Source organism: Ruegeria sp. CE9 (assembly GCF_056537425.1).
This window is the reverse complement of sequence record NZ_JBQFRO010000019.1, coordinates 1-41,419: the sequence shown is the minus strand read 5'-3', so window position 1 is coordinate 41,419 and position 41,419 is coordinate 1. Positions and strand designations below refer to the sequence as shown.

Here is a 41,419-nt window from a genome sequence, read left to right as displayed (position 1 = left end):
ATGACTATGGCATCTACGTGCAGCCGATCAATTTCCCAACCGTCCCCCGCGGCACCGAACGCCTGCGATTTACACCGTCGCCGGTGCATGGACCTGACGAAATGAACCGTCTAGTACAGGCGATGGACGAACTTTGGTCACATTGTGCGCTAAATCGCGCCGAACTTGCCGGTTAACCTCACGCTAAAGTGTGCAACGAGTTTGCTGCGTGTTAGGCTTAGGCTAACAAAATTGATGGACGAATCGGTTAGGGTCGATTCTCCGTCAGCGCGTAACACGCGACAGGCAAAGATGGGGCAGCAGGAATGATTGGGCGCAGATCACAGCGCGATTCCGGAGAAGACATGGACGTCAGACCGAAAGGTTTTGATGACTATGAGGTACGGCTTGGCGATGTGATGCGCGGCGAACGCGCTACAATGGGCAAGTCGCTTCTGGATGTGCAGCGCGAACTGCGGATCAAGGCCAACTACATCGCCGCCATCGAAAACGCCGATCCCGATGCCTTTGACACGCCCGGCTTCATCGCCGGGTATGTGCGTTCATATGCCCGCTATTTAGGCATGAACCCGGATGAGACCTTCGCAACCTTCTGTCAGGAAAGTGGATTCGAAGTCGCGCATGGCATGTCGGCCGAGGCTTCGGTTGTTAAAAAGGCGCAAGGCGGTCTGCCATCGCGCGGGCCGATGGGGCGCGATCCCTTTGTTTCGCCCAGCACGCCCTATATTCCGGGCCGCCAGTCTGTCGTCAGTCAGATCGAACCGCGTGCGATTGGCTCAACTTTGGTGCTGTTGGCCGTTATCGGCGGCATTGGTTATGGTGGCTGGTCTGTATTGAACCGTATTCAACAAGTTCAGGTCAGCCCGGTTGAACAAGCGCCGATTGTTCTGACCGATCTTGATCCCTTGGATGCTGCACGAGCGCGCTCGGATGAGACTGAACTGGCCAGTGTCGATACGCCTAGTTCTGACGCTTTGGATCGTTTGTATCGTCCGCAGGCTTTGGATGTACCCGTGCTGGTGGCGCGTGATGCACCGATTTCCACCCTTGATCCACGCAATGTCGGCACGTTCCGCGCGCCAGAACCTCCGCAGATCAAGGTGACCGAAGTTCATACGGTTGAACGCCCCGCTTTGCCGCAGGTGGTTGAAAAACTGGATACCACTCTGAAGATTGTGGCCGTGAACCCCGCTTGGATGCGTGTCACCGCAGCCGATGGCAGCGTGATTTTCGAAGGAACTCTGGGCACCGTTGAGCAGGGCAGCACATTCGAAGTGCCGCTGACCGAAGAACCCCCGCAGCTGCGTGCTGGTGCCTCGGGTTCGGTATATTTCTCAATGAATGGCGAACATTTTGGTCCCGTTGGTGCTCCGGGTACCGTGGCCAAAGGTGTTGTTCTGTCAAAGGATTCGGTCGCAGAAAACTTCGCGGTTGCAGATCTTGAGGCCGATCAGAACAGTGCGCTCAAGCAATTGGTGGCCGAATTGCAGACACAGGCGGCAGAAGCGCCCGCCGAGTGATCTTGGCATTGCTCCTATTGGGTAGGCGAACTATCTAAGGGGCAACTCAGGCTGAACCGGACCAATCCTCATGTCCCTCAATCACGTGCGTCCGTGGCGCAACATCTATCGCCGCAAATCTCGCCAGATCATGGTCGGCAATGTGCCAGTCGGTGGCGACGCGCCGATTGCGGTTCAGACCATGACCAACACGCTGACCACTGACGTGGCCGCGACTGTTGCGCAGGTGCAGGCGGCGGCAGAGGCGGGTGCGGATATCGTGCGGGTCTCGGTCCCGGATGAAGCGTCGTCAAAAGCGCTCAAAGAGATCGTGCGCGAAAGCCCTGTGCCCATCGTGGCGGACATTCATTTCCACTATCGCCGTGGTATCGAATCCGCCGAGGCGGGTGCGGCCTGTCTACGCATCAACCCGGGCAACATCGGTGATGAGAAACGGGTTCAAGAGGTCATCAAGGCGGCGCGGGACCACGATTGCTCGATCCGGATCGGGGTGAACGCAGGGAGCCTGGAAAAGCACCTGCTTGAGAAATACGGCGAGCCTTGCCCCGAAGCGATGGTTGAAAGCGGGTTGGAGCATATCCGTATTCTCGAAGATAACGATTTTCACAATTTCAAGATCAGCGTGAAGGCCAGCGACGTGTTTCTGTCAGCTGCGGCCTATCAGGGCATTGCCGAGGCAACGGACGCGCCCATCCATCTGGGCATCACCGAGGCCGGAGGGCTGGTCAGCGGCACCATCAAATCGGCCATCGGTCTGGGCAATCTGCTGTGGATGGGAATAGGCGACACGATCCGCGTCAGCCTATCCGCCGATCCGGTCGAAGAGGTGAAAGTTGGCTATGAGATTCTGAAATCCCTGGGCCTGCGTCATCGCGGTGTGAACATCATCTCGTGCCCCTCCTGCGCGCGGCAGGGGTTTGACGTGATCAAAACGGTCGAGGAATTGGAGCATCGGCTGGAACATATCAAGACGCCCATGAGCCTGTCGATCATCGGCTGTGTGGTGAACGGTCCGGGCGAGGCGCTGATGACCGATGTTGGCTTTACCGGCGGTGGGGCAGGTTCTGGTATGGTTTATCTGGCGGGCAAGGCCAGTCACAAGATGTCGAACGATCAGATGATCGACCACATTGTTGAAGAGGTTGAGAAGAAGGCAGCGGAACTGGACGCTGCAGCTGAGGCGGCGGAATAGGGCGTGTTTGCTACCTAACGCGGCCTTGGAAGTTTTGAAGGTTCGATGAGAAGGGCGCTTCCGTCTTCGGTGAAGTAAACTGGGTGCGTCTTTAGATTTTCGTCACTTGGACCTTTTTTGAGGCGGCCCCACGCATCAAAATGCGCACCCCGACAAGGATCGAAGAATCCTTCATAGTCGCCCGCCTTGGAAAGAACGATACATCCGAATCCCGATGGGCTTATGGGGCTGACGATCAACCATTCCACACGGGCAAAATCCTCGGGGCCAAGCGCGTCGGCAAGTGATCCGTCGTTCAGCGCCTCGGCCCAATCCTCTAGGGGGATGGTTGGGTCGGCCTGAGTTAATGCTTTGGCTATTTCGATTGGGCTACGGCGCCAAATGACGACTGGCCTTCCTTCGATCCTCAGACGTTTAAGGGTGCCTGGCTCCCAGTTTTCGATCGAAACAGCGTGCAATCTGGATTGATACTTGGACTTAACATCGGTTGTTGGTTGCATGCTGGAAAACAGAAAGTGAAGTCCAATTACCACCATCATCAGTGCCCACGCAGCTGTCACGTAGTAAAGAAGAACGCCTTTTTTCATCACAATATATATGCTCAATGCCAGTGCAGCAGATCGCGCTTTGGCTGAATGCTTACCGAAACACAATCACACTGGAAAGCGCGATTTGATCTATTGAACTGTCTGAGAAAGAATGAGGGTTACTCGCCGATCTTCGGATAAATGAATCCGTTCACCGGGTAGTAGCTGCCATACTGCCCCGGCCGGCTTTCGACCCGCACCAACGTCCAGTCGTTGTTTTTGGAGACGTCTCTGACACCCATTTTCAACGACACCTTGTTGCGGTGCCAATTGGCGTGATTGATGATCACTTCGCGCTCGGTGACAATATCGGATACGACCGCCACATGGCCCAAGGGCATTCCGCCAGTGGCTCTAAATGACATGACTGCGCCAACAACGGGTTCATTGCCCCGGCCAAAGCTATTGCGCGCCTTGCCCCACCAATCCTTTGCATTTCCGCGAATTTGGATTCCGCTGAGGTCGCGTGCATAGGGCACGCACCATACGCGTTGACCCCGGGAGTGCTTTCGCGAGACCTCTTGCAGCGCCATAGCCTGACGTTCGGGATCAAGGTCCGCGTCGTTCGGGTTCTGAGCGCAGGCAGAGACAAGCGTGAACAGCCCCAGCGCAATTGAAGCGCGGGCAAAGCCGGTCATGCGCGGCCAGATTCTATTCGCTTTGCTTGTGGTGGTGTGCAAGGAACTTGGTGCCGGTTTGAGTGGTACCGGAGTTGTACGGCGATCTTGTGCGCTCTGAAAAGAGGTCACTTAAAGGGTGGCAGGATTTCGCCTGTTTCCCGTGATACTGATCGCTTGAGGGCAGAGCTTGAATCGCCCGGCACTCATACCGAAGCAAATACGGGGCGGCTATGCCGCCCTTCGTGCTTAGCCCTGTTCCGCCCGCACACCATTTGCGATCTGCAGCATCTGGTCGGCGGGCAGGTAGCCGCGCAGCATTTCGGTGCCCAGAACGAAGGAAGGAGTGCCGGAAATCTGCAGTTTTTGCGCCAGCTCGCGGGTTTTTGTGATCTCTTCCGTGACTTCATCGCTGCCCATCGCTGCGATGATCGCGTCGCTGTTCAGACCCAAACCATCTGAAATCCTGCGCAGAGTCACCTCAGAGGGTTCACCGCTGAACTCCAGCAGGGCGTCATGGACCTGCTTGTAGGCATCGTCTCCGGCAACTTGTTTGGTGGCGATGGCAAAGCGGGATGACACCAGCGAGGCATCACCCAGGATCGGCAATTCCTTGATCACAAGGCGGATGTTGCCGTCCTCGGCCAGCAGGCTGGCCACTTCGGGCACGGCGCGACGGCAATAGCCGCAGCGATAATCCATGAACTCGACAAGAGTGATGTCGCCGTCCGGGTTGCCACCCACCCAGCTGTAGCCATCATTGAACAGGTCATCTGCATTGGCAGCGACCAGTTCCTTGTCGGCCAGCGCCTCGGCTGCGGCATTGCGCTCTTCAAGGATATTGATTGCCTCAAGGATCACGTCGGGGTTTTGCAGAAGATATTCGCGCACCTGCGCGCCAAACTCTGCTTTTTCGGCATCGCTCATCGCGTTTAGATCCAGCGCGTGCGCCGGGGCGGTGACCAGGGAAAGACCCAAAAGGGCCGGTGCAGCATGTTTCAGGATCATTTCCGTTTCCTCTTTTTGTCTTTCTTTGCGCGCTCCGAGGCAATCAGCACATCCTGTGCCCTTTGCCAACCCGGAGAGCCTTCGGGAAGCTGTGCAACAGCCCGTTTGGCATGTATGCCCGCATCTTCAAGACGGCCCTGCAGGGCAAAGCGCTCAGCGGTTACTGCCGAAGCCATTCCGTTATTGCGCACCTGCGAATAGGCCGAGCCCAAATCCCGCATCAAGCGGGCGTTTCGGTAGTCACGCGCACGCGCCTTTTCAAGCACTTGCAGCGCTTTCTTCGTCTGCTCATCCGCCAGCAATGCGCGCCCATAGCCCGCAAGGATCAGGGCATTATTGGGTGCCATGTCAACCGCTGCGCCGTAGGCTTCGACAGCCTCGCGCACGCGCCGGTTTTCCAGTAGGATCTGGCCTTTCAACTCATAGTAATATGGATCGTCTGGCCGGATTTCCAGCGCGCCATCGATTGCAGCACGGGCGCGGGACAGATCGCGGTTTTGATGATGAGCGGATGCTTCTCGCATCAAGCGGATATCACGGTCTTTTTCTTCTGCCGCGCGACGCATGGTCCAGGTTGGGGATCGCAGAAAGGCCGAAAGCTTGCCCTTGATCCGCGCGAACCAATAGTCGGCATTTGCGTTTTGCTCGGCTTGGTCACCGAATTCGTCCAGAAAAGCCTCGGCCGCGCGCAGACGTTCGCGACTAGTGGGGTGCGAACGCATATAGGGGTCTTGATTGATCGGGTTCAACAGCTCTTGCCCCGCGAATTTGCGGTGCAGGTTGACCATCCCGCGTGGCGATATCCCTGCCCAACGCAAATAGCTGGCAGCACTTCGGTCGGCCGAAGATTCTTCGGCCCGCGTATGACCCAGAAAACTGCGCAGGGCTGAGGCTCGTGTGCCTGCGGCGATCCCCGCAGCGGCCTCTCCACCGCCAGCGGCGGCGGCAGCCAGTGCCAGGAGGGTCCCAAGCTGGGCGTTGCGTTGCGCCGCGCGCAGGTTTTCCGAGCGCCGGGCAAGATGGCCATTGGCGATATGCGCGGCCTCATGCGCGATTACCGCCTGCAACATCTCGGGTGTATCAACGCTCAGGATCAGGCCGTAGTTGACGTAGATGGTGTTGTAGTCGATCACGAAGGCATTGAACGTACTGTCATTGACGACCAGAACCCGAACGCGGTTGGTGTTCAGGCCAGCGGCGCGCAGGATCGGAAAGGCTAGTTCTTGCAGTCCGTGTTCGATGTCAGGATCGCGGATCAGGCTTTGCGCGCTGGCCTGCATGGCGCTGATCAACCATGTCGCTGCCAACAGCAACACGGCCGGGATTGACGCCAGCCGGGATACGCGTTCAAAAGCCATGGCTGCAACATGGGAGATGGCCATGAGAAACTCAACCCGTTCCGGTGTCGATCCCTTCATCGTGATGGACGTGATGGAGGCCGCGCGCAAGGCGGAAGAGGGCGGACGGCATGTCGTACACATGGAGGTGGGGCAACCGGGAACCGGAGCGCCAAAGGGGGCAACCGCAGCTCTGGCAAAGGCTATGGAGCAAGGGCCCTTGGGGTACACTGTAGCATTGGGCCTTCCCGCACTTCGCCAGCGGATCGCGCAGATGTATGGCGAATGGTATGACGTTGATCTCAACCCAGAACGCGTGGTGATCACGCCGGGATCGTCGGGCGGATTTCTGCTGGCCTTTACCGCCTTGTTCGACAGCGGGGATCGCGTGGGGATCGGAGCACCAGGCTATCCCTCATATCGGCAAATCCTGAAGGCGCTTGGGTTGGTTCCGGTTGATCTGCCGACAGCGCCGGAAAACCGTCTGCAGCCGGTGCCTTCTGATTTCGCAGGGCTCGATCTGCAGGGTTTGATGGTGGCCTCGCCTGCCAATCCCACCGGGACGATGCTGGACCATGCTTCGATGCGCGCGCTCATAGACGCGGCGCAGGGGCAGGGTGCATCATTCATAAGTGACGAGATTTATCACGGGCTGGAGTACGAAGCCAAAGCTGTCACTGCGCTGGAGCTGACGGATGAGTGCTATGTGATCAACTCCTTCTCCAAGTATTTCTCGATGACCGGTTGGCGCGTTGGCTGGATGGTTGTGCCCGAAGATCAGGTGCGCGTGGTCGAGCGGATTGCCCAGAACCTGTTCATCTGCGCGCCTCATGCCAGCCAGGTGGCCGCGTTGGCCGCGATGGATTGCGAGGAGGAACTACAGGCCAATCTGGATGTGTATCGTCGCAACCGGCTGCTGATGCTGGAGGGGCTGCCCAAAGCGGGTTTCATCAATATCGCACCACCGGATGGGGCGTTTTACGTCTATGCGGATGTCTCGGACTTGACCGATGACAGCCGTGCCTTTGCGGACGAAATCCTCGACAAGGCTGGGGTTGCGGTGACGCCGGGGTTGGATTTCGATCCGGTGCGCGGTCACACGACGTTGCGGTTCTCTTATGCGCGGTCGACCGAAGACATTCAGGATGGGCTGGATCGGTTGCGGCGTTTTATGGCGGAGCGAGGCGCGATCCCGCAAATGGTCTAAAGCGTTCACAAAGGCGGGGGATTGCTATAGGCTCTGCCTCAAACGATCTCGGGATAACTTGAGGCTATGAGCAGGATTTTCTACGCAATCGCCCTGATCTGGGCGCTGACTGGTGTTGCTATCGCGCAGGACTTCAGCGCGCTTGCACGTGCCCTTCCGGATCAGAGCCGCATTGTGGATGAGGGCAATACCGGCGTACGGGTCGATCTTGGCCTCAGTCAGGGGGTGCCTTACCGTGTGTTTACGCTGCGCGATCCCTACCGCATGGTGCTGGATTTTCAGGAGGTCGACTGGTCTGGATTGGATCGCGAGACCTTCCTGCAAAGCGATCGCATCAGCGGGGTGCAATATGGGGCTTACGTACCCGGTTGGTCGCGTCTGGTGTTGGAGCTAGGTGCACCTCTGGCGGTAGAGACCGCTGATTTGCGAGTGGATCAAGCCACCGGTGCCGCGCATTTATCGCTGCACCTGAAGGGCACCGACTTTGACAGTTTTGCCGCCAGTGCAGGCGCCCCTCGGCAACCGGGTTGGGATTTGCCGGAACCTGCCGTCACGCCGGCCCTGCCTCGGCGTGATGGGGCACGCGCCGTGAGGGTCATGCTGGACCCCGGTCATGGCGGCATTGATCCTGGCGCAGAAGTTTCTGATACCAATGAGAAAACCCTGATGCTGGTCTTCGCGCGCGAACTGCGCGAGGCGCTGCTGCGGGCGGGTGGTTTCGAAGTCGTCATGACCCGTGTTGACGATCAGTTTGTCTCGCTGGAACGGCGTATCGCATTGGCGCATCGGGCCGGGGCCGACGTGTTCATCTCGCTGCATGCGGATTCACTTTCCGAGGGGCTGGCACATGGGGCAGTGGTTTATACGCTGTCAGAAGAGGCCTCGGACGTTGCCAGCCAAAAGCTCGCCGAACGGCATGATCGTGGTGATTTGATCGCGGGCCTTGATCTGAGCGGTGCCGATGATCAGGTCGCTGATGTGCTGCTTGATCTGGCCCGACAAGAGACCAAACCGCGCAGCAAGGCGCTGGCCCGTGCGTTGGTCGATGGCATGGCACAGCAGGGAGGCCCGATGAATCGTCGCCCCCTGCGATCCGCTTCATTCTCGGTGCTCAAGGCCGCGGATATTCCGTCGGTTCTGGTTGAGCTGGGGTTTTTGTCCAGCCCACGTGATTTCAAGAATATCTCCAACCCGGATTGGCGCGCTTCGATGGCGCAAGGTCTTGTGCAGGGGCTTGAGAACTGGCGGCAGGACGATTTGGTGAAACGATCCTTGATCGGACAATAACGCAGCGGCGCAAAACAGCCATTGTAGCCTTTCGTGTTTTGACCCTGCGAGGGGGCGACACTATATAGGCGTCACCGCGAGTAAAAGGCAGTAACGTGATCCGGTTCATCTTTTCGTTTTTCGGGGCGATCTTCAGCCTCGTTACCTTGGGTATCTTCATGGCCGCGCTGGTCGTCGGCGCGGTGTTCTGGATGTACGGGCGCGATCTGCCCAGCCATGAATCGCTGGCTCAATACAAGCCGCCGACTATCAGCCGGATTTATTCGGGCGAAGGTCAGTTGATCGACGAATTCGCACAGGAACGCCGCTTGTTCACACCGTCCGAGGAAATTCCCGATCTGGTGAAACAGGCGTTTATTTCGGCGGAAGACAAGAATTTCTATACCCATCAGGGATATGATCCGCGCGGGATTATTGCCGCTGGGGTTGAGGCGGTGCGGACCAAAGGTGAAACCGTCCGTGGTGCGTCAACCATCACGCAGCAGGTGATGAAAAACTTCCTGCTATCCGGCGACCGTCGCGCCGAGCGCAAGATCAAAGAAATCATCCTCGCCACGAGGCTTGAGGATACGCTCGACAAGGAGCAGATCCTCGAGCTTTACATGAACGAGATTTTTCTGGGCCAGAACTCTTATGGTGTGACTGCTGCTGCCCAGACCTATTTCAACAAGACCTTGCAAGAACTGGCCCCGCATGAGGCCGCGATGCTGGCCGCCATGCCCAAGGCACCGTCGGATTACCATCCAGTGCGGCAGAAAGAGCGCCTGCTGAACCGCCGCAACTATGTACTGCGCGAAATGCAGCAGAACGGCTATATCGATCAAGCGACTTATGAGACCGAGGTCGAGATGCCTTTGCGCTCGGTCCAGAATGGCGACTTTGAAAGCTTCCGCACCGCGTTGCCGCCACGTGACTATTTCACCGATGAAATCCGCCGCCAACTGAGCGAAGATTTTGGCGAGGGCGAGTTCTTTACCGGCGGTTTCACCGTCCGGGCGTCGGTTGATGAAGAAATGCAGGTCGAAGCGGCGAAAGCCCTGCGCACGGCGCTGCAGAAATACGACCGTTCGCGAGGGCGTTGGCGGGGCACGGGCGAGGTCATCGCCGAGGAAAAGCTAGCGGATGAAACACAATGGCGCGAGGCGCTGGCGATCATGGAAATCCCCCGCGACGTGGTGCTGCCGACGCAATGGTATCCGGCTGTCGTTCTGAACGTGGCCGACCAATCGCTGACCGTAGGGATCGAAGATGGCCCGGCAGATGGCACCGTCCCCCGCGAAGACATCAAGTGGATGCAGGGCAATTTCCAAGACAATTTCAAACGCGGTGACGTCATTCTGGTGATGGCCGGGGAAGAGGGGCAATGGTCCGCCCGTCAGGTGCCCGAAGTGCAGGGCGGCTTTGTCGCGATGGATGTGAACTCGGGCCGTGTTCTGGCGATGCAGGGCGGGTTTTCCTATCAGGACACCGTGTTTAACCGTGCGACACAGGCGCAGCGCCAGCCGGGGTCAAGCTTCAAGCCCTTCGTTTATGCGGCGGCGCTGGACAGTGGTTACAGCCCGGCGACCATCGTTGTGGATGCGCCGATCGAGGTGAACACACCGCAGGGCCTGTGGCGGCCTAAGAACTCGACCAACAAGTTTTATGGCCCGACACCGTTGCGCACCGGGATCGAACAATCGCGGAACCTGATGACCATCCGTCTGGCGCAAGAGGTCACGATGCCCGTGGTCGCCGGCTATGCCGAGCGGTTCGGCGTTTATGACCGGATGGGCGCGTTCCTTGCAAACTCGCTGGGGTCGGAGGAGACGACGCTCTACAAGATGGTCGCGGCCTACGCGATGTTCGCCAATGGTGGTGAGCGAGTCGAGCCGACGCTGGTCGATCGTATTCAGGACCGGTTCGGCAAAACGATCTATCGCCATGACGATCGCCAGTGTGTGGACTGTAACTCCAGCTGGCTTGAGCCCGATGAGTCGCCCACGATCCTGACCGATCGCAGTCAGGTCATGGATGCCATTACGGCCTATCAGCTGACCTCGATGATGAAAGGCGTTGTAGATCGCGGCACCGCGTCAAGCGTTGTAAATCTGCCTGTGCCCACCGCAGGTAAGACCGGCACGACCAATGAATCCAAGGATGCGTGGTTCATCGGCTTTACCTCGAATATCGTGGCGGGCTGCTACATCGGCTATGATCGGCCTCGCCCGATGGGGCGGGGGGCTTATGGCGGCACTCTATGTGGCCCAGTGTTCCAGAGCTTCATGGAAACAGCCGTCGAGAAATACGGCGGTGGCCCTTTCGAAGTGCCCCCAGGAGGCCATTTCATCAAGATCGACCGCTTCAGCGGCGCGCGCCTGCCTGAAGATGCGAGCGGGGCCTATGTGGTGGCCGAGTATTTCCGTGATGGCGTCGATGGCTTTATCGACCGCATCTATGACGGTGGCTTCGCGATGGGTTCGGACCTGCCGCTGTTTGAAGAGGCCAGCTCGGGCCGTCAGGTCACCACCTCGACAGGCGATACGATCACGGTTGGCCCGAATGCCAGCCAGGGTGAACTGCAGGGCGGCGGGCTTTACTGATCCGCAATTTCCAGGAACAGATGTAGCAGATCGGCCTCGCGGTCGGTATCGATCAAGCCGTCCGCGCGCCAGAAAATTGACAGCGCGCATTTTGCGGCAGCCCATTTTGCCAACCGTCTTTCACCGGCATTCATCGCATCGGCGTAGCGCTTTATGTACTTTTCGACCTGGCTGCGCTTTTGCACCAGCGAGGCCATGCCCTTTGGATGGCGCAAGGCGTTCGCTAGCTCGAATGCGGGGTCTCCCAGATACCCTTTGGCGTCTATCACACGCGGCCCATCTGCGGTCTGAATGACATTGTCGGGATGCAGGTCGCCGTGCAAAGCGACCATCTGACATTCGCTGTCCAACAGGTTGCGCGCCAGATTGATTGCCTTGCTCATGTCGCGCCGAAAGGATGCGGAGCAGATCGTTAAAAACTTGCACGAAAACATCGGGTCAAAAACCTCGTTGAGCGGTTTCAATCCTTCGGAAATGTTGAGCGGCGCGTGATGCAGGCGCCGCGCGGTAGACGCCAGAGTGGCAAGGGCCATATCGGGCTGACCGGCCCGCGCCAGATCGCCGAGAGATGGCCCTTCCAACCACTCCATCAGCACAGCATCTCGCGCTTCGGCCAGAATTCGAACTGCGCCGCGATCCTTCCAGAGTTTCAGCATTGCTGTGCCCGCAGTTTCATTTCCCCGATCAGGGCGACAGTAGAGTTTTAGGGCTGCAGGGCCATCGACTGTCTGAACCTTCCAAATCGTTGCGTGGCCGGTATCAGTGACATGAGCCAGATCGCTCAGCCCCCATTCAGACGCAAACTTTTCTGCTGTTCTCTGCATTCCGATCTTGCCCGTCTTGTGGTGGCCTGCACCTCTTGCTATCACGCAACCCTGATTGAGCAAGTTGGGACCTGACCATGCGCGCCGAAACCCAGAATATTGTGGCGGAAATCGAAAAGTCGCTGGAGCTGCTGGCGCAGCGCATGGACTATGAAACCGCACCGCACCGGTTGGAGGAATTCAACGCGCGTGTCGAGGATCCGAACCTGTGGGACAATCCTGAAAACGCGCAGAAGCTGATGCGCGAACGGCAGTTGTTGGTCGATGCCATCGAAACCTATGAATCCATCAAGACCGATCTCAGCGACAATATCGAGCTGATCGAGTTGGGTGAGATGGAAGAGGACGAAGAGGTCGTCACTGACGCCGAAGACGCGATCAAAAAGCTGCAGAGCAAGGCTGCCAAGAAAGAGCTTGAAGCGCTGCTGGATGGTGAAGCAGACGGGAATGATACATTCCTTGAGATCAACTCGGGCGCCGGTGGTACGGAAAGCTGCGACTGGGCTTCGATGCTGGCGCGGATGTATGTCCGCTGGGCCGAGAAAAAGGGCTATACGGTTGAGCTGCAATCCGAGACGGCGGGCGAAGAGGCAGGGATCAAATCCGCGGCCTATAAGATTTCAGGTCACAACGCCTATGGCTGGTTGAAATCCGAAAGCGGCGTACACCGCCTGGTGCGCATTTCACCATTTGACTCAGCGGCCAAGCGGCATACTTCGTTCAGCTCGGTCTGGGTCTATCCGGTGGTGGACGATAATATCGAGATAGAGGTGAATCCGGCAGATATCCGCGTCGATACCTATCGTTCGTCCGGTGCGGGTGGTCAGCACGTGAACACGACGGACTCGGCCGTTCGGATCACGCATATTCCAACCGGAATCGTTGTGACTAGTTCCGAGAAATCGCAACACCAGAACCGCGATATTGCCATGAAGGCGCTGAAATCGCGACTTTATCAGCAAGAGCTGGATCGCAGAAACGCCGAGATCAACGCCGCCCACGAAGCCAAGGGCGATGCAGGCTGGGGCAACCAGATCCGGTCTTACGTGCTGCAGCCCTATCAGATGGTCAAAGACCTGCGCACCAACCATGAGACATCGGACACCAAAGGTGTGCTGGATGGCGATTTGGATGGGTTCATGGCGGCGACGCTGGCCCTGAATGTCTCAGGCAAAAGCCGGTCCGAGGCGCAGGGCGAGGGCTAATTGCGGCGGTCACTGACCTCGGCTGCGAACCTGATCAAGGGCCACTGGCAATTGATCGTGATCGTCGCATTGGTGTTTGTGTTCTGGAACACAGTCGTGGTTTTGCCGCTGAAGCTTCTGATCGTTTACCTGCACGAGCTTTCCCATGCGATAGCCATCATCTTGACTGGCGGCTCGGTCGAGAGCCTGTCGGTCTCGCCTCAGCAGGGCGGGCTGGTCGTTAGGCGCGGTGGTAATCGGTTCATCAGCCTGACTGCTGGGTATTTGGGCTCGCTACTGCTGGGCATGGGGCTGCTGGTGATCGCGCTGCGCACCAATGCCGACAAGGTCGTGCTTGGCGCATTCGGCGGGGTCATGGTGCTGGTCACTCTGCTTTACGTGCGCGATCCCTTTGCCATAGCATTTTGCGCGGGCACGGGTGCGGTGATGCTGGCGGTGGCCTGGTACCTCAGCCGTAATCTGTGCGATTTGATTTTGCGCGTCATCGGGCTGACGAGCATGATCTATGTCCCCTTCGACATCTTCGACGATACGATCCGACGCTCAGGGGTCCGCTCGGATGCTTACATGCTCGCCGAAGAATTTGGCGGTACCACGATGATGTGGGGCGGGCTGTGGCTGGTGCTTAGTCTGGTTATGATCGGTTTTGGCTTGAAGAACATGCTGGGCCGCGACAGCAATGTGCGGATCGGTCTCTGGATCAAGTGATACGGGGCTTTGACCCATGTCCTTCTCAAGCATCGCAAAAAGATACATCTAAACAGTGGCTTTAAATGGTCCAGACACGCCGCTAGGCTGATGAAACGCAGCCAAAGGACCAGCCCGTATGGATTTGACCAGAGCATCCGCAAAAGACATTCTTGATGCCTTGTCTAGCCGGCGGCTTTCAGCGGCAGAGCTGATGCGCGCGACGCTGGATCGGATTGCCCAGGTGAATGGTGAGGTCAACGCGATCGTGGCCTTGCAAGATCAGGATGCGCTGATGGCCGAGGCGCAGGCGGCGGATGCCACATCTCCTGTTGGTCCGTTGCACGGACTACCCATCGCAGTGAAGGATCTGGTGAACGTTTCCGGGATTGTTTCGACCCAAGGTTCGCCATTGTTCAAGGATCATGTCCCGAAATCCGATGATCTGCTGGCCGCACGGCTGCGCGCGGCTGGGGCGATCCTGATCGGCAAGACCAACACGCCAGAGTTCGGGCTGGGCTCGCACACGTTTAACCCTGTCTATGGTGCGACCCGCAATCCCTATGATCCGGCAAAGTCTTGCGGTGGTTCTTCCGGGGGCGCTGCCGTGGCGCTGGCGACCGGGATGCTGGCGCTGGCGGACGGCTCTGACATGATGGGCAGCCTGCGCAACCCGGCTGCGTGGAACAATGTCTATGGGTTCAGACCCACTTGGGGGCGGGTGCCGTCGGAACCGGTGGGGGACAGCTACCTGCATCAGTTGTCGACCCTAGGACCCATGGCGCGCAGCCCCGAAGATATCGGGATTCTTCTAGACGCCATTTCCGGACCCGATCCACGGATGCCTCTGAGCACAGAGGTTGAAACCGTATCGCCTGTACGGCCTGCGGATCTGCAAGGCCTGCGCATAGGCTGGCTGAGTGATTGGGGTGGGGCATTTCCTTGTGAGGCAGGCGTGCTCGAACTTTGTCGAGATGCGTTACGAGTTTTCGAGGATCAAGGCGCGAAGGTTGAGCCACTTGCACCGCCCTTTGATGCGGATCTGATCTGGGACAGTTGGATCACCTTGCGTTCGTGGAGCGTTGCAACGGGATTGCAGCCTCTGGCTGATAAGCACGCTCAGCTCAAGGACACAGCGAAATGGGAGCTAGAGCGTGGGCTGTCCTTCAGCGCAATGGATGTGCATCGTGCAAGCGTCATTCGGTCAGATTGGCACCGGCGCGCAGCAGAGGTTTTTGCCGACTATGATGCCTTGGTGTTGCCCGCCGCGCAGGTCTGGCCATTCAAGCTCGAGATCCCATACCCAACTGAAATTAAGGGTTTAGTGATGGATACCTACCATCGCTGGATGCAGGTTGTGACACCGGTCAGTCTGCTGGGCCTTCCCTGTTTGGGGATGCCTGCCGGATTCGGAGCAGATGGATTACCGATGGGGCTGCAACTGTTTGGCCCGCGTGGATCGGATGCGAAAATCTTGTCGATGGGCTCTGCCTATCACGCCGAAACGCATTGGCCACAGAAGCGACCCGCAATGTAGAAGAACCGCCTGGGAGGAGCGTAGAAGGATGGACAAGCCCTTTGGTGTGCCGACATTGAAACCGGTCGATACCGCGATGCTGAAAGAAGCGCTGAGCCGCGCATGGCAGGACTATCGCCGCGCACCGCTCTTCGGGCTTTTCTTCGCCGGTTTTTATGTATTGGCAGGTTGGCTTATGGCCTGGGTCACCCTGAAAACGGGAACATCCTTCTGGCTGGTGCTGGCCGCAATCGGGTTCCCTCTGATCGGCCCGTTCGCCGCGGTGGGGTTGTACGAGGTTTCACACCGTCTGGAACAGGGTGAGCCGCTAAACCCCGGCGCGATATTTGGCGTTGTTGTTCAACAAAGCCGCAGGCAGTTGCCTTCGATCTGCGCCATTATCGTGGTGATCTTCCTTTTCTGGTTCTTTCTAGGTCACATGATCTTTGCCCTGTTCATGGGGCTGTCAACGATGACCAATATCTCAACCTCCTTTGAGGTGTTCCTGACCCCCAATGGGTTAAGCATGTTGGCCTTGGGCACGCTGGTCGGGGCGGTATTTGCGATCATCCTGTATATGATCACTGTGCTTTCCATCCCGATGCTGCTGGATCGTGAGCTGGATTTCGTAACCGCAATGATCTCAAGCTTTGCTTATGTCAAAGCGAACATGAGCGTCATGCTGGGTTGGGGGGCCTTCATCGCCATCGTTACTTTTCTGGCGATGATCCCATGGTTTCTGGGCCTGCTTGTGGTGCTACCGTTGCTTGGGCACGCCAGTTGGCATCTATATCGTCTGATCGCAGCAGATGGCGTGGCAGAGGGTTCGCAGCCTGCATCTGCCTAACGTTGGCTGTTCAGCTTAGGGCGCTTCTTTGCATGGCTTCTTCGGGGGCAACTTGTGTCTGCCGCCTCACTTGCAAGGCGGCAGAAAGATCGTGCCCGAGATATCGCAGACTAAGCGGTACGGCTCCTGGCCTCGGGGTGCCGCCTTGTGCAATCCTATAAACATGACCTGACCAAGTCTGACCTGTGTCTTTAGATGGTTCAGTCAATATCATCATCCTGCAATCCTGTGCGCCCGGTCTGGACATCAGGGCGCAGATCTGGCCACCGATATGGGAAACGATCCCTTGAATTTCCCGCGCTGAGGCCGAGTAATCGGGCATATGCCAACGGGGTTCATAACTGCGTAACAAGGTGCAATGTCGAATGCGGCGGACAAACAGCAACCGGTGTCGTGCTGTGTCGTGTCCCTTTGGGGCGCCTTCGACCAATTGATAAAATCCGGCGGCGAGGGTTTTTTCGGTCCCCGTGGCAAGAAACCTGTCGATGAATTCCGATGCAGGGTGGTGGGCATGCGGTTCAATTTCGTCCAGGGGTTTCAGCAGGATACGCGCGTCTACCCGGAAAAAGCGGCACATCCGGTCCAGCACATCCGGCCTTGGAAAGCTTTCGCCTGCCAAATAGCGATTGAATTGAGTGCGGTTAATGCCCAACTGGCGGCAAAGTTCGGAAATTGATCGGTATTCACGTGCGAGCTGCTTGAGATTGGCACCGAACATGCTGCGCAATTCTGCAGGGCTGCGATTATTGTGGGTCACTTCGATCCAAATTTCCGTTTGTATTTTCAGCAAATAACAGCGCTGGCGGCAGCACTCAGGCCGCAAGCCTTTGAAAAATCGCAAAGATGACCCCAACGGGCACCGCAAGGCGCTCCGCTACCCGCCATACGCTAGTGCGATGACGTGCAAAATCAACAGTATTTTGGCTAATTTGCATGATCTTTTTCATGCTTTGGCTCATACATGAGCTGAGCCGAAACCGCAATTTATGTGTGTAACGCTGCGGAAGGACGCTGAAACCGCCCCGAAATGACAAGCAATCCAGGGCGGGAGGCTATTGCTCAGTCACCACGCAACAATGCGGCAACTCCAGTACGGGCAATCTCAATCAAGCCAAGAGGGCGCATCAGATCGGCAAAGGCATCGATCTTGTCTGGGGCACCCGTGATCTCAAAGATGAACGAGTTTAATGTGCTGTCGACAACATTGGCGCGGAAGATATCTGCCAAACGCAACGCTTCGACGCGTTTGTCGCCTTCACCCACAACCTTGATGATCGCCAACTCGCGTTCAACCGAAGAACCTTCGACCGTCAGATCGTGCACATCACGGACCGAAACGATACGACCGAGCTGAGCCTTGATCTGTTCAATCACCTGCGGCGTGCCGGTTGTGACGATGGTAATGCGGCTGAGGTGCCCAGTATGATCGACTTCGGCCACCGTTAAGCTTTCGATGTTATAACCGCGCCCTGAAAACAAACCGATCACCCGCGCCAATACGCCGGGTTCGTTTTCTACCAACACCGCGATTGTGTGTTGTTCCTGCACGTCCGAGAAGGTCGGGCGCAAGTTATAAGCAGAATGGCGGTTAGAGCCTTTGACGATGTTTAGCGGAGTCATTGGAGGACCTCGTTATTTGTATAAGATTCTGCAGGCTTACGAAGCGTCGCAACCAGCGCATGTACGCACACAGCACAGGCCAGTATCAGGATAGGGGCGAATACAAGGCGCAAGGACAAGATTTCGGTCATTTTGAACAGCACCATATGCGTCGCCGGCCCAATGCCAATCCACATCGCTGCGGCCAGAAGTAGGTGCCATGGTGTGCGCGTCAAAACTCCAGCGCGCAACAGGAACAGAGCCGCGATCGCCAGTAATCCGGCTTCGTAGAACCAGAAGTATGGCGTGGATAGTGAGATGCCGAGGATCAGAACCGCCACGCGCAAATCAAACCCGACCCTTGGGCTGCGCCACGCGACGAAAACCGCGACACCCGCCGAAACAGTCAAAGCCCATTGAATAGCAAGCGCCAAGGGCTCTTGGATACCAATGCTAGCCAGCAGTGAATAAGGGCTTAGCATGACCGTATTAAGGTGGATGGACGATCTTATCTCATCAAAATGAACGCCCATCATGTGACGCATTTCAATCCAATAGTCGACGCCAACGACCAGAGTCGCGAGAACGGATATGACGACAGTTGTGACTGTGGCCGATATGATGGTCCTCCAAGCGCCGCTTGCCAAAAGCGCCAGCGGTATGAGCAGACCGAGCTGAGGTTTCAGAGTCAGCAGTCCAATAAAGAACCCTGCAAGCACATATCGGCCATCCTTAAGAGCGGCCAATGCGGCCAGAAGTCCGGCCGCCCAAAGGGTGGTGGTCTGCCCCATATAGAGGTTGGGTAGCATGGCTGGAGCTAAAGCGAATGCAAACCAAACGGGTATTATTCCGCACGAAAAAGGCCGCACTGCAATAAACATGGCGACAATCGAGATCGCTGTGAAAATCGCCCAGGCGGGCGAAAACGACAATGCCCCAAGTGGTTGTAGCGCGACCAGGAACGAAGGAGGGTAAGACCACGGCATCCAGTCGTCTTCCTTAGAAGCCTCGTGAACTTCGGATAGCCTTTCGATGTCAAACGCGGCAAGCGGGTCACCCAGATGCGCCAGATGCCCTGCCGCCCAGAAGACTTTGAAATCAACCGATAGCGCCATCTTCCCCTGTACAACGACAGCATACCAACCGGAGCCGACCCAGAATACGATCAGGGCCAATACGAAGAGCGGAACAACAAGACCCACTTGCCAGCCGCGACGCCCGGCAAACATCGACAAATTCTCTTTGGGGCTGGGCGCCTTTGTCGAAATCTGACTAATTAGATCACGCATGATCATTCCTTAGATTGGCTCGCCAGTGGCGACCTTATTCTTGACGTTTGACATTGATATGGCAGAGTAGTGGCTAGACGAGCACGCTCCCCTTGCTATCGATCACACCTTGCGTTTCGGCTTCGCCCAGCAGCATTTCGTTATGCGCTTTGCCCGAAGGGATCATCGGGAAACAGTTTTCGTGCTTTTCGACCACGCAATCAAACAGAACAGGGCCGTCGTAGTTGATCATCTCCATGATCGCGTCGTCCAGATCTGCGGGGTCTGAACAGAGGATACCTTTGGCCCCGAACGCTTCGGCGAGCTTGACGAAATCGGGCAGGGCTTCGGACCATGAATGCGAATAGCGCTCGCCATGCAGCAATTCCTGCCACTGACGCACCATGCCAAGGCGTTCATTGTTCAGGATGAACTGTTTTACCGGCAGGCGGTACTGCGCGGCAGTGCCCATTTCCTGCATGTTCATCAACCAGGAGGCTTCGCCGGCAACGTTGATGACCAGCGCATCCGGGTGCGCCATCTGCACACCGATTGAAGCGGGGAAACCATAGCCCATTGTGCCCAGGCCACCTGATGTCATCCAGCGGTTAGGGTCTTCGAACCCAAGATATTGCGCCGCCCACATCTGGTGTTGGCCTACCTCGGTGGTGATGTAGCGGTCATACTTTTTGGTCAGCTCTTCGAGCCGTTGCAGCGCATATTGCGGCTTGATGGTTTTTTCGCTGTTGGTGAAAGCGAGACAGTTGACCTTGCGCCATTCGTTGATCTGGTCTTGCCACTGTTTGACATTCGCCGCGTCCGTTTTGCGTCCGCGGGCTTTCCAGACCTTCAGAATATCTTCAAGCACATGGGCAACGTCGCCGACAATCGGGATATCCACCCGGATCACCTTGTTGATCGAAGACGGATCGATATCCACATGCGCCTTGATCGAATTCGGCGAGAACGCGTCAATCCGGCCAGTGATGCGGTCGTCAAACCGGGCACCGATATTGATCATCAAATCGCAGCCGTGCATGGCCATGTTGGCCTCGTACAGCCCGTGCATTCCCAGCATACCGATCCAGTTCTCACCTGATGCTGGATAAGCCCCAAGCCCCATCAGAGTCGACGTGACTGGAAAACCAGTTGAATCCACCAACTCGCGCAGCAACTGGCTGGCTGCTGGGCCAGAGTTGATAACGCCACCACCTGTGTAGAACACCGGTTTCTTCGCGGTTTCCATGGCCGCGACCAATTCCGTGATTTCTTCCAGATCGCCCTTCACCACGGGCTGATAGTGCGATGTCGACGGTTTGGGGCCGCTATAGTCACCCGTGGCAAACTGAACGTCCTTGGGGATATCGACCAGAACCGGGCCGGGGCGGCCCGAAGTCGCAACATGGAAGGCCTCGTGCAGGGTGCCCGACAACGAGTCGGTGTCCTTAACCAGCCAATTGTGCTTGGTGCAAGGCCGTGTGATCCCAACGGTGTCGGCCTCTTGAAAGGCGTCCGAACCGATCATGAATGTGGGCACCTGGCCGGTCAGGACGATGATCGGGATGGAATCCATCAGCGCATCGGTCAGGCCGGTTACCGCGTTGGTGGCCCCGGGGCCCGATGTCACCAAGGCAACGCCGGGTTTTCCGGTTGACCGCGCATAGCCTTCGGCTGCGTGCACCGCACCTTGTTCATGCCGCACCAGAATGTGACGAATGTCGTTCTGCAGAAAGATCTCATCATAGATCGGTAGGACGGCGCCACCGGGGTATCCGAATACCGTGTCCACGCCCTGATCCTTGAGGGCCTGAACTACCATCTTTGCGCCGGTCATCTCACGTGTCATCTGCTTTGCTCCGTTCGCGACATGTGTCTTGCGTTCTGCCAAAAAAAAGCCCCCGAGATTTTCGGAGGCGCATGGGTTCGATTATGGTTTACCGTTACCGGCCCATGCGCGTGTTTCCTACGATTACGACTAGCGCTTTCATCGCCAGAGGCTCCTTCTTTGCGTGCAGGGACATTATGGTTGAGGGGAAGGGGCGTCAACAGGCAAAAACAAAAATTTTGTAAGTCTGGAGTCATAAATTTTGTCATTTTGTTGCGCAAAATGACGCAGGCTGGGAAATATCCGTGAATTTTGATCGAAATTTGGGGTGTGATCCGGTGATTTCAGGTGGTCCGATTGCGTCAGGTCCATGTCTGAAACAGACCAGAGCAGCGGCTGATGCTGAGGCAGGCTGATGAAAACAGCGCTACATCAGGAGGTCAGACATGCTGCACGATCTTGTGGATCTAGGGCGCTATCCGATCGATCGCGCTGACTCGTACGCCTACAGGCAACTGATCAATGACCTGCGGCGAGATCTGGATGCCGACGGATGCGCAGTTCTGCCCAGTTTTGTTCATGAAGTTGGTCTGGATAAGTTGATCGCCGAGGCTGACTCGGTCGCGCCCAAAGCACATCGGTCATTCAACCGCACAAACGCTTATTTCACGCAGGATGATCCGAGCTATGGCGTCGGGCATCCGATCCGGCGCTTTTTTGACCGGTCGAACGCTTTTGTGCCCGCGGATAACTTTTCTGCCACAAGCCCGTTGCGGCGAATTTATGAGTATGACGGCTTCATGCCATTTATTCGCGATGCTCTGAACGAGTCTGAAGAGCGGTTCTTCCGATACGATGATCCGCTGGCGGATGTAATCATAAATGTGGTCGAGAAAGGCGGAGGTTTCCCCTGGCATTTTGACACCAACAACTACACCGTGACGTTGGCTATTCAGAACGGCGAAGCGGGTGGTACATTCGAATACGCGCCAAATCTGCGAACAAGTGAGGACGAGAACTTCAAAGCGGTCGCTGAAATCCTCGACGGGCGCATGGATCGCGTTCACCAACTGGAGTTAAAGCCGGGTGATCTGCAGATTTTCAAAGGGCGGTACGCGCTGCACCGGGTGGCGCCGGTCGAGGGCGAGCGGAAGCGCTATGTGGGCATTTTCTCATTTGTTGAAACCGAGGGGATGTGCGGCGGGGTTGAGCGCACACGGCAGTTATATGGGCGTGTTCTACCGCATCATTACGAACGCGCCGGGCTGCGCGGGGATGATCTGTTGGACTAAGGCAGTTAGACTGAAACAGTATCCACATGGGAGTCGAAGCTCATGCCACAGATATTGCAACTTACGCCTTTTGTCTTGTGTTCGTCTCTGGATGATCAGATTGAGTTTTATTGCACCCGGCTTGGATTTAGCTGCACTTTCAAGCAAGAGAATTATGCCTTTTTGAGGCTGGGTTCGGTTGCCATACGTCTGTTGGAATGCCCGCCGAGATCAGATGGCAAACCGCTGGGAGACAATCAATCTTTTTACATTGATGTCGATGACATCGATGCGCTTTATGAAGAGTTGAGCGCAGGGCTTGCCGATCTGCCCGAGGGACGTGTGCGCCCGCCATTTGATCAGCCCTATCAACAGCGCGAATTCCACGTGATTGACGAGGATGGGACACTAATCTTCTACGGCCAAGACATTCGCCCGCGTTAGGAAGCGCTCCCGCCCGTCATCAAAGCGCCTTGCGGCGCATCTCTTCCGGTTGGGCAGGGCAGCGCGTGCCGCGCTGCGGTCAAAGCCCGGGGCTGGTGCCCTGCAGAACGCCATGTTCCAGCGCATAGCGGGTTAGGCCAGCAGTGGAAGAGATGCCAAGCTTGCGCTTGATATTCTTGCGGTGCGTCTCAACCGTGCGCACCGAGATATCCAGCGCCAGGGCGACTTCCTTGTTGGATTTACCCTGCGCCAGTTCCAGCAAGATCGTCTGTTCGCGCCCAGTCAGCGCCTCACGCGTGCTGCCGTCTTTCGGTTCCAGCGATCCGCTGGCGCCGGTACACAGATACCGTTCGCCGCGCATCACAGCGTCGATGGCTTGCTTGATCTCTTCGGTGGGAACGTCCTTGAGGACATATCCCTTGGCCCCATGGCTGAGCGCGGTTGAGATGTATTCGGGGCTGTCATGCATCGACAGGATCAGAATGCGGGTTTCCGGCAGACGCTCAAGAATGATCTCGGTCGCGCTCAGCCCGCTGAGGCCGGGCATGTTGAGGTCCATCAGGATCACGTCAGGTTTCAGACGTGTTGCCTGTTCGACGGCCTCTTGTCCGTTTGACAGGGTTCCAACCACGTCGATTTCATCGAAGCTTTCCAGCAGCGATTGAATGCCCTCGGCGACCATGGGGTGATCGTCAACAATGAGGACCCGAACGATCGTATCGGACATCAGAAACCGGCCTTTCGTTTTGGCGTTGGATCTTCCTGTGGTGGCAGCATATGGCTGAGCGGCAGGCTGACTTCAATCGCTGTTCCACCCCGGGAGGACAGAATGCGCAGGGTACCGTCAAGCTGTTCGATCCGCTCTTGCATGTTGCGCAACCCGATCCCGGCGCTGACATGGCCCGGTTCGCTGCGCAGGCCGCGACCATTGTCGGTGACCCGCATTGTGGCCCCTTTCTTGTGACCCCGCAGGTCGATTGTAACACGGGTCGCACCCGAGTGACGCTCGATATTCGTCAAAGCCTCTTGCGCGATACGGTAGAGCGCGATCTTGCTGTCCTGATCCAGACGGTTGCGAAACACCACGGTTGAGAACTCGGTCTCGATCCCGGTACGTTCGCGGAAATCATCGGTCAGCGCTTTGAGGGCAGGGCCGAGGCCCAGATCATCCAGCACACCGGGGCGCAGATCGCGGCTAATGCGACGGACCTCGGTAATGGCAGTTGCAAGATTGTCGATACCCTTCTGCAGAGGCTCTTGCGCTGCTGCATTCTCACCACGCCCCAGCCGTCTCCGGGCGTTGTCCAGCGCATATCGGACGCCAACCAGAATTTGGCTGATACCGTCATGCAATTCCCGAGCCACGCGCCCGCGCTCTTCTTCCTGAGTGTCCAGCACACGCTGGGTCAGTTCCTTGAGCTTGGCGTCGGCGAGCCTGCGTTCGCGAAAATTCAGCAGCATTCCGGACGCGAAAACGACAAGCATGGCGGCCAAAACGATACCGCCAATATAGAGGAACGTCCGTTGCACGCGGGCTTCGACCTCGGCGCGGGCATTTGCGACGGTGGCGACGATGTCGTCGATGAACACGCCCGTGCCAACGACCCAGCGCCAATCCTGGAGGCCAACGACATAGGCGATCATCTGTGCCTCCTCTCCTGTCGAAGGTTTCTGCCACATGAAACTGTGCCAACCTGCGCCCTGACGTGCGAGCGTTATGAACTCGTCCACGATAGGAGTGCCGTCACTGTCGGTAAGATCTGCCCAGTTGCGATTGATGAATTCTGTCTGACGCGGGCTGACAAGGTTGTTGCCGTCATAGTCATAGACAAAGAAAAACCCGTCCTTGCCATAGATCATCGCCGAAAGGATTTGGGTCACCAGAGTTTTGGCGACCTGATCATCAGGCGAGGCGCGACCGTAGATATAGGCAAACCCGTTGCGTGCCTGGGTCACGTAGTTCCGAAGCTCTTCTTTTTTGGCTTCGATCAGGCGTTGTTCGAGGGCCTGTATTTCGCGCTCGGCCGTGGCGCGGGATTGATATGCCACCACTAAGGCAATCGCTGTTACGGCCGCAAGCAGCGGGATCGCCGCAACCAGCGACAGTTTCTGCGCATAGGTCAGCGAGATAAGGTTCCGGAATCCTCCCATGGTCGAATCGATACGCAAGCCGGGGGGAAATTGCAAAAAGATTGGGCGAAACCCGGTCTCAGGTCCCCAGTTTTGATGCTGAGCAGGTTGATTCAGCCTGATTTTTGACCTGCAGCCCCGAAAAACCGACTCGGCTACGTAGTAGTAGGTATTCACATTCCTTTTGGTGGAACTAGGCTGTCGCGCACTGGAAACGATCGGCCCGGCATCACCCGGGTAATGAATATGAAGGGGAGGATCACTCATATGGATCGTCGTAAGTTTCTGAAAACGTCGGCAATGGGCGGCTCGGCTGCTGCAGCCACCACACTGGCAGCACCTGCATACGCGCAGGGCAAGCGTACACTGACCATGGTGACATCGTGGGGCCGAGGCCTTGCAGGCGTTTTCGACAGCGCACAGCGTTGTGCCGACAGCATCACCACCATGTCGGACGGCAACCTGAACGTGGAAATCAAGGCTGCCGGTGAATTGGTTGGCGCGTTCGAGGTATTCGACGCGGTATCGTCCGGTCAGGCTGATATGTATCACGCCGCTGACTATTACTTTGTCGGTCAGCACCCGGGCTATGCGTTCTTTACCGCTGTTCCGTTCGGTATGACCGCGCAAGAACTGGTGAACTGGTACTACCACGCCGGTGGCATGCAGTTGCATGATGAGCTGGGCGAAATCTTTGGCCTGAAATCCTTCCTCGCTGGTAACACAGGCGCGCAGGCGGGTGGCTGGTTCTCGAAAGAGATCAACAGCCCCGAGGATTTCAATGGTCTGAAGTTCCGTATGCCCGGTCTGGGTGGCGAAGCGCTGGGTAAACTGGGCGCATCGGTGCAGAACATTCCGGGATCCGAAGTGTATCAGGCGCTGTCGTCCGGTGCGATTGACGGAACCGAGTGGATTGGCCCCTGGGCTGATGAAAAAGCCGGTTTCCAGGAAATCACCAAGACCTACTACACCGCGGGCTTCCACGAGCCGGGTGCAGGTCTGTCGCTGGCCACTAACCGCGAGGTTTATGACAGCTTGTCGGCCGCTCAACAGAAGATCATTGAGATCGCAGCGGCGGAATGCCACCAGTGGAACCTGGCGCAATTCCTGGCCAACAACGGTGCCGCTCTGGCGCGTCTGCAGGCCGCGGGCGTCAAGGTCATGGAATTCCCGCAGCCTGTTTGGGATGCCTTCGGCCAAGCCAGCCAGGAAGTTCTGGACCAGTACATGGGCGACGAGCTGTTCGCGCGCATCCACGACAGTGCGATGAAGTCGATGGCTGAATCCTCGGCCTGGAACAACCTGTCGTCGGGCGTCTACACCGCAGAGCGCGACCGCGTCCGCGGATAAGCAATTCCGCTTAATGCAAACGGTTCCCCCGCATGTCGGGGGAGCCTTTCCCGTTGCACAAAAGCGGCTAGGACATGCCGCAATAGTCAAACGTGCAACCGATGCGACCTGGGGACAACATGCAGGACGAAAACGGTATCTCGTTCTTCGGCGCCCTGTGGAATGGACTGATCTGGTTCATTCAGAACATTGCCGAAGCCTTCTATAATTTCGGATACGCGATTACGCATCCGCAGCTCTGGCTGGACTGGTCGAACAAAGAAGCGATCATGCGCTTTATTTACTATGGCGGGTCTGTCGAGTTCTTCTTTGTGATCTTCGCGCTGTTTCTGGTGCTGACGGCCATTGGTCTTTACCACCGGAACTTCATGTGGGGGATGGTGCGCGGGCTTGAGGGCTTTGCCAACACGACGGGCCGTTTCTTTGCCTGGGCGGGTTTGCTGATGGTGATCCAACAGATCGTCATCGTCTTCATGCAGCGGGTCTTTACGCGTCCTGATATGTCCTTTGGCTTCGGTATCCCTTTTCAGATGGATATCAGTTGGTTCGCGGAAGAACTTAAACTTTATAACGCGATGGTTGTCTGCCTGTGCTGCACCTACACATTCGTGCAAGGCGGTCACGTCCGCGTTGACCTGATCTATGCGGGCATCAGCCACAAGGCCAAACGCGTTGTTGATATGTGCGGGGCGGTTCTGTTCATGATGCCCATGGCCGTTTTGACTTGGATGTATGGTTGGTTCTTCATGTGGCGGCACCTGATCGTCCCGAAACCTTCGGCAAGTGATACCCTTGACCGTTTGGTAACCAAGTCCCGCGCGCTGCGCTGGAACGTGGAAACCATCGGGTTCAGTCCCAACGGGTTCAACGCCTATTTCCTGTTCAAAATCCTGCTGGTGGCCTTTGCCGCCATGGTGTTCCTGCATGCGATCGCGTTCCTGTACCGCTCGTACCTGGAATACGTGGAGGGACCGGACAGTGTTGGAAAATACCTCGACAAGGACAGCCTTGGTGAGGGTGAAGAAGCCTACGAAGGCGCGCATTAGGGACGGAGAACCAGACAATGCTATTCGGACTTGATGGCGTCGAGATAGGCCTCATTATCGTATTCTTCTGCCTTTTCGGAGGCATTCTATCAGGCTTTCCGGTGGCTTTCGCCATCGGCGGGGCCGGGGTGATCTCTTTCGGGATCATCGCCGCGCTGGACAGCGCCGGGCTGTTGATCCATCAGGCGATTGACACAGGCTCACAAGCCTACCGGGACGTGGTGAATTCGGGTGTCAAACCTGATGTCATATCCGTCTTCCGATACCCTGACTTACCAAGGATCGCCGAGCCGGTCTTTGTGCAGGGCTGGGAAACTGCGCTGGACCGCAACGTCTCGTTTATCGTGAACCGTATGAACGAACGTGTTCTGGCTGGGCAGTCGATTGAGACGCTGCTGGCGGTGCTGATGTTCGTTCTGATGGGCATCACGCTTGAGCGGTCAAAAATCGCCAACGATCTTCTTACCACAATGGCGCGAGTGTTTGGCCCATTGCCCGGTGGCTTGGCCGTATCGATTGTGGTTGTGGGCGCGTTTCTGGCCGCTTCGACCGGGATCGTCGGCGCGACTGTGGTGACGATGGGTCTGCTGGCCCTGCCAACCATGTTGCGCAACAATTATTCGCCAGAACTGGCGACAGGTGTGATTGCGGCTTCGGGTACGTTGGGGCAGATCATTCCGCCCTCTATCGTGATCGTTCTTCTTGGAACACTGGCAGGTGACCTCTATTCAACCGCGCAAGAAACCCGCGCGGTTGAGGCAGGGTGTACCGACGCGTTGACCTATTTGGGTGAACCAGCGGTTGTTTCGGTCGGGACGTTGTTCCAAGCGGCTCTGCTTCCGGGCATCATGCTGGCGCTGCTCTATGCGCTATATGCCTTTGGCTATGCGCTGCTGAATCCGCACAAAGCCCCGGCGGTCGAACTGTCGGGTGGCACGGGTGAGACCATCACGCGCTCCGAAGGTCTGACCTGGTTACTGGGTGCTCCGGTCGCGCTGATCGCGGGCGCGATGCTTCTGGGAAGCGCAGGCGTGATCGGCAGCCAGAACATCTCGGTTTCGGCGTTTACGGATATCGGGCAGGGTGCTTCGTTGCGCACGAACGTGTCGCCAGAATGCCAAGCGTCGATGATCGAGCTACACGGTCAGTCCGCCTGGGATCAGGCCGTAGCTGAGCAGGAGGCGATTGACGCCGCCGGTGGTGCAGCAGAATCGCAGCGCCTGAGCGAAGAGGAACTGGCCGCAGCACAAGAGGCCAAGATCGCTGCTGCCGCACCGATTGGCAGCGGCGTTGCTGTGATGGTGGTTCTGCTGGGTCTGACACTGGTTCTGGGTCGCGGTATCGCGCCGTCGCGCGCACCACAGCCGCTGATCTTAGGGGCCATCGGTCTGCTGCTGATGCTGCTGGTCGATATACTGCTGATTGCGCCGACAACCTCGTCAGGTGCAACGTTCCTGCTGCTGGCCATACCTTTTGCAATTGCCATGTATGGCTGCAAAGAGGCGGCCGCGCGATGCGCCACCAATGATCTGATCCGGGTGGTCTTTCCGCCGCTGGTTCTGATCATTGCGGTACTAGGATCGATCCTTGGCGGTGTCACCAACCCAACGCCTGCAGCGGCACTGGGGGCAGGTGGGGCCATCATGCTGGCGGCCTATCGTAAGCTTCAGGATCAGGGCCGGTCGGGCAAGGTGATCATCTGGTCAACCTTTGCCGTGATTATCTCGCTACTGATGGGCGTGAATTTCGATCTGCGCGTTAATCAGGGCAATGTCTCGGTCGAAAGCTGGATCGCGTTCATCATCGCCTATTCAGCCTATCTGTACGCACTGTTCGGGCTGATTTATGGCTGCTGGGTGCTGTTCTCAAGCGGGGTGCTGACGCCGGTTGTGCGTGAGACAGCCAAGGTGACCTCGATGGTCTTCACCATCCTGATCGGCTCGCAGCTGTTGAACCTGGTGGTAATCTCGTTCGGCGGTGAACACTATATCCAGCAGTTCCTGCGCAGCTTTGATAATGAATTCACGGTCTTCCTGATCGTGATGCTGGTGCTGTTCATTCTGGGCTTCGTGCTGGACTTCCTTGAGATCATTTACATCGTGATCCCAATCGTGGGGCCGGTGATCTATGGCGGTTCGTTCGATCCGAAATGGGTGACCATTATGGTGGCGGTGAACCTGCAGACCTCGTTCCTGACGCCACCATTCGGGTTTGCTCTGTTCTACCTCAGGGGTGTTGCGCCGAAAGAGGTCACAACAGGCCACATATATCGCGGCATCATACCGTTCGTGATCATTCAGGTGGTGGGCATCGCAATCCTGTGGTTCTTCCCGTCGATTGTGACCATCGTGCCGGATTTGATCCCGAACTGATCTGATCTGGATACGAAACGGATACGGAGGCCCAATCGGGCCTCCGTTTTTCGTTCAGGATTGTGCTTGCGGGTGCGTCAGCCTTGCAAATTCCTGCTCTGTGGCTTGATCGATTTCCAGATCGGCTGTCTCGATTACTCCGGCATCCGGATTGTCGAAAACAGCTTGGTCCAGCTTGCCGACCTTTTGCCCGACAATGGTGGTCACCACCGCATCGCCTGTGACATTTACGACCGTCCGCATCATGTCGAGGATCCGGTCGACCGCCAGAATGATACCGATACCTTCCAGCGGCATACCCAACTGGTTCAGAACCATCGCGAGCATCACGATCCCCACGCCCGGTACACCTGCTGTGCCGATCGAAGCCAGAACCGAGATCGAGATCACGGTCAGATAACCGCTCAGCCCCAGATCAATGCCATAGGCGTTGGCCAGGAATACCGTCGCCACGCCATGCATGATCGCAGTGCCGTCCATGTTGATCGTCGCCCCTAAGGGGATGCCGAACGAGGCCACGGAACGGTCAACACCGATGCGCTGTGTCACACATTGCAGGCTGGCCGGGATCGTTGCATTCGAACTTGAGGTCGAGAATGCAAACACTTGCGCCGAGCGCATTTTGCGCAGGAACATCCGCGGGCTGAGCCCGGTTGTGAAATACAGTAGCGCCATCAGCGTCACGCAGAGGTGGAAAACAAGCGTCAGGCTGATCGTGGTCAGATAGCCAATGACCGGACCAAACAGGCCGAACCCCTCCATCGCAAAGGTCTTGGCGATCAGGCTGAACACGCCAATGGGGGCGAAGGCCATGACGATTGAGACGATTTTGATCGCCAGTTCATTCATGAACTCGCAACCTTGGACAAAAGCCTTGGCCCGGCTGCCCATCATCAGGACAGCGATGCCTACGACCATCACATAGAAGATGATTTGCAGCATCTCACCATTGGCCAGCGCGTTAATTGGGTTCTTGGGAATGATGTTCGCCAAAATCTCCCACGTGGTCTGCGGGTTGGCGACGCTTACGCCATCGCTGGCCAAATGCAGGCTCTGGAACCCGGTGCCTGGCCCAATGAGACCGGCAAAGAGTAGGGCGGTCGTCACGGCCAATGCGGTCGTGGCCAGATAGGTGACAAAAGTTAGCCCCCCGACGCGGCCCAGCAGTTTGACATCACCAATGCCGACAACGCCGCACAGCAATGAGAATACGACCAGCGGCACAACGAGCATCTGAAGTGCGTTCAGAAACATCGGCCCCAGCATCGACAACACACCGTGCACGAGCGCAGTGTTGAGGGCGGCAATATCAAGATAGTTCAAAACCAGACCAAAGACCGAGCCCAGGGCCAGCGCGATAAGGATCTGGGTCGTCAGCGAGGCCGAGACCAGACGGCGTGCGGCGTATTTCATTTCCCCCTCCTTCAGAACCTCAGCGACAGGGTGGGTGACCTGCCGCAGCAATAAAAATACCAGCCCGGGCAGCGTATGTGTTTGCTGCGGGTCTCAGTTTTGGGCTGAGCGTTTGGAAGTTCGGCTTATTTGGTGACCTTGCGTCAGCTTTCAATCGCTAAGGCCAAGATGGCTTCATTAAGATTGCTTAATAGTTGTGCAGTGCTCGAGTGATCTCACCGTAACCACTTGAAATATATGTCGCTACTCAGAATCTGTGCCTGCTGAAAATTCAATCAAATCCCAACGGTTGCCGAAGGGATCCCGCCATACGGCGACAATTCCATAGGGTTCGTGGCGCGGACGCTCCTCGAACCCCACGCCCGCTTCCAGCATCGCCGCATGATCGCGATAGAAGTCATCCGTTTCGAGAAAGAACCCGACCCGCCCGCCGGTTTGATTGCCGACCGAGACGATCTGTTCCGGGCCATCGGCTTTGGCCAACAACAATGAGGCACCTTTTGAGCCCGGAGGCGCGACCCGCACCCAGCGTTTGCCGTCGCCCAAATCGATGTCCTGTACCAGCGTGAAATCCAGCGTGTTGGTGTAAAACGCGATCGCGTCGTCATAATCTGGGACGACCAGCGTCACCGCATGGATACTCTGCCGCATGACGGATTAACCTTTGGTGGGATGGCGGTCGGGCAATTGGATATTGGCCACTTGCTCGGCAATGGGGGCTGAGGACAAGGGATGATGCGCCGTCTGCGCATACTGCTCGGGATTTTCGATCCGCTGCCACTCACCTTGAACATAGACCTGCAAGCCGGCGAATTTGGCCTTGTACCCCATCTTGGGGCTGCCCGGCACCCAATAGCCCAGGTAGATATAGGGCAGCCCGGCCTCGCGCGCGATCTCGATATGGTCGAGGATCATATAGGTGCCTAACGAGTTTTGCTGAAACTCCGGGTCATAGAACGAATAGACCATGCTCAGCCCGTCATCCAGCACATCGGTCAGGCTGACGGCGATCAGTTCGCCGGTTTCGGGATCGGCATATTCAACCACGCGGCTGCGGATCGGGGTTTCCTCGATCATCGCGGCGAACTCAAACACGTCCATGTCGGCCATGCCACCATCCGCGTGACGCGCATCCAGATAGCGGCGGAACAGGTCAAACTGCTCATCCGTCGCCCAGGGCGAGGTGGCGCGCCGGGTCAGATAGGAATTACGCTTATAGGCACGTTTCTGGCTTTTGCTTGGTTGAAAGGCTGCGACTTCGATGCGGGCGGAAAGACAAGCGGCACAATCAGTGCAGGATGGACGGTAGAGCACGTTCTGCGAGCGGCGAAACCCTTGTTGCGACAGGCAATTGTTCAACTGGTCTGCGCCGTCACCCTGCAAGGCGGTAAACAGCTTACGCTCCATCCTGCCCTCAAGGTAAGGGCAGGGTTGGGGTGCCGTCACATAGAATTGTGGCGCAATTGGCAGCGTGTGTCGCATGAAGGTCCCGCATTTCCTCGGGACCGATGATAGCAACGGTTTTGGGCGCCGCCAAGTGCTTCACTCAGGCGTTTTTTAAGCGCGCTGATTGATCATTACCGTGCCCAGGAAGGCATCGGTCAGGCCCTGGCAGCGGGCGCTGGTCATCATCATGATGACCGAGATGATTTGCAAAACAGGAAACGCCATGCTGACGAAATAGCCTGCTGTATGCGCGACCGCCTTGCCCGTATCCATCCGGGCACCAAATGCGTCGCGCAACTCGATCCCCATGAACCGCATCCCCAAAGTGGCCGAGCCGTTGGCGATGGTAACGACGCGGTACACAAAGCTGACCACGGCGTAGATCAAGGCCAGAATGAAGAAGCCCATGCCAAAGGTTAGTAGAATCGCGACCGTGCAAAGCAGCGAGATAAAGGCGATGTCGAACAGCCACGCGAAAAAGCGCTTGGTTGCCACGGATTGATAGAATTCGGGCTGGCTGTCGGGATCAGGCAGATGAGACATATAGTTTAGTCCAGGTCGTGTGTGGGAACACCCTGTCCCGAAGATCGGGGCAGGGCAAGGGCGATCAGGCAGGCTTTTCGCCAGTATCGGTGTCGTCGCGATTGTCGCGTGCGCGTTCGCCCATGAACTCGTCGAACTCGGCCTTGTCCTTGGCTTCACGCAGGCGGTGCAGGAAGGCCTCAAAGTCCTTCTGTTCACGTTCGAGCCGCGCCAGCGTGTCAGCCTTATACGCGTCAAATGCGCTGTTGCCCGAAGGTTTCATGGCACTCATGTGGCTGTTCCACGACGAACGACGGCTGCAGGATTTGCTGAACATGCGTTTGCTCCAGATCATATAGGCAAGAAAGGCCAGGCCGATGGGCCAGAAGAAGATAAAGCCAAGGACCATTGCGGCGATCCAGGCGCCTTTGCCTTTGCTATCAAGCCAGGCTTCGCTTCGGTGCAGCCACCCCGGGTTTTGGGGAACGGCGTGGTCGGACAATGCGGTCATGTGCTCTCTCCAGTTAGGATGTAAATGCTTTTCACATTTCCTAGATGGGAGGGGCGCAGGGGTGATGCAAGGGGTAATGTGAAAAAGATTTACATTTTGGAAAAATCGGTCTTTTGAGCGATGTGAATATTAGTGCAGCAAGAATGCTTGACTGACCCAGACAATTCGACTGGGCGGTGCAAACGAGAAGTTAAGGACCCGATTAAGATCTCTTAATAATCAACCCCTTCGCTAGCGGTCGGGGATTATGTGCATACATAAATCTGACTTTGGGCGGAAAGGGAGGCCGTGAATATGAATGGCGTAAACATGTCGCAATGGTCACTTCGGCCAGAGGATGATTTCATTTTGTCGATTGACGCGCGCAGTAGTACAGGCGCGGATTTAGATAACTTAACGGATGGAGCGATGGCGGTGCCTCAACCGGATCAGGACGCGGTCGTCTCGGTCAACACCGTTGCTTCGCTGGATCACAGTGCAATCTCGAGCAACCTGATCGATCTCCCGTTTACGAACCTCGATCCCAGCGATCTGGAAGGCAAAGAAGATCTGCCTGATATCGATCTTAACGCGCATTCAGGAGGATCAATTGAATCTGCCATTGAAGTTGGCCACTGGGCAGGTGGGGTTGAAGCAGGGTTCTACCTTTCAATTACGAACCATCAGATGACCTCTGACGGATGCACGACACAGATTTCCGAGTTGTTTCACGTACAGGAAACAGAAGTTGAAACCGTTAACCTGAACGGAATCGACATGGTCGTTTCTTATGAGAACAATTCTGCCTTTGGGTTTGAAGGCTCGTTTCATGGTCAGTCGGCTCAGTTTAATCATCTATCGATCGCTGTAGAACGGGGTGAATCGTTCCGCTCGGACATGTTCATGAATGGCGACCCCGTGTTAACTTCATACGGTTACTACGAAACTGTCGAGATCGCAGGTGAGCTCTTTCAGATCGGCATTACTGACTTTGCCCTAAACTTTGAAATCGCGTTCGAACTCGAGATGGATGGGTTTGGATCATATGTGCTCGACGCCGTAGTCGCGCTCGATGGTCACATAAATTTTGACCATGGAACAACAACATACCCGCTTCAATTTGAAGAGCATTGGAGAATACATTTCCGGGATCTGGAGAGCGTAGAGTTCGGCTATGTTCCCGATGGCCTGTCAGAATACCTCACGATGATTCAGTTTGCTATGGGCGATGCCTGGGACGGTTTGGTGGATTTAAACGATCAACTTGAAGCGGCGTTTGTGACGTTCCGCGACGATGGGCACTACAGCGAATGGGATTCGGTGGAGCAGGGGATTGATAATCCTTTCAAATTCGATTTGCCGCCGGTTGATCTGTGGGTATAACAATTTAGCCAAATGGTCCTGACCGTGCCTCAAACGGTCAGGGCCAAGCTAAAGTTATCCAATCATTTGCGTTGGCCGCATCTGGTTTTCAGCCGTCATAAGTCAAAGGCATATGGAAAATATCGAAAACACTAGCCCACCGTCACTCGATCAAATTCTCACGCTAGAAAAGCAGGTTTGGACCGCGTTGGTCGAGGGCAATGCCGAGGCTGACCGAGCGCTGCTAAGCCCGGATTTTCTGGGCGTCTATCCGACCGGGTTCGCCAATCGGGATGATCATGTTGGCCAATTTGCCGATGCGCCGACAATGTCGACCTATGAGCTGTCCGAGGCCAAGTTGCGAGTTCTGACCTCGGATAATGTGCTTTTGAGCTACCGGGCGGACTATACGCGCCCGGATGCACCTGATGCCGAGGCCATGCTGATCTCCTCGCTATGGGAGCGGCGCCATGACGTCTGGATCAACACCTTCAGTCAGGACACGCCGCTGGAACGGTCATGAGCCAGCCTCTTGCCATCACACGCATGCCGCGTGCGTTTCATCCTGATCTGGGTCAGGAAACGCGATCTGCACTGCCCGATCTGACGGCCGAGCAGGGCGAGTTGATCGAGGGCGCTGCCGGCTCCAGCCCCTACCTGAAAGGGTTGATTGATCAAGAAAGGGATTGGCTGCCGCATGCGCTGCAGCAACCGGATCAGGCACTAGCAGAGGTGATGGAGACAGCGCGCGCGCTGCCGCCGGATCAGCTAAAGCCTGGTCTGCGGCAGGCGAAGCGGCGAATGGCCTTGCTGACCGCGCTGGCAGATCTGGCGGGGGCGTGGCCGCTGGAAAAGGTAACTGGCGCGCTGACTGATTTTGGCGCTCTGGCCGCTGATGTGGCCGCAAAGGCCGAGATTGCAGCGTTGATCCGACGCGGGAAACTGCCGGGGATGACCGTGGATGACGTCGAAACTGCGGCTGGCATGGTCATTCTGGCCATGGGCAAGATGGGTGCGCATGAGCTGAACTATAGCTCTGATATCGATCTCATCGTGCTGTTTGACGAGACGCGTTTCGACCCGGATGATTTCTATGATGCCCGGCAGGGTATGGTGCGCGCTACACGGAATTTCTGTGCCACGCTCAGCGACAAGACCGCGGATGGCTATGTGTTTCGCACCGATCTGCGTCTGCGTCCCGACCCGGCGGTCACGCCCGTCAGTCTGGCGATGGAGGCGGCTGAGCGGTACTACGAAAGCCTTGGGCGCACATGGGAACGCGCGGCTTACATCAAAGCGCGTCCCTGTGCCGGAGATATCGCTGCGGGGCAGCGGTTTCTCGATGCGTTGCGCCCGTTTGTATGGCGGCGGCACCTGGATTTTGCTGCGATTCAAGACGCCCATGACATGCGACTTCGCATCCGCGAGAACAAAGGGACGGGTGGCAGCCTTTCGATCCCCGGTCACGATATGAAGCTGGGGCAGGGCGGTATTCGCGAGATCGAATTCTTCACGCAAACCCGCCAGCTGATCGCGGGCGGACGTGATCCTGACCTGCGCGTGCGAGGCACTGTTCCTGGTTTGGCGGCGCTTGCGGTGAAGGGCTGGGTGCCCGAAGACGTGGCCGAGAAGCTGACCGATCACTACCGCGCCCATCGCGAGGTCGAGCATCGCATCCAGATGGTGCATGACGCGCAGACCCATAAGATGCCGAACTCAGAAGACGGTATTGAACGGGTTGCCTGCCTGATGGGGGTCAGTAGCGCCGAACTGACCGCCGATCTCACCGAACGTTTGACCGAAGTCCATGAACTGACTGAGGGGTTCTTTGCCCCCGGGGCGGGCGCGTCACCTACGCCAGGGGAAGAGGTTGAATTCGACAAGGGCGTACTAGCTCGTTGGCCTACTTATCCGGCGCTGCGATCGCAAAGGGGTGCCCGGATCTTTGAACGCCTCAGACCCGAGCTTTTATCGCGTCTGTCAAAGACCGCGAAACCCGAAGAAGCGTTGTTGGCGTTGGACGGGTTTCTGGCGGGATTGCCGGCGGGGGTTCAGCTGTTTTCGTTGTTCGAGGCGAACCCGCACCTGATCGATTTGTTGGTCGATATCGTTGGAACGTCGCACGCACTTGCAAGCCACCTGTCACGCAATGCCTCGGTCTTTGACGCGGTTATCGGTGGCAGCTTCTTCAGCGACTGGCCCGGGCTTGCGTCCTTGCAGGCCGATCTGGCGCAGGCTTTGTCAGAAGAAAGCGACTATGAAACGCAGCTCGATCTGGCGCGACGATGGTGCAAGGAATGGCACTTTCGCATCGGTGTGCACCATCTGCGCGGACTGATCGACGGGGTGCAGGCGGGGCAGCAATATGCTGAACTGGCGCAAGCCGTCATTGCGGCCGTTTTGCCCCACGTCGTAGACCAATTCGCGCAAAAGCACGGCCCAGCGCCGGGTCGCGGGGCAGCAGTGCTGGGCATGGGCTCGCTTGGGGCAGGGCGGATCAACTCGCAATCCGATCTGGATATGATCGTTATATACGATCCGTTGGATCAGGATATGTCTGATGGCCCCCGTCCTCTGGCCACGCGAACCTATTTCGCCCGTTTCACCCAAGCCCTGATCACCGCGCTCAGCGCGCCGATGTCGCAGGGCAGACTTTACGAGGTCGACATGCGCCTGCGCCCCTCGGGCAATCAGGGGCCGGTGGCCACAAGCTGGGCAAGCTTCACCAATTACCAACAGAATGAAGCCTGGGTGTGGGAGCATCTGGCCCTGACCCGCGCCCATGTGGTTGCAGGCGACGCCGGGCTGGCCGAGGATATCGAAGCCTTCCGTGCCGGGTTTCTGTCGCAACCGCGCGACCGCGACAAAGTGCTGAAGGAAGTCGCAGAAATGCGCGGACGGCTGGCCGCCGCCAAAGCCCCCGCTGGGGTTTGGGACGCCAAGAACGGGCCGGGCCGGATGATGGATATCGAACTGATCGCTGAAACTGGGGCGCTGCTGGCCGGACTGCCCCAGCGCGATGTGCACTCTGGCCTGGATGGCGCGGTCGCTACTGATCTGCTGGATGTCGCGCAGGCGCAAACCCTCAAAGACAGTTACGATCTATGCTGGTCGGTGCAATGTGCAGCGCGGTTGCTGTCTGGCAAGGTGATCGAGGCCGACAAGATTGGCGAGGGCGGCACCGCGTTTCTCTGCCGGGCGACCGGATTTGAGCAGGTCGAACAGCTGCAATCTGCATTGCAAGACAGTTACAGCACCGCCGCCAATCTGATTGGCACGGTTGTCGGAGGGAGTGAAAATGGCACGCAGTGATGATCCAAATGACCACAAGGGTCTGATCCGCGAGGCGTATCGCATCGAAGGCATCACCTTGCCTGAATGCCGCAGCATCTTTCTGGACTGGGCGCTGAGCCTGCCCGAAGACCGGGATCAGCAACGGGCCCTGACTGCGCTGCACACGGGCTATTCCGCGCAGGCGGCGGATCATCCGATGACGCAGGTACTGGCCGAAGGTCTGCAGGCTGCCCAAGCCCCCAAAAGGCGTGGCGGCTGGCGCAAGCGCAATCGTTAACGGGGCTTTCGCACCCGTTCATTCGCGATTATGAGGGCGCCATGACAGACCAATCCGACCGCCCCCGTATCCGATTGAAACCCAAGGCCAATGCGCGCGGCCTGCGCCATGGGTTTCCTTGGGTCTACGCCAATGACATCGTTACAGACCGTCGAACCCGCAAGATTTCGGCAGGGGCTTTGGCTGTGTTAGAGGATGACAAACGCGCCCCGATCGCTCTGGTCGCGGTGAACCCGACTTCAAAAATCACGTGCCGGGTGCTGGACCGTGATATCAACGCGCAGTTGGATGCGGAATGGTTTGAAACCCGCCTGCGTCGCGCGCTAGGGATGCGCGAGCGCCTGTTCGATGCGCCTTACTATCGTCTGATCCATGCTGAGGCGGATGGGTTTCCCGGCGTCATCATCGATCGGTTCGGGGACGCCTGCGTGATCCAGCCCAACGCGGCCTGGGCCGAAGCGCATCTTGATGCATTGACCGATGCGCTGGTCAGGGTGACCGGCATCAGCACCGTGCTCAAGAACGCCTCAGGCCGCACGCGCGGGCTGGAAGGGTTGGACGACGTCAATCTGACATTGCGCGGCACCGCGCCGGATAAGCCTCTGCCAGTGCCAATGAATGGTGCCACATACATGGCTGACCTGACCGGAGGGCAGAAAACCGGACTGTTCTACGATCAACGCCCTAACCATGCCTTTGCTGCCCGGTTGGTTCATCCAAAGGCGCAGGTGCTGGATGTGTTCAGCCATGTCGGCGGCTTTGGTCTGGCAATGCTCGCAGGCGGCGCTGCACAGGCATTGTCGGTTGATGGCTCGGTAGCGGCGTTGGGATTGGCTGCCCAAGGTGCAAAAGCCTCAGGATTTGCTGACCGTTTCCAAACCCGACAGGGCGATGCCTTCGATGTGCTGACCAAACTCGGCGAAGAAGGCGCGACATTCGACGTCGTCATCTGTGATCCCCCAGCCTTTGCGCCTTCAAAACAGGCACTGGACGCGGGTTTGCGTGCGTATGAGCGCATCGCGCGTCTGGCGGCCCCGCTGGTCAAACCGGGTGGATATCTTGGCCTATGTTCCTGTTCTCATGCCGCTGATTTGGGACGGTTCCGCGATGCGTCTTCCCGAGGGATCGGTCGGGCAGGGCGGCAGAGCCAACTGATCCACACAGGCTTTGCTGGGTCCGACCATCCGCAACTGCCACAACTGGCAGAAAGCGGTTACCTCAAAGCGGTGTTCTACCGGCTGTGAAAGCAGTTCTGGATACCTGCGTCATTTATCCGACAGTGATGCGAGAGATGTTGCTGGGCGCTGCTAAGCTTGGCCATTTCACCCCTGTCTGGTCAGCGCGTATCCTGGAGGAATGGGCCCGCGCCGCCCGCAAGCTCGGCCCGGAGGGGGAGGCACAGGCCCGCGCTGAGATAGCATTGGTTCAGGCCCAATGGCCAAGTGCCGAGCAACCCGCCAGCCACGGTAATGAACAGCGCCTTTGGCTGCCGGACACGGCAGATATTCACGTTTTGGCAACAGCCGTAACAAGTTCGGCGGATGTAATAGTAACTGTCAACGCCAAGGATTTCCCCAAGAATATTCTGGCTGAGGAGGGGCTTGATCGGCGCGATCCAGACGGGCTGCTGCATGATTTCTGGTTGTCCGATCCCGAAGGCATGACCCAGATTGCCGCGGCGGTCCTTTCCGAAGCCAACCGCCTGTCCGGTGATCAATGGACCTTGCGCGGTTTGATGAAAAAAGCCCGCCTGCCGCGCTTGGGCAAAGCTCTGAGCAACTAATTCGGGATCCCATTCATCTGGCCAAAAATATCCCGGGGAGCGCGAGGGGCTGGCCCCTCGCTCCGATCCTAACCTCCTGCGCCCCACTTTTGTTCAAGAGCTTCCAACGCCGCGATCCGCTCATCTGTCTTCGGATGGCTCATCAGCCAAGCGGGCACGACGCCTGCACGCTGCTGCGTCAAGTCCTCAAGCTTGTGAAACAAAGATTTCTGCGGCCCAATCCCGATGCCGGCCTTGGTCAAAAGCGCGGCTGCATATTCGTCAGCTTCATATTCGTCGCTCCGCGACAAGCGCGAGGCCAGCAGATGCGTCAACATATTGGCAATCCATGCACCGATGAAGGGGATGAAGCGGTTCAGAAGCATCATCAACGCGGCGCGCAGGGCGTTCTGACCTGAAAAATCAATCATTCGCCGACGCGCGTGGCCAAGGGCCACATGGCCTAGTTCATGTGCGATCACGCTGGCCATTTCTTCTGCCGAAACTTCGCCATTGCGGAATTTGCGATAAAACCCACGCGTGATGAATATCCGCCCGTCCGGTGCGGCCAGCCCGTTAACCGGATCGATTTCATAGATATAGACGGGGACGCGATCAATTTCCAAAGCCGCCGCCAACCGATCGGTCAACCGCTTTAGCGCAGGGTCGGCCAACTCGGTGGACTTTGCATCCAACTCACGATGTGTGCGCCAGACGGAAATCCGGTACATAACAACCGCATATGCGATGGCCAACAGAATGGGGGTTAGACGCAGCATGAGTTTGATATGGGCGACCAGCCCCTATGAGGCAAGCGGTAACTCGATTCTTACGTCCGATCAGAACGCGCGGCTTACAGCAAAACTACTTGCCAGGAGACGGCAGGTGCAGGTTCGAATGAAACTCGGAAAGCGATTGCTTGGTCAAAAACGAGCCCTTTGAGGCCAAAAAAAATGCGCGTTCAGCTTCTTTCTCGGCGACCAGAGTGTCCACTCTCAAGTCCTTAATTTCAGCCCTCAGATCGTCACGCGATTCTTCATGGGTTTCTGCGTCCCTGAGTTCATTCTCAAGTGCGCTGAGATCGTCATCATAATTCGGATCTGCGGGATCAAGCGCGGCGATATCGTCAGTA

The 41,419-nt window shown here is 57.2% G+C and carries 39 protein-coding genes and 1 pseudogene; 21 read left to right on the top strand and 19 right to left on the bottom strand.

What is annotated here, in order from left to right; translation table 11 throughout:
• The 3 genes and pseudogenes from ACR0B3_RS23075 to ispG form a co-directional block, all read left to right on the top strand.
• Nucleotides 1-176, top strand: a pseudogene (locus ACR0B3_RS23075) (5-aminolevulinate synthase); the annotation flags it as partial.
• Between the two features lie 129 nt (nucleotides 177-305).
• Nucleotides 306-1,520, top strand: coding sequence for a helix-turn-helix domain-containing protein (locus tag ACR0B3_RS23070; RefSeq protein ID WP_480811110.1), 1,215 nt, complete (start codon nucleotides 306-308; stop codon nucleotides 1,518-1,520).
• Between the two features lie 70 nt (nucleotides 1,521-1,590).
• Nucleotides 1,591-2,712 carry a flavodoxin-dependent (E)-4-hydroxy-3-methylbut-2-enyl-diphosphate synthase gene (gene ispG, locus ACR0B3_RS23065; protein WP_480811109.1) on the top strand — a complete coding sequence of 374 codons (1,122 nt, stop codon included), beginning with the start codon at nucleotides 1,591-1,593 and terminating at the stop codon, nucleotides 2,710-2,712.
• A 14-nt stretch (nucleotides 2,713-2,726) separates the two neighbouring features.
• Here ispG and ACR0B3_RS23060 read toward each other — a convergent pair whose 3' ends face one another.
• The 4 genes from ACR0B3_RS23060 to ACR0B3_RS23045 form a co-directional block, all read right to left on the bottom strand.
• Nucleotides 2,727-3,299 carry a Rieske (2Fe-2S) protein gene (locus ACR0B3_RS23060; RefSeq protein WP_480811108.1) on the bottom strand — a complete coding sequence of 191 codons (573 nt, stop codon included), beginning with the start codon at nucleotides 3,297-3,299 and terminating at the stop codon, nucleotides 2,727-2,729.
• 119 nt (nucleotides 3,300-3,418) lie between these two features.
• Nucleotides 3,419-3,937 (bottom strand): CHAP domain-containing protein, encoded by a 519-nt coding sequence (locus ACR0B3_RS23055; RefSeq protein WP_480811107.1) that lies wholly within the window; start codon nucleotides 3,935-3,937, stop codon nucleotides 3,419-3,421.
• Nucleotides 3,938-4,165: 228 nt separating this feature from the next.
• Complete coding sequence (locus ACR0B3_RS23050; RefSeq protein WP_480811106.1) at nucleotides 4,166-4,924, bottom strand: DsbA family protein; 759 nt, start codon at nucleotides 4,922-4,924, stop codon at nucleotides 4,166-4,168.
• A complete protein-coding gene (locus ACR0B3_RS23045; RefSeq protein ID WP_480811105.1) occupies nucleotides 4,921-6,306 on the bottom strand; it encodes a M48 family metalloprotease in 1,386 nt (461 codons plus the stop codon). The genes ACR0B3_RS23050 and ACR0B3_RS23045 overlap by 4 nt, the downstream gene beginning before the upstream one ends.
• On the opposite strand from ACR0B3_RS23045, the gene ACR0B3_RS23040 reads away from it, so the two are divergent.
• The 3 genes from ACR0B3_RS23040 to ACR0B3_RS23030 all read left to right on the top strand — a co-directional run bounded on the left by ACR0B3_RS23040 (nucleotide 6,305) and on the right by ACR0B3_RS23030 (nucleotide 11,337).
• Entirely contained in the window at nucleotides 6,305-7,468 is a 1,164-nt protein-coding gene (locus ACR0B3_RS23040; RefSeq protein ID WP_480811104.1) for a pyridoxal phosphate-dependent aminotransferase, read from the top strand. The two genes, ACR0B3_RS23045 and ACR0B3_RS23040, sit on opposite strands and share 2 nt — an antisense overlap.
• A gap of 66 nt (nucleotides 7,469-7,534) precedes the next feature.
• Nucleotides 7,535-8,755 (top strand): N-acetylmuramoyl-L-alanine amidase, encoded by a 1,221-nt coding sequence (locus ACR0B3_RS23035; protein WP_480811103.1) that lies wholly within the window; start codon nucleotides 7,535-7,537, stop codon nucleotides 8,753-8,755.
• A gap of 95 nt (nucleotides 8,756-8,850) precedes the next feature.
• Complete coding sequence (locus ACR0B3_RS23030; protein WP_480811102.1) at nucleotides 8,851-11,337, top strand: penicillin-binding protein 1A; 2,487 nt, start codon at nucleotides 8,851-8,853, stop codon at nucleotides 11,335-11,337.
• Here ACR0B3_RS23030 and ACR0B3_RS23025 read toward each other — a convergent pair.
• The gene (locus tag ACR0B3_RS23025; protein WP_480811101.1) at nucleotides 11,331-12,161 is read right to left on the bottom strand and encodes an aminoglycoside phosphotransferase family protein; all 831 of its coding nucleotides are present in this window, start codon (nucleotides 12,159-12,161) and stop codon (nucleotides 11,331-11,333) included. The genes ACR0B3_RS23030 and ACR0B3_RS23025 overlap by 7 nt on opposite strands.
• A 77-nt stretch (nucleotides 12,162-12,238) precedes the next feature.
• Here ACR0B3_RS23025 and prfB point away from each other — a divergent pair, with 77 nt between their 5' ends.
• The 4 genes from prfB to ACR0B3_RS23005 all read left to right on the top strand — a co-directional run bounded on the left by prfB (nucleotide 12,239) and on the right by ACR0B3_RS23005 (nucleotide 16,416).
• Nucleotides 12,239-13,366: a peptide chain release factor 2 gene (gene prfB, locus ACR0B3_RS23020; RefSeq protein WP_480811100.1), complete on the top strand. Its 1,128-nt coding sequence runs from the start codon at nucleotides 12,239-12,241 to the stop codon at nucleotides 13,364-13,366.
• The gene (locus ACR0B3_RS23015; RefSeq protein ID WP_480811099.1) at nucleotides 13,367-14,074 is read left to right on the top strand and encodes a M50 family metallopeptidase; all 708 of its coding nucleotides are present in this window, start codon (nucleotides 13,367-13,369) and stop codon (nucleotides 14,072-14,074) included.
• 118 nt (nucleotides 14,075-14,192) lie between these two features.
• Nucleotides 14,193-15,590 (top strand): amidase, encoded by a 1,398-nt coding sequence (locus tag ACR0B3_RS23010; protein WP_480811098.1) that lies wholly within the window; start codon nucleotides 14,193-14,195, stop codon nucleotides 15,588-15,590.
• A 28-nt stretch (nucleotides 15,591-15,618) separates the two neighbouring features.
• Complete coding sequence (locus ACR0B3_RS23005) at nucleotides 15,619-16,416, top strand: DUF2189 domain-containing protein (protein ID WP_480811097.1); 798 nt, start codon at nucleotides 15,619-15,621, stop codon at nucleotides 16,414-16,416.
• 10 nt (nucleotides 16,417-16,426) lie between these two features.
• On the opposite strand, the gene ACR0B3_RS23000 is transcribed toward ACR0B3_RS23005, so the two are convergent.
• The 5 genes from ACR0B3_RS23000 to ACR0B3_RS22980 all read right to left on the bottom strand — a co-directional run bounded on the left by ACR0B3_RS23000 (nucleotide 16,427) and on the right by ACR0B3_RS22980 (nucleotide 21,129).
• Nucleotides 16,427-17,173, bottom strand: a complete 747-nt coding sequence (locus tag ACR0B3_RS23000; RefSeq protein ID WP_480811096.1) for a helix-turn-helix domain-containing protein — start codon at nucleotides 17,171-17,173, stop codon at nucleotides 16,427-16,429.
• 55 nt (nucleotides 17,174-17,228) lie between these two features.
• Nucleotides 17,229-17,363, bottom strand: coding sequence for a hypothetical protein (locus tag ACR0B3_RS22995; RefSeq protein WP_480683666.1), 135 nt, complete (start codon nucleotides 17,361-17,363; stop codon nucleotides 17,229-17,231).
• A 112-nt stretch (nucleotides 17,364-17,475) separates the two neighbouring features.
• Nucleotides 17,476-18,036, bottom strand: coding sequence for an acetolactate synthase small subunit (gene ilvN, locus ACR0B3_RS22990; RefSeq protein WP_480811095.1), 561 nt, complete (start codon nucleotides 18,034-18,036; stop codon nucleotides 17,476-17,478).
• Nucleotides 18,033-19,304, bottom strand: coding sequence for a glycosyltransferase family 87 protein (locus ACR0B3_RS22985; RefSeq protein ID WP_480811094.1), 1,272 nt, complete (start codon nucleotides 19,302-19,304; stop codon nucleotides 18,033-18,035). The genes ilvN and ACR0B3_RS22985 overlap by 4 nt, the downstream gene beginning before the upstream one ends.
• Nucleotides 19,305-19,377: 73 nt before the next feature.
• On the bottom strand, nucleotides 19,378-21,129 hold the full coding sequence (locus ACR0B3_RS22980; protein WP_480811093.1) for an acetolactate synthase 3 large subunit: 1,752 nt from the start codon (nucleotides 21,127-21,129) through the stop codon (nucleotides 19,378-19,380).
• A 425-nt stretch (nucleotides 21,130-21,554) separates the two neighbouring features.
• Between ACR0B3_RS22980 and ACR0B3_RS22975 the strand changes: the two genes are divergently transcribed.
• Both ACR0B3_RS22975 and ACR0B3_RS22970 read left to right on the top strand, forming a co-directional pair.
• Nucleotides 21,555-22,400 (top strand): HalD/BesD family halogenase, encoded by an 846-nt coding sequence (locus ACR0B3_RS22975; protein ID WP_480811092.1) that lies wholly within the window; start codon nucleotides 21,555-21,557, stop codon nucleotides 22,398-22,400.
• A gap of 42 nt (nucleotides 22,401-22,442) precedes the next feature.
• Entirely contained in the window at nucleotides 22,443-22,823 is a 381-nt protein-coding gene (locus ACR0B3_RS22970; protein WP_480811091.1) for a bleomycin resistance protein, read from the top strand.
• 79 nt (nucleotides 22,824-22,902) lie between these two features.
• On the opposite strand, the gene ACR0B3_RS22965 is transcribed toward ACR0B3_RS22970, so the two are convergent.
• Nucleotides 22,903-23,550: a response regulator transcription factor gene (locus ACR0B3_RS22965; protein ID WP_170683524.1), complete on the bottom strand. Its 648-nt coding sequence runs from the start codon at nucleotides 23,548-23,550 to the stop codon at nucleotides 22,903-22,905.
• Entirely contained in the window at nucleotides 23,550-24,974 is a 1,425-nt protein-coding gene (locus ACR0B3_RS22960; protein ID WP_480811090.1) for a cache domain-containing protein, read from the bottom strand. Before ACR0B3_RS22960 ends, ACR0B3_RS22965 begins: the two co-directional genes overlap by 1 nt.
• Before the next feature lie 246 nt (nucleotides 24,975-25,220).
• Here ACR0B3_RS22960 and ACR0B3_RS22955 point away from each other — a divergent pair, with 246 nt between their 5' ends.
• From ACR0B3_RS22955 to ACR0B3_RS22945, 3 genes are all read left to right on the top strand, one after another.
• Entirely contained in the window at nucleotides 25,221-26,303 is a 1,083-nt protein-coding gene (locus tag ACR0B3_RS22955) for a TRAP transporter substrate-binding protein (protein ID WP_170683526.1), read from the top strand.
• 119 nt (nucleotides 26,304-26,422) lie between these two features.
• Nucleotides 26,423-27,349, top strand: a complete 927-nt coding sequence (locus tag ACR0B3_RS22950; protein ID WP_170683527.1) for a TRAP transporter small permease subunit — start codon at nucleotides 26,423-26,425, stop codon at nucleotides 27,347-27,349.
• Between the two features lie 17 nt (nucleotides 27,350-27,366).
• The gene (locus ACR0B3_RS22945) at nucleotides 27,367-29,721 is read left to right on the top strand and encodes a TRAP transporter large permease (RefSeq protein WP_480811089.1); all 2,355 of its coding nucleotides are present in this window, start codon (nucleotides 27,367-27,369) and stop codon (nucleotides 29,719-29,721) included.
• Nucleotides 29,722-29,775: 54 nt separating this feature from the next.
• Here ACR0B3_RS22945 and ACR0B3_RS22940 read toward each other — a convergent pair whose 3' ends face one another.
• The 5 genes from ACR0B3_RS22940 to ACR0B3_RS22920 form a co-directional block, all read right to left on the bottom strand.
• Nucleotides 29,776-31,134, bottom strand: a complete 1,359-nt coding sequence (locus ACR0B3_RS22940; protein ID WP_480811088.1) for a dicarboxylate/amino acid:cation symporter — start codon at nucleotides 31,132-31,134, stop codon at nucleotides 29,776-29,778.
• 243 nt (nucleotides 31,135-31,377) lie between these two features.
• Complete coding sequence (locus ACR0B3_RS22935) at nucleotides 31,378-31,785, bottom strand: VOC family protein (protein ID WP_480811087.1); 408 nt, start codon at nucleotides 31,783-31,785, stop codon at nucleotides 31,378-31,380.
• Nucleotides 31,786-31,791: 6 nt separating this feature from the next.
• On the bottom strand, nucleotides 31,792-32,616 hold the full coding sequence (locus ACR0B3_RS22930) for an arginyltransferase (protein ID WP_480811086.1): 825 nt from the start codon (nucleotides 32,614-32,616) through the stop codon (nucleotides 31,792-31,794).
• Nucleotides 32,617-32,691: 75 nt separating this feature from the next.
• The gene (locus tag ACR0B3_RS22925; protein WP_170758358.1) at nucleotides 32,692-33,123 is read right to left on the bottom strand and encodes an RDD family protein; all 432 of its coding nucleotides are present in this window, start codon (nucleotides 33,121-33,123) and stop codon (nucleotides 32,692-32,694) included.
• Nucleotides 33,124-33,187: 64 nt separating this feature from the next.
• A complete protein-coding gene (locus ACR0B3_RS22920) occupies nucleotides 33,188-33,613 on the bottom strand; it encodes a DUF2852 domain-containing protein (protein ID WP_480811085.1) in 426 nt (141 codons plus the stop codon).
• A 294-nt stretch (nucleotides 33,614-33,907) separates the two neighbouring features.
• Between ACR0B3_RS22920 and ACR0B3_RS22915 the strand changes: the two genes are divergently transcribed.
• The 6 genes from ACR0B3_RS22915 to ACR0B3_RS22890 all read left to right on the top strand — a co-directional run bounded on the left by ACR0B3_RS22915 (nucleotide 33,908) and on the right by ACR0B3_RS22890 (nucleotide 40,308).
• Nucleotides 33,908-34,975 carry a hypothetical protein gene (locus ACR0B3_RS22915; RefSeq protein WP_480811084.1) on the top strand — a complete coding sequence of 356 codons (1,068 nt, stop codon included), beginning with the start codon at nucleotides 33,908-33,910 and terminating at the stop codon, nucleotides 34,973-34,975.
• Between the two features lie 112 nt (nucleotides 34,976-35,087).
• Nucleotides 35,088-35,477: a DUF4440 domain-containing protein gene (locus ACR0B3_RS22910; RefSeq protein ID WP_480811083.1), complete on the top strand. Its 390-nt coding sequence runs from the start codon at nucleotides 35,088-35,090 to the stop codon at nucleotides 35,475-35,477.
• Nucleotides 35,474-38,266, top strand: coding sequence for a [protein-PII] uridylyltransferase family protein (locus tag ACR0B3_RS22905; RefSeq protein ID WP_480811082.1), 2,793 nt, complete (start codon nucleotides 35,474-35,476; stop codon nucleotides 38,264-38,266). Before ACR0B3_RS22910 ends, ACR0B3_RS22905 begins: the two co-directional genes overlap by 4 nt.
• Entirely contained in the window at nucleotides 38,253-38,525 is a 273-nt protein-coding gene (locus ACR0B3_RS22900; protein WP_480811081.1) for a hypothetical protein, read from the top strand. The genes ACR0B3_RS22905 and ACR0B3_RS22900 overlap by 14 nt, the downstream gene beginning before the upstream one ends.
• Nucleotides 38,526-38,566: 41 nt before the next feature.
• On the top strand, nucleotides 38,567-39,769 hold the full coding sequence (locus ACR0B3_RS22895; RefSeq protein WP_480811080.1) for an RSP_2647 family RNA methyltransferase: 1,203 nt from the start codon (nucleotides 38,567-38,569) through the stop codon (nucleotides 39,767-39,769).
• On the top strand, nucleotides 39,766-40,308 hold the full coding sequence (locus ACR0B3_RS22890; protein WP_480811079.1) for an RSP_2648 family PIN domain-containing protein: 543 nt from the start codon (nucleotides 39,766-39,768) through the stop codon (nucleotides 40,306-40,308). The genes ACR0B3_RS22895 and ACR0B3_RS22890 overlap by 4 nt, the downstream gene beginning before the upstream one ends.
• Nucleotides 40,309-40,376: 68 nt before the next feature.
• On the opposite strand, the gene ACR0B3_RS22885 is transcribed toward ACR0B3_RS22890, so the two are convergent.
• Together ACR0B3_RS22885 and ACR0B3_RS22880 are read right to left on the bottom strand one after the other, a co-directional pair.
• Nucleotides 40,377-41,066, bottom strand: a complete 690-nt coding sequence (locus ACR0B3_RS22885) for a M48 family metallopeptidase (RefSeq protein ID WP_480811078.1) — start codon at nucleotides 41,064-41,066, stop codon at nucleotides 40,377-40,379.
• 85 nt (nucleotides 41,067-41,151) lie between these two features.
• A partial coding sequence (locus ACR0B3_RS22880) for a hypothetical protein (RefSeq protein ID WP_480811077.1) occupies nucleotides 41,152-41,419 on the bottom strand: 268 nt, incomplete at its 5' end.

Bases quoted from the DNA above. Each gene is read 5' to 3' on its own strand.
- ACR0B3_RS23060 (WP_480811108.1), bottom strand. From the start codon at position 3,299: ATGAAAAAAGGCGTTCTTCTTTACTACGTGACAGCTGCGTGGGCACTG.
- ACR0B3_RS22965 (WP_170683524.1), bottom strand. From the start codon at position 23,550: ATGTCCGATACGATCGTTCGGGTCCTCATTGTTGACGATCACCCCATG.
- ACR0B3_RS23045 (WP_480811105.1), bottom strand. From the start codon at position 6,306: ATGGCCATCTCCCATGTTGCAGCCATGGCTTTTGAACGCGTATCCCGG.
- ACR0B3_RS22995 (WP_480683666.1), bottom strand. From the start codon at position 17,363: ATGAAAAAGATCATGCAAATTAGCCAAAATACTGTTGATTTTGCACGT.
- ACR0B3_RS22940 (WP_480811088.1), bottom strand. From the start codon at position 31,134: ATGAAATACGCCGCACGCCGTCTGGTCTCGGCCTCGCTGACGACCCAG.
- ACR0B3_RS22980 (WP_480811093.1), bottom strand. From the start codon at position 21,129: ATGACACGTGAGATGACCGGCGCAAAGATGGTAGTTCAGGCCCTCAAG.
- ACR0B3_RS22925 (WP_170758358.1), bottom strand. From the start codon at position 33,123: ATGTCTCATCTGCCTGATCCCGACAGCCAGCCCGAATTCTATCAATCC.
- ACR0B3_RS22975 (WP_480811092.1), top strand. From the start codon at position 21,555: ATGCTGCACGATCTTGTGGATCTAGGGCGCTATCCGATCGATCGCGCT.
- ACR0B3_RS22915 (WP_480811084.1), top strand. From the start codon at position 33,908: ATGAATGGCGTAAACATGTCGCAATGGTCACTTCGGCCAGAGGATGAT.
- ilvN (WP_480811095.1), bottom strand. From the start codon at position 18,036: ATGACTCCGCTAAACATCGTCAAAGGCTCTAACCGCCATTCTGCTTAT.
- ACR0B3_RS22985 (WP_480811094.1), bottom strand. From the start codon at position 19,304: ATGCGTGATCTAATTAGTCAGATTTCGACAAAGGCGCCCAGCCCCAAA.
- ACR0B3_RS22945 (WP_480811089.1), top strand. From the start codon at position 27,367: ATGCTATTCGGACTTGATGGCGTCGAGATAGGCCTCATTATCGTATTC.
- ACR0B3_RS23050 (WP_480811106.1), bottom strand. From the start codon at position 4,924: ATGATCCTGAAACATGCTGCACCGGCCCTTTTGGGTCTTTCCCTGGTC.
- ACR0B3_RS22960 (WP_480811090.1), bottom strand. From the start codon at position 24,974: ATGGGAGGATTCCGGAACCTTATCTCGCTGACCTATGCGCAGAAACTG.
- ACR0B3_RS23010 (WP_480811098.1), top strand. From the start codon at position 14,193: ATGGATTTGACCAGAGCATCCGCAAAAGACATTCTTGATGCCTTGTCT.
- prfB (WP_480811100.1), top strand. From the start codon at position 12,239: ATGCGCGCCGAAACCCAGAATATTGTGGCGGAAATCGAAAAGTCGCTG.
- ACR0B3_RS23035 (WP_480811103.1), top strand. From the start codon at position 7,535: ATGAGCAGGATTTTCTACGCAATCGCCCTGATCTGGGCGCTGACTGGT.
- ACR0B3_RS22930 (WP_480811086.1), bottom strand. From the start codon at position 32,616: ATGCGACACACGCTGCCAATTGCGCCACAATTCTATGTGACGGCACCC.
- ACR0B3_RS22970 (WP_480811091.1), top strand. From the start codon at position 22,443: ATGCCACAGATATTGCAACTTACGCCTTTTGTCTTGTGTTCGTCTCTG.
- ACR0B3_RS22920 (WP_480811085.1), bottom strand. From the start codon at position 33,613: ATGACCGCATTGTCCGACCACGCCGTTCCCCAAAACCCGGGGTGGCTG.
- ACR0B3_RS22955 (WP_170683526.1), top strand. From the start codon at position 25,221: ATGGATCGTCGTAAGTTTCTGAAAACGTCGGCAATGGGCGGCTCGGCT.
- ACR0B3_RS23070 (WP_480811110.1), top strand. From the start codon at position 306: ATGATTGGGCGCAGATCACAGCGCGATTCCGGAGAAGACATGGACGTC.
- ACR0B3_RS22910 (WP_480811083.1), top strand. From the start codon at position 35,088: ATGGAAAATATCGAAAACACTAGCCCACCGTCACTCGATCAAATTCTC.
- ACR0B3_RS22950 (WP_170683527.1), top strand. From the start codon at position 26,423: ATGCAGGACGAAAACGGTATCTCGTTCTTCGGCGCCCTGTGGAATGGA.
- ACR0B3_RS22885 (WP_480811078.1), bottom strand. From the start codon at position 41,066: ATGCTGCGTCTAACCCCCATTCTGTTGGCCATCGCATATGCGGTTGTT.
- ACR0B3_RS22935 (WP_480811087.1), bottom strand. From the start codon at position 31,785: ATGCGGCAGAGTATCCATGCGGTGACGCTGGTCGTCCCAGATTATGAC.
- ACR0B3_RS22900 (WP_480811081.1), top strand. From the start codon at position 38,253: ATGGCACGCAGTGATGATCCAAATGACCACAAGGGTCTGATCCGCGAG.
- ACR0B3_RS22905 (WP_480811082.1), top strand. From the start codon at position 35,474: ATGAGCCAGCCTCTTGCCATCACACGCATGCCGCGTGCGTTTCATCCT.
- ACR0B3_RS23040 (WP_480811104.1), top strand. From the start codon at position 6,305: ATGAGAAACTCAACCCGTTCCGGTGTCGATCCCTTCATCGTGATGGAC.
- ACR0B3_RS22895 (WP_480811080.1), top strand. From the start codon at position 38,567: ATGACAGACCAATCCGACCGCCCCCGTATCCGATTGAAACCCAAGGCC.
- ispG (WP_480811109.1), top strand. From the start codon at position 1,591: ATGTCCCTCAATCACGTGCGTCCGTGGCGCAACATCTATCGCCGCAAA.
- ACR0B3_RS23055 (WP_480811107.1), bottom strand. From the start codon at position 3,937: ATGACCGGCTTTGCCCGCGCTTCAATTGCGCTGGGGCTGTTCACGCTT.
- ACR0B3_RS23005 (WP_480811097.1), top strand. From the start codon at position 15,619: ATGGACAAGCCCTTTGGTGTGCCGACATTGAAACCGGTCGATACCGCG.
- ACR0B3_RS23025 (WP_480811101.1), bottom strand. From the start codon at position 12,161: ATGCAGAGAACAGCAGAAAAGTTTGCGTCTGAATGGGGGCTGAGCGAT.